The sequence below is a fragment of the Nocardia sp. CA-128927 genome (assembly GCF_050955855.1).
Lineage (GTDB): Bacteria > Actinomycetota > Actinomycetes > Mycobacteriales > Mycobacteriaceae > Nocardia.
Genome location: NZ_CP192087.1, coordinates 7270024 through 7327694, shown reverse-complemented (window position 1 = coordinate 7327694; position 57671 = coordinate 7270024). Strand labels below are relative to the sequence as shown.

Annotated in this window: 49 protein-coding genes and 2 pseudogenes (1 of these 51 running past the window's edge); 34 read left to right on the top strand and 17 right to left on the bottom strand. The window is 67.6% G+C overall.

Annotated elements, in window-relative coordinates; all coding sequences use genetic code 11:
* A protein-coding gene (locus tag ACQPW1_RS33665; protein ID WP_433656023.1) for a type VII secretion target crosses the window boundary here: on the top strand, positions 1-243 show its 3' portion. 234 nt of this gene lie to the left of the window's left edge; the window shows 243 of its 477 coding nt (coding positions 235-477); its start codon lies beyond the left edge, outside the window; its stop codon occupies positions 241-243.
* On the top strand, positions 240-1898 hold the full coding sequence (locus ACQPW1_RS33660; RefSeq protein WP_433656021.1) for a hypothetical protein: 1659 nt from the start codon (positions 240-242) through the stop codon (positions 1896-1898). Before ACQPW1_RS33665 ends, ACQPW1_RS33660 begins: the two co-directional genes overlap by 4 nt.
* Before the next feature lie 285 nt (positions 1899-2183).
* Here the strand turns inward: ACQPW1_RS33660 and ACQPW1_RS33655 are convergent, their stop codons facing one another.
* Both ACQPW1_RS33655 and ypfJ read right to left on the bottom strand, forming a co-directional pair.
* Positions 2184-2729 (bottom strand): hypothetical protein, encoded by a 546-nt coding sequence (locus tag ACQPW1_RS33655; protein WP_433656020.1) that lies wholly within the window; start codon positions 2727-2729, stop codon positions 2184-2186.
* A 144-nt stretch (positions 2730-2873) separates the two neighbouring features.
* Positions 2874-3791 carry a KPN_02809 family neutral zinc metallopeptidase gene (ypfJ, locus tag ACQPW1_RS33650; RefSeq protein ID WP_433656018.1) on the bottom strand — a complete coding sequence of 306 codons (918 nt, stop codon included), beginning with the start codon at positions 3789-3791 and terminating at the stop codon, positions 2874-2876.
* Positions 3792-3952: 161 nt separating this feature from the next.
* Here ypfJ and aspS point away from each other — a divergent pair, with 161 nt between their 5' ends.
* Positions 3953-5755 (top strand): aspartate--tRNA ligase, encoded by a 1803-nt coding sequence (gene aspS, locus ACQPW1_RS33645; protein WP_433656016.1) that lies wholly within the window; start codon positions 3953-3955, stop codon positions 5753-5755.
* 74 nt (positions 5756-5829) lie between these two features.
* Positions 5830-6816 (top strand): DUF389 domain-containing protein, encoded by a 987-nt coding sequence (locus ACQPW1_RS33640; protein WP_433656014.1) that lies wholly within the window; start codon positions 5830-5832, stop codon positions 6814-6816.
* Here the strand turns inward: ACQPW1_RS33640 and ACQPW1_RS33635 are convergent.
* Positions 6805-7965 (bottom strand): hypothetical protein, encoded by a 1161-nt coding sequence (locus tag ACQPW1_RS33635; protein WP_433656012.1) that lies wholly within the window; start codon positions 7963-7965, stop codon positions 6805-6807. The genes ACQPW1_RS33640 and ACQPW1_RS33635 overlap by 12 nt on opposite strands.
* A gap of 191 nt (positions 7966-8156) precedes the next feature.
* On the opposite strand from ACQPW1_RS33635, the gene ACQPW1_RS33630 reads away from it, so the two are divergent.
* Positions 8157-9326 carry a phosphotransferase family protein gene (locus ACQPW1_RS33630; RefSeq protein WP_433656010.1) on the top strand — a complete coding sequence of 390 codons (1170 nt, stop codon included), beginning with the start codon at positions 8157-8159 and terminating at the stop codon, positions 9324-9326.
* A gap of 337 nt (positions 9327-9663) precedes the next feature.
* Complete coding sequence (locus ACQPW1_RS33625) at positions 9664-10038, top strand: hypothetical protein (RefSeq protein WP_433656008.1); 375 nt, start codon at positions 9664-9666, stop codon at positions 10036-10038.
* Positions 10039-10162: 124 nt separating this feature from the next.
* Here ACQPW1_RS33625 and ACQPW1_RS33620 read toward each other — a convergent pair whose 3' ends face one another.
* Positions 10163-11827: an alkaline phosphatase D family protein gene (locus ACQPW1_RS33620; RefSeq protein ID WP_433656006.1), complete on the bottom strand. Its 1665-nt coding sequence runs from the start codon at positions 11825-11827 to the stop codon at positions 10163-10165.
* Positions 11828-11967: 140 nt separating this feature from the next.
* Here ACQPW1_RS33620 and ACQPW1_RS33615 point away from each other — a divergent pair, with 140 nt between their 5' ends.
* From ACQPW1_RS33615 to ACQPW1_RS33585, 7 genes are all read left to right on the top strand, one after another.
* Positions 11968-13314, top strand: coding sequence for a replication-associated recombination protein A (locus ACQPW1_RS33615; protein ID WP_433656004.1), 1347 nt, complete (start codon positions 11968-11970; stop codon positions 13312-13314).
* Between the two features lie 256 nt (positions 13315-13570).
* Positions 13571-16234 carry an alanine--tRNA ligase gene (gene alaS, locus ACQPW1_RS33610; protein WP_433656002.1) on the top strand — a complete coding sequence of 888 codons (2664 nt, stop codon included), beginning with the start codon at positions 13571-13573 and terminating at the stop codon, positions 16232-16234.
* Positions 16234-16800: a Holliday junction resolvase RuvX gene (gene ruvX, locus ACQPW1_RS33605; protein ID WP_433665405.1), complete on the top strand. Its 567-nt coding sequence runs from the start codon at positions 16234-16236 to the stop codon at positions 16798-16800. Before alaS ends, ruvX begins: the two co-directional genes overlap by 1 nt.
* On the top strand, positions 16797-18332 hold the full coding sequence (locus ACQPW1_RS33600) for an endolytic transglycosylase MltG (RefSeq protein ID WP_433656000.1): 1536 nt from the start codon (positions 16797-16799) through the stop codon (positions 18330-18332). The genes ruvX and ACQPW1_RS33600 overlap by 4 nt, the downstream gene beginning before the upstream one ends.
* Positions 18322-19137 carry a shikimate dehydrogenase gene (locus ACQPW1_RS33595; protein WP_433655998.1) on the top strand — a complete coding sequence of 272 codons (816 nt, stop codon included), beginning with the start codon at positions 18322-18324 and terminating at the stop codon, positions 19135-19137. Before ACQPW1_RS33600 ends, ACQPW1_RS33595 begins: the two co-directional genes overlap by 11 nt.
* Before the next feature lie 379 nt (positions 19138-19516).
* Positions 19517-19975: a B-4DMT family transporter gene (locus tag ACQPW1_RS33590; protein WP_433655996.1), complete on the top strand. Its 459-nt coding sequence runs from the start codon at positions 19517-19519 to the stop codon at positions 19973-19975.
* A 259-nt stretch (positions 19976-20234) separates the two neighbouring features.
* Positions 20235-20645, top strand: a complete 411-nt coding sequence (locus ACQPW1_RS33585; RefSeq protein WP_433655994.1) for a DUF6463 family protein — start codon at positions 20235-20237, stop codon at positions 20643-20645.
* A 19-nt stretch (positions 20646-20664) separates the two neighbouring features.
* On the opposite strand, the gene aroB is transcribed toward ACQPW1_RS33585, so the two are convergent.
* The 4 genes and pseudogenes from aroB to ACQPW1_RS33565 form a co-directional block, all read right to left on the bottom strand.
* Positions 20665-21783, bottom strand: coding sequence for a 3-dehydroquinate synthase (gene aroB, locus ACQPW1_RS33580; protein ID WP_433655992.1), 1119 nt, complete (start codon positions 21781-21783; stop codon positions 20665-20667).
* Positions 21784-22382: 599 nt separating this feature from the next.
* A pseudogene (locus ACQPW1_RS33575) lies at positions 22383-22901 on the bottom strand (shikimate kinase); the annotation flags it as partial.
* A complete protein-coding gene (aroC, locus tag ACQPW1_RS33570; RefSeq protein ID WP_433665404.1) occupies positions 22898-24109 on the bottom strand; it encodes a chorismate synthase in 1212 nt (403 codons plus the stop codon). The gene aroC and the pseudogene ACQPW1_RS33575, both read right to left, overlap by 4 nt.
* Before the next feature lie 377 nt (positions 24110-24486).
* Positions 24487-24954: a prepilin peptidase gene (locus ACQPW1_RS33565; RefSeq protein WP_433655990.1), complete on the bottom strand. Its 468-nt coding sequence runs from the start codon at positions 24952-24954 to the stop codon at positions 24487-24489.
* 233 nt (positions 24955-25187) lie between these two features.
* On the opposite strand from ACQPW1_RS33565, the gene ACQPW1_RS33560 reads away from it, so the two are divergent.
* From ACQPW1_RS33560 to ACQPW1_RS33530, 7 genes are all read left to right on the top strand, one after another.
* Positions 25188-26315: a M24 family metallopeptidase gene (locus ACQPW1_RS33560; RefSeq protein ID WP_433655989.1), complete on the top strand. Its 1128-nt coding sequence runs from the start codon at positions 25188-25190 to the stop codon at positions 26313-26315.
* 47 nt (positions 26316-26362) lie between these two features.
* Complete coding sequence (gene efp, locus ACQPW1_RS33555; protein ID WP_433655987.1) at positions 26363-26926, top strand: elongation factor P; 564 nt, start codon at positions 26363-26365, stop codon at positions 26924-26926.
* Positions 26927-27032: 106 nt separating this feature from the next.
* The gene (nusB, locus tag ACQPW1_RS33550) at positions 27033-27539 is read left to right on the top strand and encodes a transcription antitermination factor NusB (RefSeq protein ID WP_433655985.1); all 507 of its coding nucleotides are present in this window, start codon (positions 27033-27035) and stop codon (positions 27537-27539) included.
* Complete coding sequence (locus ACQPW1_RS33545) at positions 27536-27799, top strand: YciI family protein (protein WP_433655983.1); 264 nt, start codon at positions 27536-27538, stop codon at positions 27797-27799. The genes nusB and ACQPW1_RS33545 overlap by 4 nt, the downstream gene beginning before the upstream one ends.
* Positions 27800-28151: 352 nt before the next feature.
* Entirely contained in the window at positions 28152-29042 is an 891-nt protein-coding gene (locus tag ACQPW1_RS33540; RefSeq protein ID WP_433655981.1) for a hypothetical protein, read from the top strand.
* Complete coding sequence (locus ACQPW1_RS33535; RefSeq protein ID WP_433655979.1) at positions 29042-29728, top strand: hypothetical protein; 687 nt, start codon at positions 29042-29044, stop codon at positions 29726-29728. The genes ACQPW1_RS33540 and ACQPW1_RS33535 overlap by 1 nt, the downstream gene beginning before the upstream one ends.
* Complete coding sequence (locus ACQPW1_RS33530) at positions 29728-30585, top strand: inositol monophosphatase family protein (RefSeq protein ID WP_433655977.1); 858 nt, start codon at positions 29728-29730, stop codon at positions 30583-30585. The genes ACQPW1_RS33535 and ACQPW1_RS33530 overlap by 1 nt, the downstream gene beginning before the upstream one ends.
* Here ACQPW1_RS33530 and ACQPW1_RS33525 read toward each other — a convergent pair whose 3' ends face one another.
* Both ACQPW1_RS33525 and ACQPW1_RS33520 read right to left on the bottom strand, forming a co-directional pair.
* Positions 30586-31095 carry a Clp protease N-terminal domain-containing protein gene (locus ACQPW1_RS33525; RefSeq protein WP_433655975.1) on the bottom strand — a complete coding sequence of 170 codons (510 nt, stop codon included), beginning with the start codon at positions 31093-31095 and terminating at the stop codon, positions 30586-30588.
* A 25-nt stretch (positions 31096-31120) separates the two neighbouring features.
* Positions 31121-32389: an SLC13 family permease gene (locus tag ACQPW1_RS33520; protein ID WP_433655973.1), complete on the bottom strand. Its 1269-nt coding sequence runs from the start codon at positions 32387-32389 to the stop codon at positions 31121-31123.
* Positions 32390-32416: 27 nt separating this feature from the next.
* Here ACQPW1_RS33520 and ACQPW1_RS33515 point away from each other — a divergent pair, with 27 nt between their 5' ends.
* Positions 32417-38155 (top strand): TIR domain-containing protein, encoded by a 5739-nt coding sequence (locus ACQPW1_RS33515; protein WP_433655972.1) that lies wholly within the window; start codon positions 32417-32419, stop codon positions 38153-38155.
* Here the strand turns inward: ACQPW1_RS33515 and ACQPW1_RS33510 are convergent.
* Positions 38152-39219, bottom strand: a complete 1068-nt coding sequence (locus ACQPW1_RS33510; protein WP_433655970.1) for a hypothetical protein — start codon at positions 39217-39219, stop codon at positions 38152-38154. The genes ACQPW1_RS33515 and ACQPW1_RS33510 overlap by 4 nt on opposite strands.
* A 181-nt stretch (positions 39220-39400) precedes the next feature.
* On the opposite strand from ACQPW1_RS33510, the gene ACQPW1_RS33505 reads away from it, so the two are divergent.
* The 4 genes and pseudogenes from ACQPW1_RS33505 to ACQPW1_RS33490 all read left to right on the top strand — a co-directional run bounded on the left by ACQPW1_RS33505 (position 39401) and on the right by ACQPW1_RS33490 (position 41358).
* Entirely contained in the window at positions 39401-39961 is a 561-nt protein-coding gene (locus ACQPW1_RS33505; protein WP_433655968.1) for a DUF4334 domain-containing protein, read from the top strand.
* Positions 39962-40118: 157 nt separating this feature from the next.
* Positions 40119-40337 (top strand): annotated as a pseudogene (locus tag ACQPW1_RS33500) (FAD-dependent monooxygenase); the annotation flags it as partial.
* 46 nt (positions 40338-40383) lie between these two features.
* A complete protein-coding gene (locus ACQPW1_RS33495; protein ID WP_433655966.1) occupies positions 40384-40779 on the top strand; it encodes an FAD-dependent monooxygenase in 396 nt (131 codons plus the stop codon).
* Between the two features lie 75 nt (positions 40780-40854).
* Complete coding sequence (locus ACQPW1_RS33490) at positions 40855-41358, top strand: FAD-dependent monooxygenase (RefSeq protein ID WP_433655964.1); 504 nt, start codon at positions 40855-40857, stop codon at positions 41356-41358.
* A gap of 519 nt (positions 41359-41877) precedes the next feature.
* Here ACQPW1_RS33490 and ACQPW1_RS33485 read toward each other — a convergent pair.
* Positions 41878-42858, bottom strand: coding sequence for a quinone oxidoreductase family protein (locus ACQPW1_RS33485; RefSeq protein WP_433655962.1), 981 nt, complete (start codon positions 42856-42858; stop codon positions 41878-41880).
* Between the two features lie 85 nt (positions 42859-42943).
* Here ACQPW1_RS33485 and ACQPW1_RS33480 point away from each other — a divergent pair, with 85 nt between their 5' ends.
* Positions 42944-43519 (top strand): TetR/AcrR family transcriptional regulator, encoded by a 576-nt coding sequence (locus ACQPW1_RS33480; RefSeq protein WP_433655960.1) that lies wholly within the window; start codon positions 42944-42946, stop codon positions 43517-43519.
* A 14-nt stretch (positions 43520-43533) separates the two neighbouring features.
* Here the strand turns inward: ACQPW1_RS33480 and ACQPW1_RS33475 are convergent, their stop codons facing one another.
* The 5 genes from ACQPW1_RS33475 to ACQPW1_RS33455 all read right to left on the bottom strand — a co-directional run bounded on the left by ACQPW1_RS33475 (position 43534) and on the right by ACQPW1_RS33455 (position 47225).
* Positions 43534-44346: a lysostaphin resistance A-like protein gene (locus ACQPW1_RS33475; RefSeq protein WP_433655958.1), complete on the bottom strand. Its 813-nt coding sequence runs from the start codon at positions 44344-44346 to the stop codon at positions 43534-43536.
* A gap of 87 nt (positions 44347-44433) precedes the next feature.
* Positions 44434-45147, bottom strand: coding sequence for an HD domain-containing protein (locus ACQPW1_RS33470; RefSeq protein WP_433655956.1), 714 nt, complete (start codon positions 45145-45147; stop codon positions 44434-44436).
* 318 nt (positions 45148-45465) lie between these two features.
* Entirely contained in the window at positions 45466-45915 is a 450-nt protein-coding gene (locus tag ACQPW1_RS33465; RefSeq protein ID WP_433655954.1) for an SgcJ/EcaC family oxidoreductase, read from the bottom strand.
* 72 nt (positions 45916-45987) lie between these two features.
* A complete protein-coding gene (locus tag ACQPW1_RS33460) occupies positions 45988-46614 on the bottom strand; it encodes an alpha-ketoglutarate-dependent dioxygenase AlkB (RefSeq protein WP_433655952.1) in 627 nt (208 codons plus the stop codon).
* A gap of 56 nt (positions 46615-46670) precedes the next feature.
* Positions 46671-47225, bottom strand: a complete 555-nt coding sequence (locus ACQPW1_RS33455) for a TetR/AcrR family transcriptional regulator (protein WP_433655951.1) — start codon at positions 47223-47225, stop codon at positions 46671-46673.
* Between the two features lie 106 nt (positions 47226-47331).
* On the opposite strand from ACQPW1_RS33455, the gene ACQPW1_RS33450 reads away from it, so the two are divergent.
* The 8 genes from ACQPW1_RS33450 (at position 47332) to pyrF (ending at position 57259) form a co-directional block, all read left to right on the top strand.
* A complete protein-coding gene (locus ACQPW1_RS33450; protein WP_433655949.1) occupies positions 47332-48186 on the top strand; it encodes an SAM-dependent methyltransferase in 855 nt (284 codons plus the stop codon).
* Positions 48187-48355: 169 nt separating this feature from the next.
* On the top strand, positions 48356-48988 hold the full coding sequence (gene pyrR, locus ACQPW1_RS33445) for a bifunctional pyr operon transcriptional regulator/uracil phosphoribosyltransferase PyrR (RefSeq protein ID WP_379287518.1): 633 nt from the start codon (positions 48356-48358) through the stop codon (positions 48986-48988).
* 76 nt (positions 48989-49064) lie between these two features.
* Positions 49065-50021 (top strand): aspartate carbamoyltransferase catalytic subunit, encoded by a 957-nt coding sequence (locus ACQPW1_RS33440; RefSeq protein WP_433655946.1) that lies wholly within the window; start codon positions 49065-49067, stop codon positions 50019-50021.
* On the top strand, positions 50018-51310 hold the full coding sequence (locus ACQPW1_RS33435; protein WP_433655944.1) for a dihydroorotase: 1293 nt from the start codon (positions 50018-50020) through the stop codon (positions 51308-51310). Before ACQPW1_RS33440 ends, ACQPW1_RS33435 begins: the two co-directional genes overlap by 4 nt.
* A gap of 94 nt (positions 51311-51404) precedes the next feature.
* Positions 51405-51923, top strand: coding sequence for a transporter (locus ACQPW1_RS33430; protein WP_433655942.1), 519 nt, complete (start codon positions 51405-51407; stop codon positions 51921-51923).
* Positions 51924-51946: 23 nt separating this feature from the next.
* Complete coding sequence (gene carA, locus ACQPW1_RS33425) at positions 51947-53089, top strand: glutamine-hydrolyzing carbamoyl-phosphate synthase small subunit (protein WP_433655940.1); 1143 nt, start codon at positions 51947-51949, stop codon at positions 53087-53089.
* Complete coding sequence (gene carB, locus ACQPW1_RS33420) at positions 53089-56415, top strand: carbamoyl-phosphate synthase large subunit (RefSeq protein WP_433655938.1); 3327 nt, start codon at positions 53089-53091, stop codon at positions 56413-56415. Before carA ends, carB begins: the two co-directional genes overlap by 1 nt.
* A 19-nt stretch (positions 56416-56434) precedes the next feature.
* Complete coding sequence (gene pyrF / locus ACQPW1_RS33415; RefSeq protein ID WP_433665403.1) at positions 56435-57259, top strand: orotidine-5'-phosphate decarboxylase; 825 nt, start codon at positions 56435-56437, stop codon at positions 57257-57259.
* Positions 57260-57671 lie beyond the last annotated feature (412 nt).

Sequence of the window (57671 nt, the reverse complement as noted above, 5' to 3'; positions counted from 1 at the left end):
AATTTCGACGCGGTAAAGAACGTCTCGGCACTCGTGCCGGTGTTCGGTTTGATCGGCGTCGATTATCTGGCGATGTTCGCCGCGGCACAGGTGCTGCAGGCCAAGGACATCAACGATCTTTCGGCCAAGTACAACAAGCTTTCGGAGTCCGCGTTCAGTGCCGCCGCGGCGTACGACGCGACCGACTGGTCGGCTTCCGGCGCGCTCAATGCCATCGGCAACCAGATCGGCGGCGCCGTATGAAGCCGCTCGACACCGGGGTGATCGCCCCCGAAGAAATGGCGATGGCGCACTCCGCCGACCAGAACGTGGCCATCAGTCAGCAGGCCGTGCTGGAGGCGACGAACAACTCGGCGGCCCAGGCGGTGCTCGACGTGCCGCTCGGGCAGGTGCCCGACGATATGCCGCCGTTCGAGCCGCCGGAGTTCGTGCTGTCCAAGCGGCTCGCCGAGGACCAGCACAACGCGCTCGGCATGCCGTCGGGCATGCCGGGGTTGAACGGCAATCCCACGCCGGACGCTCAGGGCATTTCCGGTGTCCCGTCCGATGTTTCGGCCCTGCTCGGTGATACGCACAACGCGCTGCAGCACGTCGCCGCTCCGGTGAACCAGGCGCTCGATCAGGCGACCGGTGTGTTGAACGGTGCCGTCGGCTCGGCGCCGAGCTCGGTCGCCGCCGCGATCAGTCAGGCGACCGCCGCGATCCCGACCTCACTACCCGCGCTGCCCGCCGACCCGGTCTCGGCGCTCATGCAGGGCGTCTCCGTGCCCGCGCTGCCCGGCGTCGACATGCTGATCAAGCCGATCCTCGATCTGCTCAGCAGCTTCGGCACCGGCGTCATCGGCGCGCTCGACCCGACCGCGATCCTCAGCTCGTCCTCGAAGGTCATCGATATGGCCATGCAGGTCGGCAAGGGCAGCATGACCACGGTCGAGCAGCTGTGGCAGAGCCAGGCCGCGCGCAACGCACAGGCGACCAGCCAGCAGGCCAACGTCGAAGGCCAGGAGACCAGCAAGCGCGGCATCGACATCTCCGAGCTCACCCAGAAGGCCGCCGCGGTGGTGCAGCAGGGGAACGCGCAATTGCTCACCGTCGCTTCGTCGTTCGCCACCCAGGCGGCCGCGATGGCGCCGGTTATCCTCACCCCGCCCGCCCAGGCCACGCTGATGGCCTCGGCCACCGAGCATCTCGGGCAGGCCGTCGGCATCGTCAATGCCACCCGCGGTGATCTGGCGGGCAAGACCGGCGAGCTCGGCAGCATGGTGCAGCAGCTGGTCGCACCAGGCGGCGGACCCGCGCCGCAGGAGGTCGCACAGGCGCTGGCGCAGAACGTCGGCCAGCCGATCCTGGAGCAGGCGCAGTCGACCGCGAGCGACACCGCGACGAAGGCCGCCGGTCTGGACTCGTCCACCGCAGGCACGCCGACCTCGACCACACCCTCGTCGGTGCACAGCACGAACAGTCCGAGCACGACCAGCCACGGCACCCCCACGGGTGTGCCCGGCAGCCCCAGCCGAACCGGCAGCCCGAGCAGTCGGGTCGGCGGCACACCGAGCATCCCCTCGGTGCCCAAGGCCAGCGCGCTGCCCGGCACCAGCATGGCGCCGGTCCGTCCGATCAGCGGTGTCCCCGGCAGCACCGGCTTCGGGCCCGGCACGAGCGGCGCACCGAGCACCAGCGCTGCCGGAGCGGGCAACAGCTTCATGGGCGGCGGCGCAGGTGCCGCAGGCGCCCAGCGCGGTGGCGAAGACGAGCACTCCCGCACGGTGCAGCCTTACCAAAGCGCCACTGGCAACGACGATCTCACCGGCCCGCTGGGTGAGTCCACGCCGGACGTCATCGGCGCAACGCACTCCGACGAGATCGTCAGCTCGGACTACGAACAGGACCAGTTCTAGCGCAACAGTTTCGGTACAGATCGTCCGGCGCAGCCCGGCCCGAGCGGCGAAAGTTCGCTTGAGCCGGGCTCGTTGGTTTTCGGGGTAGTGCTCGGCCGAAACCTGTCGAGGCTGCGGTGCCGGACTGTCGTGGCGCGCATGGATTGTCACCGCGCGCACGAAATTGCCAGCAATTTCGTGCGCGCCGTGTGAACTGGTGCGCGCCGCGCACGAACTGTCGCGCCGCGCATGAGATTGCTAGCGATTTCGTGCGCGGCGCGTGGTCTGGTGCGCGGCGGGTCGACGTCAGGCGTCTTGGACGAAGGCGTCGAGGAGTTTGCGGTAGAGGTCGGTGAAGCGTTTGCGGGCGGCCTGGTGTTCGGGGGCCAGGCCTTCGGTGGATTCGGGGGCGTAGACGATCAGGTGGGCGTCTTCTTCGGGGGACTGGGGCATCAGGTCGATGATTTGGCTGCCCTGGTCAGTGATGGTCGGCATGCCGAAATCGACGGTCGCGAGGGCTCGGGTTTCAGTGAGGGCGGCGGCCAAGATCTCGGGCGGGATGTGGCCGTTGAGCTTCTGCGGCAGGCGTTCCGGGTTTCGTTCCGAGGCAACGGCATCGGGGATCTTCACGGCGCGGCCGTCGCCGGATACCTCCAGCTGCGGGCGCAGGTCGACGCGGGTTTGCCAGCCGTTCGGGATGGTGGTCAAGGTTAGTAGTGCCAGCGGCGAGGAGACCGGTCCGTGTGCGCTCGGCTGGGGTGCCGGGTCGGGGACCGGTTCCGCGGTCGCGGTGCCGACGCTGCCCGCGAGTGCGAGGGTGACTATCAGTAAGGCCGTTCTCGTTCCGCGCATAGATCCACTCTCTGCTGCTGCCCGTGCGCACCTGTGGCGCAGGCGATCTGCCGTGACTCATCGCAGCGCGCCGAACCGGGTCTCGGTTCGGCGCGCGTGCTTTCGATTATGTTGTCTTCGATTATCTCAGTGCGGCAGCGGGTTTCAGCGCAGGGCGGGCGGGTGCTTCAAGTCGGGGGCCGAATAGGTGTCGCAGGCCTTCACCTGTCCGGTCCGGTATCCGGTGAGGAACCAGTTCTGCCGCTGCTCGGAATCTCCGTGGGTGAACTTCTCCGGGTTCACTCGGCCGCGCGCGGCACGCTGGATCCGGTCGTCGCCGACCGACGCCGCTGCCGACAGCGCGTCTTTGATGTCGTTGTCGGACAGCTGATTCAGGAACGGCGCGCCGCCACCCGGCGCGGGCGTCTTGTCCGCGAAGTGGGCCCAGATGCCCGCGTAGCAGTCCGCCTGAAGTTCGGTGCGCACCGCGCCCGAGTTCGCGCCCTGTGGATCCTGCTGGGCGCGGCCGATATCACCGAGCTGGTTCTGGATGTGGTGGCCGATCTCGTGCGCGACCACGTACTCCTGTGCGAGCGGGCCACCGCTCGAACCGAAGCGATCCACCAGTTCCTGGAAGAAGGTGACGTCGAAGTAGGCGGTGCGGTCCGGCGGGCAGTAGAACGGGCCGACGTCGCTGGTCGCATTGCCGCAGCCGGTGGACGTCGCGCCGGAGAACAATGCGAGCTTCGGTTGCACGTACTTCTTGCCGGTTTGCTTGGACAGTTGATCACCCCACACCACGTCCAGGCTCTGCGCGGTGGCCACCACCCGGCAGTCGACGTACTTGTTCGCGTCCGCACCGGTCTTGCAGTGTTCCGGGGTGCCGGCGGTTTGTGATTGTTGCTGGTCTTCGTTCCCGGTGAACTGGCCGAGGACCGATCCTGGGTCTCCGCCGAGCAGGAGTGTGAGTACCAGCACGATCAAGCCACCCGCGCCGCCGCCGAGTGCGATCTTGCCGCCCATGCCAGGTCCGCCGGATGATGCCCGATCGGGATCGATCTGCATGCCCTCGTTGAAGGTCATCGTCGTCGCTTTCTGATTGTCGCTACGGCTCGGACATACCCCGCCGCTACAGCTTCGCACGGGTGTGGCGACATCGGTTTCCACTCGGCGGATGTGTCTCACTACGATGGGACCGCACCTGGTCATATCGCGCCGGTGCCGGAGTCGTCGAAAGGAACCTTGTGCTGCGCACCCACTTGGCTGGTTCGCTGCGAAGCGAGCATGCCGGTCAGACCGTGACCCTCACCGGATGGGTGGCCAGGCGGCGTGACCACGGTGGCGTGATCTTCATCGATCTGCGCGACGCGTCGGGAGTGTCACAGGCGGTGTTCCGCGAGGGCGAGCCGGCCGAGCAGGCGCATCGACTGCGCGCCGAGTACTGCGTGCGGGTCACCGGCGTGGTGGAGCTGCGACCGGACGGCAACGAGAACCCGGACCTGCCGACCGGCACCATCGAGGTGAACGTCACCGAACTCGAGGTGCTGAACGAGAGCGCGCCGCTGCCGTTCCAGTTGGACGAGCAGCCCGGCGAAGAGGCCCGGCTGAAGTACCGCTACCTGGACCTGCGCCGCGAAGGCCCGGCGCACGCGATCCGGCTGCGGTCCAAGGCCAACGCCGCCGCGCGCACTGTGCTGGCGAACCACGAGTTCGTCGAGGTGGAGACGCCGACGCTGACCCGGTCGACCCCGGAGGGTGCCCGCGACTTCCTGGTGCCCGCCCGCCTGCAGCCCGGCAGCTTCTACGCGCTGCCGCAGAGCCCGCAGCTGTTCAAGCAGCTGCTCATGGTCGGCGGCATCGAGCGCTACTACCAGATCGCGCGCTGCTACCGCGACGAGGACTTCCGCGCGGACCGTCAGCCCGAGTTCACCCAGCTCGACATCGAGATGAGCTTCGTCCGCCAGGAAGATGTGATCCTGCTCGCCGAGCAGATCCTGGCCGGGCTGTGGAAGCTGATCGGCTACGAGATCCCGACCCCGATTCCGCACATGACCTACGCGGAAGCCATGCGCCGCTTCGGTTCCGACAAGCCGGACCTGCGCTTCGGCATCGAGATCACCGAGTGCGCCGAGTACTTCAAGGACACCCCGTTCCGGGTGTTCCAGGCCGATTACGTCGGCGCGGTCGTCATGCAGGGCGGCGCGAGCCAGCCGCGGCGGCAGCTCGACGCCTGGCAGGAGTGGGCCAAGCAGCGCGGCGCCAAGGGCCTGGCCTATGTGCTGATCCAAGAGGACGGCACGCTGGGCGGCCCGGTTGCCAAGAACCTGAGCGACGCCGAGCGCGACGGACTGGCAAAGCATGTCGGCGCGGTGCCGGGTGACTGTGTGTTCTTCGCGGCAGGTCCGGCGAAGGCGCAGCGCGGGCTGCTCGGTGCCGCGCGCGCCGAGATCGCCCGCAAGGTCGGTCTGATCGACGAGAACGCGTGGGCGTTCGTCTGGATCGTGGACGCGCCGATGTTCGAGCCCGCCGCCGAGGCGACCGCGAGTGGCGATGTGGCGCTTGGCCATTCGGCCTGGACCGCGGTGCACCACGCGTTCACCTCGCCGAAGCCGGAGTCGGTCGACACCTTCGACACCGACCCGGGTTCCGCGCTCGCCTACGCCTACGACATCGTCTGCAACGGCAACGAGATCGGTGGCGGCAGCATCCGTATCCATCGCCGCGATGTGCAGGAACGCGTCTTCAAGGTGATGGGCATCAGCCAGGAGGAGGCGCAGGAGAAGTTCGGATTCCTGTTGGACGCCTTCGCTTTCGGCGCACCGCCGCACGGCGGCATCGCGTTCGGCTGGGACCGGATCGTCGCGCTGCTCGCCGGGCTGGACTCGATCCGCGAGGTGATCGCGTTCCCGAAGACCGGCGGCGGCGTCGACCCGCTGACCGACGCGCCCGCCCCGATCACCGAGCAGCAGCGCAAGGAAGCAGGCCTGTACCCGAAGCCCGCGTCGAAAGACAAGGCCGACGCGAAGGCGGACAAGCCCGCGGAATAGCGGGACGAACGGTACCTTTCGGACAGTTCCGATCCGTCGACCCAGCCGGGCGGCACTGACCACGAGGGGATCCGTTGCTGCATCTGCGCATGATCAGCCCGCCGGAGACGAGCGACAAGGTGCTGGCCGTGCTCGCCGCGAACCCAGGGGCCACGCATGTGACCCTGGCTCGCGGCGTCGCGCTGGAACCCGCCGGTGATCTGATCCAGGCCGACGTCGCGCGCGAGGCGGCCAACGAGGTGCTGGCGGATTTGACCGAGCTCGGCATCTGCAAGACGGGTGGCATCACGCTCGGGCCGGTGGAGACCGTGCTGTCCGAGGCAGGGGACCGGGCGGTCGAAGCCGCGCCCGGTGATCCGACCGATGCGGTGGTGTGGGACGAACTGCTCGCGCAGGTGCACGAGGAATCGACGCTCAACTCCACCTTTCTCGCGTTCCTCGCTATCGCGTGCCTGCTGGCCGCGATCGGTGTTGCCACCGATTCGCCGGTGACGATTGTCGGCGCGATGGTGGTCGGTCCGGAGTTCGGACCGCTGGCGGCGTTCGCGGTCGGGTTGGTGCGCCGGGACTTTCGGCTCGCGCGCCGGTCGGCGATCGCGCTGGCGGTCGGGTTTCCGGTGGCCATGCTGGTCACCCTGGCGGCAACGCTGGTGTGGGAGCAGTTCGGCTGGATCACGCTGAACGGGGTGGAGAGTGTCAAGAACGTCGACTTCATCTATGAGGTAGGTCCGTTCTCGCTGGTCGTCGCGCTGCTGGCGGGCGCGGCGGGCATGCTCTCGCTGGTGACCGCGAAGTCGGCGGCGCTGATCGGCGTGTTCATCTCGGTGACGACCGTGCCCGCGGCCGGATTCGCCGTAGTCGCGGCCACTTTGGGGCAGTGGCATATCGCGTTCATGTCCGCGGGTCAGCTCGCGGTGAACCTGGCCGGGATCATCGCGGCCGGGGTGATCGTGCTCGAGCTCCGGCCTCGCGCTGGTAGCGAGGCCGGGCCGGTGGCGCGTTTCCAACGGTGGATCGGAATGCGTTCGCAGACGGACAAATCCGACATTTCAGATCGGTGAGACGGCGCCTCCGGTCAGCGTGCGGTAGGCGTAGGTGACCGCCATGATCGCGACCGGTCCGGCGACCAGCAGTCCGAGTCCGCACAGCAGCGCGCCGACCAGCGTCACGAAAAGCACGGCGAGCGCGAGCAGTAGCACCGGCCACACATTGGTGACCACCAGCGTCGCGCTGGACTTGAGCGCCTCGAACGGGCCCTCGTTCTGATCGACCACGAAGTGCAGCGAGAACATGCACAGCACACCGACGACCAGTCCGGGCAGGATGCAGATCGCCGACCCGATGAAGGTCAGGATGAACGACAGCAGGGCGGTGATCAGCACATTGCCCGCGTTGATGAAACGGAAGTACGAGCCGAAATGGGGTTTGTTCCCATCGGTTTCATACAGCGCGCCACGGACCATCGCGGCCTGTAGCAACCACACAGCAGCCAGCACCGCGAGGAAGATCAGTAGCAGGGGGAGCATCGTCGTCGGATCGGTGAGTTGCACGACGAGCACGAATCCGAGATAGATGACCAGCCCGGCCGCGATCACGCCCATCCACGGGCCGGGGTTTCGGCGGAACTTCTCCCAGCCGTAGCTGAGCGCCTGGCCGACATCGAGGGTGCCGGGGGCGGTGTGGGCGGCCTGCTGGTAGCCGTAGGTCGGTTGTCCAGAGTCCTGTGGCGGGGGCATCATGCCTGGTTGCGTGCCCTGCGGTGGCGAACCGTACGGCATGTTCCCTTGGGGCGGCATCGATTCCGGTGGCATCGTGCCGGGAGGTGGCATGGCGCCAGGAGGCATATTGCCGGTGCCGGGGCCGGTGCCCGGCGGACCGTAACTGGGCGGTGTCGAATATCCGGGCTGGGCAGTAGAACCCGGCTGGCCTTGGTAACCGGGTTGCGCCGCATAACCTGGTTGCTGCGGGGGTGCTACCGGCGGTGGTGGCTCGACGGGTTCGTTGCCGTATTGCGCCGCGCCCGGTCCTTCGAACTGCGGATATCCGGCCGCGCCTGCCATCTCGTGGCGGCCCGGTCCGGTGCTTGTGTCCGGTGACTGTGGAGTGTGACTCTCGTGCTGGCCTGGCCGCGCCGCGTGGCCTTCGTCGTCTCCGTGGTCGGGAGCGTCGCCAGCTGGTTTGTGGGGCGGGGGAGGCGGTGTGCCGGTCATGCCATAGACCTTTCCACTCAACTGGTTTGCGGTGTGGCGCAGAGCAGTTGACGATGAGAAAACCTGACGGGTGCAATCGTGTCAAGCAACGGTCGCTCGTCCCGTAACCTCGAGGGAGACACGCCGAACGACGCGGAAAGGTTGTGTATCCGCTCGCTAGAAGTGACCTGATGCGAGTAACTTGAAGGGCGATGACCGCACTATTGGCCGAACGCGCCGCCGAAGTCGTGTCCGCAGCGCAACAGTTGCTCACAAAGCGAATGGGTGCTCCGGTAAAGCTGAGCGATCCGATCGAACTCAGCGGTAGTGGTAGAACGACGGTTCTCCGTGTGCGTGTTGCGGAAAACGCCTTCTCGTTGCCGCGGACCTTGATCGTGAAACAAGTTCGCGGACACTCGCATGACCGCACCACGGGCGGTCTCGCACCCGGAGTCGCCAGCATCGACTCCGCGTTCCTACGTGAAGCGGTGTCGTATCAGTTCACCACCGCGTTGAGCCGCGAACAGCGGCCCGGTGCGTACCTGATCGCGCACAGCCTGCCCGAGCGTTTGCTGATCCTCAGCGACCTCGGCGAGAACTCGCTGCTCACCCAGATGCTGCAGTCCGGCATCGAGCCGGCGACCAGGAACGGGATGATGGCGTTCGCGCAGGCGCTCGGCCGGATGCACGCGGCGACCGTCGGCCGCGAAGCCGATTTCGTCGCACTGCTGCGCCGTGTCGACGTGGTGCACCGCGTGGATGGCATTGCCCAGCAGGCCGAATCCGCGATCGCCGAGGTGCCCGGTCTGTTGCAGCGGGAGTTGGGTATCGAGGTGCCCGGCGAGATCGCCGAACGGATCGTGCGCGGTAACCGGTTGTTCTCTGCTGGTCGATTCCGCGCGTTCAGTCCGTCGGATCTGTGCCCTGACAACGTCATTCTCAACGAGGAAGGGGCGCGCTTCCTCGACTACGAGTGGGGCGGGTTCCGTGACGCCACCCTCGATATCGCGTACGCGCTGGTCTCGTTCCCCGGCTGCCTGTGCGACTTCGAACTGTCCAGGGAACGGGCCAGGCAGATGGTCGAGGCGTGGCGCTCCGAGGTGGTCGGGGTGTGGCCCGCGCTGGCCGACGACGAGGTCATGTCCGAGCGGATCCTCGAAGCTCGGTTGATCTGGGTTTGGTTGTCCACGTACTGGTTCCTGCCCGCGGACCATGCGCGGATCGCGGCGGCTCGGGAGCACGGGTTGTCGGTGCCGCGGTCGGAGGCGTTGATCAATCGGTGGGCGGCGCTGGCCGAGGATGCGCGGTGCACCGGTGACGATATTGTCGGCGACTTTGCCGAGGATGTGTCGGCGATGTTGGAAGAGCGCTGGTCCGAATAGAATTCGGAATTCGCTTACTTGATGTCTCGCTGAAAGTTTCTCTCTGCCGATGAGTCGTCGGTGAATGAACAATGCGATAAACCGACCGTAGGGTGAATTAAGTACGGCTACACGGGTTGTCGGTTGTTGCGGTGGTGTGGCGTCCAGATTGCTTGCCGCCGCACACCTTTTGATTTCCCGCACACCGACTCGCCGCACTGACACGCGTGCGGATGTCAGAAGGTGTGCGGCTGCGCCGGAAAATCATCGGAGACCCTGTAATCGGGGGCGGTGATTGTCTGTCGGTCGCAGTACGCTGGGGTGTTCTAGACCACGGGGTTGGAGAGGGGTGGTCACAGTGAACACTGTGTTCTTGATAGTCATCGCGGCCGTTGTCGTCGCTGTCATGCTGGCGGTGATCGTGCGTCGCCGGAGACGTCTCCGGCTGGCCGAAGACTTCGACCAGTTGACCCGCGCCCAGCAGTCCGGCACCGTGCTCAGCTCGCAGATCGCCAGTCCGCGAACCCGACGTCGTCGCAAGCGGGGGTCCGCAGGCCGTGGTGACGGTAGTGGCAGCTGGGCCCTGGGCGGTATCGGGTTGTTCGGCGGCGGCGGCGATGGCGGCCACAGCCACGGAGGTCACGGCCACGGATGTGGTGGTGGCCACGGCGGCGGCTGCGGAGGTGGCGGCGGTTGCGGCGGCGGTGGTGGTGGCTGCGGAGGCGGGTCGTAGCGAACGCCGCGTCAGCTCACGGGCGCCGAGCATGGCTTGAACTGCGCGCCCGTCCGGCCGAACGGGCGCGTCAGTGCTTGGTGCTCAGCGCGGCTCGACGTGCTGGCCTGACCGGAACGTTTCCTCAGCTCACCGGCGCCGAGCGGGGCTCGAGGCGGCCGCCGGATCGGACGGCGAGGGAAGTGCCGTGGCGGACACCGGAATTCGGGTCGGTGACGTCGAAGAGGTAGAACCAGTCCATTTGGGTCTGTTCCGGGGTGACCTCGAGTACGCCGTAGCCGTGTGAGTCCAGTTCGGTGTAGCGCAGGTGGCGGTTGATGGTCTTGATCGAATCTGCGATCGGTGCGGAGTTCAGCTTCAGCATGTCGCCGATGCTGGTCGAGGTGATCGAGGGCACGACGAATTCCGTGCCTACCGTGTTGCCCGCCGGGTAGTTGGCGGCGTCGACGGGGAGGTCTGCGGCCCAGGAGGAATGGATGTCGCCGGTCAGGAACACCACGTCGGAGACCTGTTGTTCGGTGATGGCGCGGAACAAGCGCTGCCGGTCGGCGGTGTAGCCGTCCCACTGATCGCCGTTCACGGTCAGGCCGGACTGGGGCACGCCGAGGGCGCTGGTGATCGCGGCGGTGGTGGCCGGTTCGAGCGGCGGGAAGACCAGCGGCGCGATCATCACCGAGTTGCCGACCAGCTTCCAGCGCACCGGTGCGGACGCCAATCCGGCGGTGAGCCAATCCATTTGGGCCTTGCCGGTGATGGTGCGCGCCGGGTTGTCCGCCTCGCGCCAGCCCGCGCCCGGCTTCGCCTCCTGGTCGCGGTAGCTGCGCAGGTCGAGCATGGACAGTTCGGCGAGCGTGCCGAAACGGAGCCTGCGGTAGATCTGCACGTCGGCACCGGAACCCTTGGCGCGCGCGGGCATCCACTCCAGGTAGGCCTGCGCGGACGCGGCCCGGCGGTCCTGCCAGTTGCCCTCGGTGACGGGGTCGTGGTTGTTCGCGCCGCCGGACCACGAGTTGTCGGCGGATTCGTGATCATCCCAGGTGCAGATGAACGGTTGGCGGGCATGCAGATTCAGCAAGTCGGGGTCGGTCTTGTACTGCGCGTGCCGAATTCGATAGTCGGCCAGGCTGACCGTCTCGTTCGCCGGATCATGCGGGCGCACAGTGCCATTGCGCCCGCCGTACTTACCGCGACCGTACTCGTAGATGTAATCGCCCAGGTGCACGATGGCGTCGAGATCGGTGCGCGCGGCCAGATGACGGTAGGCACCGAAGTATCCGGCCTCCCAATTCGCGCAGGACACGATCCCGAAGCGGAGACGCTCCGGTGAGTCGGAGATCGCAGGCGCGGTCCGCGTGCGCCCGATCGCGGACGTCTCGCCCAGCGCGGTGAACCGGTAGAAGTAAACGGTGCCCGGCGCAAGCCCGGACACATCGACCTTCACGGTGTGATCGGAAGACGCTGTGGCCGTGACGTTTCCGGACGCCGCGATCTTGCCGAACCCCTCGTCCTCGGCGATTTCCCAACGCACACTTGCCGATTCGCCCACACCCGAACCAGGAGTCGCATCATCGGAGACGCTCACACGCGTCCAGAGGATGACACCATTCGGCAGCGGATCACCAGACGCGACACCGTGCCGGAACGCCACACCCGCCGCCCGCGCGGGAGCGGCGGTAAGCACCACCGTCGCAGTGGCAACCGCACCGCCTTTCAGCAGCGTGCGCCGCGCAAACGGCCCGACCGGAGAATCTGAAACGAACACGTTTTCAGCCACAACTACTGATCCCATCCGATCCGCGGTAAACACGCAAATCGACCCGCCACCCAACCCGGGACCAGGCGCATCGACCGGCGGTTCGGGGGTTGGTTGGCCGGGGTTGGGTGCTGGGGGTTCGGGGTTGTCGGTGGGGCTGGGTAACGTTGCTCGGCGTGAGCGATGGCTTGTTCGACGTGCCCGGGGACGGGGTGCCCGCTGAGCACAGCATCGACAGTGTGGTGCGGCGGGATTCCGGCGCGCCGCTGGCGGTGCGGATGCGGCCTGCTTCGTTGGACGAGGTGGTTGGGCAGCAGCATTTGCTCGGTCCGGGGTCGCCGTTGCGGCGGCTGGTGGAGGGGTCGGGGGCGGCGTCGGTGCTGTTGTATGGGCCGCCGGGGACGGGGAAGACAACTCTTGCTTCGTTGATCTCGCATTCGACTGGGCGGCGGTTCGAGGCGCTGTCGGCCTTGTCGGCGGGGGTGAAGGAAGTGCGCGCGGTCATCGATGTGGCGCGGCGCAGGCTGTCGAATGGCGAGCAGACCGTGCTGTTCATCGATGAGGTGCATCGGTTCTCGAAGACGCAGCAGGATGCGTTGCTTGCCGCGGTGGAGAACCGGATCGTGCTGTTGGTCGGGGCGACCACCGAGAATCCGTCGTTCTCGGTGGTGTCGCCGCTGTTGTCCCGCTCACTGGTGCTGCAACTGCAATCGCTCACCGAGGACGACATCCGTCAGGTGCTCCAGCGGGCGATCCACGACCAACGCGGGCTGGACGACCAGTACACGGTGTCCGACGAGGCACTGGACCACATCGTCCGCATCGCGGGCGGTGACGCGCGTCGCGCACTCACCGCGTTGGAGGCCTCGGCCGAATCGTCGCTGGATGGCACCGTCGGTGTCGAACTCGTCGAGGCCAGCGTGGACAAGGCCGCCGTCCGCTACGACCGGGCAGGCGACCAGCACTACGACGTGATCAGCGCCTTCATCAAGTCCATTCGCGGCTCCGACGTCGACGCCTCGCTGCACTACCTGGCCAGGATGCTCACGGCGGGGGAGGACCCGCGCTTCATCGCGCGCAGGCTGATGATTCACGCCAGCGAGGACATCGGTATGGCCGATCCCACCGCCCTGCAAACCGCCACCGCGGCCGCGCAGGTGGTCCAGCTGGTCGGTCTGCCGGAGGCTCGTCTCGCGTTGGCGCAGGCCACCATTCATCTCGCGAGCGCCCCGAAGTCGGGTGCCGTGATCGCCGCGCTCGGCGCCGCCATGGCCGATGTCGCGGCGGGCAAGGCGGGCGCGGTGCCGCCGCACCTGCGCGACGGGCACTACGCGGGCGCGGCCAAGCTCGGCAACGCCCAGGGCTACAAGTACCCGCACGACAACAAGGACGGCGTCCTCGCTCAGCAGTACCCGCCGGACCAGTTGGTCGGTGTGAACTACTACCAACCGACCGACCACGGCAACGAACGCGAGGTCGGCCCTCGGGTGGACAAGTTGCGCCGGATCATCCGCGGAAAGTAGCGCGTACCTCGCGTCTGCTGACACCGCGAACGCAAGGTCGGCCCGCGTGGGAACAGCCGACGTCGGATCTACTGTGAAGGTGGGCTTATCTCGGCGTCCACTCCGCCCACGCGGCCCCTGAACCGCGCTACGCTGAGCCGGCGCCTGCTAGACAATCGACCGACTCGATGACCGGATCGGCGCAAGACAGCCCGGTGGTCCACACCACCCGAGTCGATGAAAAACCATGTGCACCGCACCGGTAGGCTGGATATCTGTGCAGACCCACGAGATTCGACGGCGCTTCCTGGACCATTTCGTCCGTGCCGGGCATACCGAGGTACCGAGTGCCTCGTTGATCCTGGCCGACCCGAACCTGCTGTTCGTCAACGCAGGAATGGTCCAGTTCGTGCCGTTCTTCCTCGGTCAGCAGACCCCGCCGTACCCGACCGCGACGAGCGTGCAGAAGTGCGTGCGCACCGGTGACATCGAGAACGTCGGCGTCACCACCCGGCACAACACCTTCTTCCAGATGGCTGGCAACTTCAGCTTCGGCGACTACTTCAAGCGCGAGGCGATCACCTTCGCCTGGTCGCTGCTGACCAACAGCGTCGAGGACGGCGGCTACGGCTTCGATCCGCAACGACTCTGGGCCACCGTCTACCTCGATGACGATGAGGCCGAGCGGATCTGGCTCGAGATGGGCGTGCCCGCCGAGCGCATCCAGCGCCGTGGCATGGCCGACAACTACTGGTCGATGGGCATCCCAGGCCCGTGTGGTCCGTGCTCGGAGATCTACTACGACCGCGGACCCGAATACGGCATCGAGGGCGGCCCGGAGGCCGACGAGGATCGCTACATCGAGATCTGGAACCTCGTGTTCATGCAGAACGAGCGTGGCGCGGGCACCAGCAAGGACGACTTCGAGATCCTCGGCCCGCTGCCGAAGAAGAACATCGACACCGGTATGGGCGTCGAGCGTGTCGCGTTCCTGCTGCAGGGCGTCGACAACGTCTACGAAACCGACCTGCTGCGTCCGATCATCGACAAGGCCGAGGAGCTGACCGGCCGATCCTACGGCGTCACGCACGAGGACGACGTGCGGTTCCGGGTGATCGCCGACCATGCGCGCACCGGCGCCATGCTGATCGCCGACGGCGTCAACCCCGGCAACGACGGTCGCGGTTACGTGCTGCGCCGCCTGCTGCGCCGGATCGTCCGCTCGGCCCGCCTGCTCGGCGCGGAGAAGCCGGTGATGGGCGAGTTCATGAAGGTCGTCAGCGACCTGATGTCGCCGTCCTACCCGGAGCTCGCCACCGATTTCCGGCGCATCGAGACGGTCGCGGTGGGCGAGGAGACGGCGTTCCTCAAGACGCTGAACACCGGCTCCACCCTGTTCGACAACACGGCCGCCGCGGTGAAGTCCAAGGGCAGCAACACGATTGCGGGCTCGGACGCCTTCACCCTGCACGACACCTACGGCTTCCCGATCGACCTCACCCTGGAAATGGCCGCCGAGGCGGGCCTTTCGGTGGACGAGGACGGCTTCCGGTCGCTGATGGCCGAGCAGCGCAAGCGGGCCAAGGACGACGCGCAGGCGCGCAAGCACGCGCACGCCGACCTGACGGTCTACAAGGAACTGGTCGACCGCGGCGCCACCGAATTCACCGGCTTCGACGAGCTGACCTCCGAGGCGCACGTGCTCGCGCTGATCGCCGACGGCGTGCGGGTGCCCGTCGCCACGGTCGGCCAGGACGTCGAGGTGATCCTGGATCGCAGCCCGCTTTACGCCGAGTCCGGCGGTCAGATCGCCGACCGCGGTTCGATCACCGCCGCCGGGGTGAAGCTGCGGGTCAACGATGTGCAGAAGATCGCCAAGAAGGTGTGGGTGCACAAGTCCACCGTCGAGCAGGGTCAGCTCACCGAGGGCGATGTCGTTCTCGCGCAAGCGGATCCGGCCTGGCGCCGCGGCGCCACCCAGGGCCACTCCGGCACGCACATGGTGCACGGCGCGCTGCGTCAGATCCTCGGCCCGAACGCGGTGCAGGCCGGTTCGCTGAACAAGCCGGGCTACCTGCGGTTCGACTTCAACTGGCAGGGCCAGCTCTCCGAGCAGCAGAAGTCCGAGATCGAGGCGGTGTCCAACGACGCGGTCGGCGCGGATTTCCCGGTAAACACCTTCGTCACCGATCTGACCAAGGCCAAGGAGATGGGCGCGATGGCGCTCTTCGGCGAGAACTACGGCGACGAAGTGCGCGTGGTGGAGATCGGCGGCCCGTTCTCGATGGAGCTGTGCGGTGGCACGCACGTGCAGCATTCCTCGCAGATCGGCCCGATCACCGTGCTCGGTGAGTCGTCGGTCGGTTCCGGCATCCGGCGCGTGGAGGCCTTCGTCGGCCTCGACGCGTACAAGTACCTGGCCAAGGAACGCGCGCTGCTGGCCGGTGTGGCGTCCTCGCTGAAGGTGCCCTCGGACGAGGTGCCCGCGCGGGTCGAGCAGCTGGTCGAGCGGCTCAAGGTGGCCGAGAAGGAACTCGAGCGCACCAAGATGGCCGCGGTGCTGTCCTCGGCGGGCAAGTTCGTCGAGGAGGCCGAGCGGATCGGTAGTGTGCTGCTGGTTGCTGTGGCCGCGCCCGAAGGCGTGCCCGCCGGTGACCTGCGCACGCTGGCCACCGACATTCGTGGCCGGTTCGGCACGCTGGCCGCCGTCGTGGTGTTGCTCGGCAACGCCGACGGCAAGGTGCCGTTCGTGGTGACCGTCAACAAGGGCGCCCAGGAGCTCGGCTTCAAGGCCGGGGATCTGGTCGCCGCGTTCGGCCCGAGCATCGCGGGACGTGGTGGCGGCAAGCCGGAGATGGCGCAGGGCGCCGGTTCTGATCCGTCGGGCATTCCCACTGGCCTTGCGGCGGTCCGCGCTCGGGTGGCTGAACTGGCCGGGTGATGGCGGACCCCGATAGTCCCGAGAGGTCGGCGCCGGACGGCGCCGACCGGCCCCATCCCGACACCGATCCGGGTCGCGGCAGGCGAATTGCCGTCGATGTCGGCAGTGTCCGTATCGGCGTCGCGTCGAGCGACCCCGACTGCGTCCTCGCCACGCCCGTGGAGACTGTGCCGCGCGCGAAGCCGAACAAGCGCTCGGTCGGGATAGCCCCCGATATCGCCAGAATTGCTGAAATTGTGCGGGAGTACGAAGCCGTCGAGGTGATCGTGGGTCTGCCGCGAACATTGCGCGGGGAGAAGGGCACTGCCGCTACCATTGCCACCGCATTCGCCGAGCAGTTGCGGGTCGCCGTGTCGCCGGTACCTATACGACTTTCCGACGAACGTTTGACTACGGTGTCAGCTGCACGTGCATTGCGAGACAGTGGAGTTCGCGCACGTGGCCAGCGGCAAGTGATCGATCAGGCGGCGGCCGTCTCGATCCTGCAAGGATGGTTGGACGAACGGAGTGCGGTGTTGAGGTCGGTTGAAGCGGTGCGTCATGCGTCGTCTGAGGACGACGCATGACGGATCGATGGGCGCGGGCCGAGGAACGGTACCGACAGCGCGAAGCTGATCGGCGTTACCGGCGTGACGACCGCGCCTGGGGTGGGCAGAACAGCAGAGACACGCGCGGCAAGACGAACCGCGTGGTCGGCCGGGAGCAGGACGACTGGGACGACTACGAGGACGACACCACGGTCATCCCGCGCTACACCGACGACATGGACGACCAGCCGCCGCCCGCCCCGGCCCCCCGCCCGCGGGAGCGGCGCGGCACCGCGCGCCCGCGCGTCGGCCGCCGGGAAGCGGTCGAGCACGACGACGAAGAGCCCGAGGGGCGGCGCCGGTCGAAGACCCCGCAGCGCAGCAGGCGCTCCAGCCGGGTCGCCTCGCGTAAGGCCAAGGAGCGCAAGCGCCGTCGTCGCACCATGTGGCTCGTCGCCGGTGTCTTCGTGCTGCTGTTCGCCGGTGCCGCGGTCTTCGCGGGCATGAAGCTGATCAGCTCGCTCGGCAGCCCCGAGGACTACGCCGCCGGATCGCCGGGACCGCTCGTCGTGGTGCAGGTACACGATGGAGACGCCTCGCAGCAGATCGCGTCGACCATGAAGGAGCGCGGCGTCGTCGCCAGCACGGGCGCGTTCTTCGAAGCGGCCGTGCGGAATTCGAACATGAACTCGGTGCAGCCCGGCTTCTACGCGATCCCCGGCCACATCCCCGCCTCGCAGGCGGTGACCGCGTTGCTCGGCAAGCAGGCGCGCGTCGGAAACCTGGTCATCGCCGAGGGACGGCTGCTGCACGATCAATACGAGGTGGGCAGCGGCCGTCGCACCGACGGCATCTACCGGATGATGGCCGAGGCCAGCTGCATCGGCACCGGCCCGAGCAAGAAGTGCGTCACCTACGAACAACTCGAAGCCGCGGGTGCGAGCGTCGATCTGGCGGCGCTCGGCGTGCCCGCCTGGGCCGCGCAGGGCGTCAAGGACTGCCCGGACCGGGCCAGGCAGCTGGAGGGCCTGATCGCCGCGGGCACTTTGGATTTCGACCCGAGCGGCACCCCGGAGCAGATGCTGCGACAGGTCGTCACGGCGAGCGCCAAGAGCTACGAGTCCACCGGGCTGTTGCAGTCCGGCGGCGAGACCAAGTTGACGCCGTACCAGACGCTGATCGCCGCGTCGCTGGTCGAACGCGAAGCCAAGCCGCAGGACATGGGCAAGGTCGCGCGGGTGATCGTGAACCGGCTGCGGGTCCCGCAGATGCTGCAGTTCGACTCGACGGTGAACTACGCGCTGGACCGCACCGAGGTGCAGACCACCGACGCCGACCGCGCCGCCGAGACGCCGTGGAACACCTACGCGAAGATCGGCCTGCCCGCCACGCCGATCTCCGCGCCGTCGCTGAACGCGTTGCGCGCCATGGAGAATCCGGAAGCGGGTTCGTGGTTGTACTTCGTGACCGTCGACAAGCAGGGCACCACCCTGTTCACCGACGACTACAAGCAGCACCAGCGCTACATCCAGCAGGCCCAGGCGAGCGGAATCCTGGACAGTGGCCGCTGAACGTAAAGCGGCGGTGCTGGGCAAGCCCATCGCGCACTCCCGCTCGCCGCAGTTGCATCTGGCCGCGTATCGCGCGCTCGGGCTCGATTGGAGCTACGAGCGCATCGAATGCACGGCCGAGCAGCTGCCCGGACTGGTCGACGGGCTCGGGCCGGAATGGGTCGGGCTGTCGGTGACCATGCCGGGCAAGGAGGCCGCGCTGGCTTATGCCGCTGAGCGCACCGAACGGGCGGTGTTGGTCGGCTCGGCCAACACCCTGGTGCGCACCGATGCGGGCTGGTGGGCCGACTGCACCGACGTGGACGGCGTGCTCGGCGCGCTGCGCGGCGGTGGGGTCACCGATGTGACCGAGGCCGTGGTGCTCGGTGCCGGGGGGACCGCGCGGCCCGCGTTGCTCGCGCTGTCCGAACTCGGCGCGAAGACCGTCACGGTGATCGCCCGCGATGCGGGACGGGCAAGCAGCGCACTGGATCTCGCGGAGCGGCTCGGCATGAACGCGGCGGTGACCAGCTTCGATCCGGCCGCGCTCGCCGGGCTCTGTGAGCGGGCCGGTGCCGTGGTCAGCACGATTCCGGCCGAGGCGGCGGCGGTGGTCGCGGACGCGGTCGCGACGGCGCCCGTGGTGCTCGACGCGATCTACAACCCGTGGCCGACGCCGCTGGCGGAGGCGGTGGCGCGGGCCGGGAACACGGTGGTGAGTGGATTGCAGATGCTGCTGAATCAGGCGTACGGGCAGGTCGAGCAGTTCACCGGCCGTCCGGCGCCGCGGCCCGAAATGGCGGCGGCACTGGAGAATTCGGCCTGAGCTCGCTTCTTCGGTCTCGTCCAAGTAAGCCTGCCGTCGTTCCGGAGTAAGCCACGGTCGTGCCGAGGTGCGCCCAGGGTCGCGTCGAGGTGAGCCCCGTCGTTCCGGAGTATGCCGAGGTGCGCTTGGGAGTCGTGTCGAAGCAATCCCCGTCGCTCCGAAATCCGCCGCGGTCGCTTCGAAGCGAGTCCGCGGTCGTGTCGAGGGGTGCGGCCGGGGTCGCGTCGAAGTAAGCCCGCGGTCGCTCCGAATCGAGCCGGGACATTCGACGAACGGGACAGTCGGTGATTCAATCGGCCGCGGTTGCGATGTGCGGCCGCTCGGAAACTGATACCGGTTCTAGTTTGGTTCGGCGATGTGCAGGGTTATGGTGGTGCGCATGAATGCTTGGGTGTTGCGGGCCATCGTGCTCGGTGCGCTGGTTGTCCTGCTGCGTGCCGTGCTCGGGTTCGCGATGGTGAACTGGCCGACCCACGGGGTCTGGATGCGGGTGTTCTGCCTGATCGTGCTCGTGGGCGCCGTGCTGTACTGGGGCCTGCTGGACGGCCGCAAGGATCGGACGGCCCAGCCTGACCCGGAGCGCGGCACCGACCTGACCTTGCTGTGGCTCAAGGCCGCGGCGGCGGCCGGCCTGGGTAGCGGCCTCGGTGCCTGGATCATCGACTGGCTGCCCAAGTTCGACCTCGGCGACAACGGCATTCTCTTCGAACTCACCGCGGGCGCCGCGTTCATCGTCCTGCTGATCTTCATCCCCGCGCTCATCGGCGTCGGGATCGGCCGGATGCTCTCGGATCGCACGCACAACAAGCAGTCGACACCCGCGCACACCGCCGCCTGAAGCACGCGAAACGGCGCACTCCGATCGTGGGGTGCGCCGTTTCTGCTGTCCGTGTATGCCCTTGTCAGTGCCTCCACCGCCGGTATCATGTTGCTCAGCAATGTATTTCAAGGGGGGCATTGTCATGAGCCGAACTGGCATCCGCAGGCAGAGTGCGTCGCGCGCACGGTAACGGAACGACCTCTGGGTTCCGGCCGACTGAGCCCTCCGTACTGATCCGATAGCCACCGGGTCGGTGGCCGTGACAAGGGGGATGCACATGATCAAGTGGGCTGGCTGGCTAATCGTGTTCTTCGGAGCCGCGCACACGATAAGCGCGCTGACGGTGGAGGAGGCGTGGCGGCACTTCGGGGCGTGGTTCAGCGGCGAACTGTGGGGGAACGATTTCGCCGATATGAGTCAGGCGAACAGCGCGTGGTGGTTGTCGATGGACAGCTTCGGCATACCACTGATACTGGTCGGCCTGATTGTGCTGTGGCTGGACCGCCGCGGCATCACGCCGCCGCAGTTCATCGGGTGGACGCTGGGGGCCTGGACCATCGTCGGCGCCGTCGTGCTGCTGCCGACGCCGTGGCCGATCCCGCTGGTCGCGAGCATTCTGCTGTTGGTCGGAGCTCGACGTGCGCCCCACTCCGGCGCAACACAGTCCGCATCAGGGACCGAGTTGTGACCGGAGCAGGGCGGGTCGACTACAGCAGGATGCCGGTGCTCGGCGTGCCTTCGCGGAGGATCGCGGAGTAGGCCGCGGCGAGGAGGGTGGGATCGGGGCCCTCCAGGCGGCCGGGCTTGGCGAGGCCGTCCAGCACGACGAAGCGCAGGACGCCCGAACGTGTCTTCTTGTCCGTTTGCATGGTGTCGAGGAGCTGGGGGAGGGCGTCGGCGTCGTAAGTCGTCGGCAGGCCGACGCTTTCCAGGACGGCGCGATGGCGGTCGGCGGTGGCGTCGTCGAGGCGGCCCGCGAGGCGGCCGAGTTCGGCGGCGAACACCAGGCCGACGGAGACCGCTGCGCCGTGGCGCCAGCGGTAGCGCTCGCGGCGCTCGATCGCGTGGCCGAGGGTGTGACCGTAGTTGAGGATCTCGCGGAGGCTGGCCTCCTTGAGGTCGGCGGCGACGACGTCGGCCTTCACCTGGATCGCGCGCCGGATCAGCTCGGGCAGCACGTCGCCGGTGGGGTCGAGGGCGGCCGCTGGGTCGCGCTCGATCAGGTCCAGGATCACCGGGTCGGCGATGAAACCGGCCTTGATGATCTCGGCCATGCCCGCCACGATCTCGTTGCGTGGCACCGTTTCCAGCGTGACCAGGTCGACGAGCACGGCGGCGGGCTCGTGGAAGCAACCGACCAGGTTCTTGCCCGCCTCGGTGTTGATGCCGGTCTTGCCGCCGACGGCCGCGTCGACCATGGCCAGCAGCGTCGTCGGCACGTGCACGATCTGGACGCCGCGCATCCAGGTGGCGGCCACGAAACCGGCCAGGTCGGTCGCGGCGCCGCCGCCGAGGCTCACCACGACATCGTTGCGGGTCAAGCCGATTCGGCCGAGCACCTCCCAGCAGAAGCCGGCGACGGCGAGTTCCTTACCCGCCTCGGCGTCCGGGATCTCGATGCGGTGCGCGTCGATGCCGGTGTCGGCCAACGCCTTCCGCACCGCCTCGGCGGTCTCGGCGAGCGGCGGCTGGTGGAAGATCGCGACCGTCCGCACGCCCTTCGTCGCGCCGTTGACCGCCTCGACGAGCTCACCGAGCAACCCGCGACCGATGATCACCGGATACGGATCGGCGGTACGAACTTCGAGACGATTCGGCTCTGTCACGTCTGCTCCGATTCTGTTTGTGCTTCTTGGGATTTGCGGGCGCGCACGCGGGCGCGGCGTGCACGGGCGCGCCTGGCTCGCCCGCTGGATCGCGCGTTCTTGCTGGGTTCTTCCGTGCCGTCCGACTGGGTTGGCGCGTCGGTCTGGTCTTGCGCGGCCGCGCGACGAGCGCGCCAGCCTCGGCCGGTCGAGTCAGAACCGTCGGCAGACTTGGCGGTTGCGGCTCCGTCGGGGGACTTGGCAGCTGCGATTCCATCGGCCGCAGGCTCTCCAGCTGTTGAGCCGTCCGCCCCCGAGGGCTCGCCGGGTTGGGCTGCGGTCCCGGCACGACGCGTGCGCCAGCTCCGGCCACCCGCATTCGCGGCGGCCTTTCCTGTCGGAGTAGACGTCGGCGGCTCTCCGGATGCCTCCGCTTCCCGCGCGGCCGCTGCGCGACGAGCGGCAGCACGTGCCCGCGCTCGGCGGCGGGCCCGAGATCGGCTGCTGCCCTGCGGGGTTCCGGTGTTCTCGTCCTCTGCGGTGGCGGGCGCAGTTGTGGTCTCGGGCAGATCCGTGCAGTCAGCATCCGTTCCGATATCCGGATCGGCGGGTTCGACGCCGAGTTTCGCTAGGACCATTTTGACGACTCGACCAGGGCTGCGACCGTCGGTGCGCACCCGGACCGAGGCGACCTCGCGATAGAGCGGGCGGCGCTTGCGCATCAGCTCGCGGTACTTGGCGGCGGGATCGGCACCGTTGAGCAGCGGCCGATTGGTACTGGCCCCCGTGCGGCGGAGTCCTTCGCCCACACTGATTTCCAGGTAGACGACGGTGCGGTTGCGCAGCAGCGCCCTGGTGTCCTCGGACAGCACGGCACCGCCGCCGAGTGAGACCACGCCGCGCTCTGCGAGGATCGCGCGCCGCACCACCCGCTCCTCGATCTTGCGGAATTCGGGCTCGCCGTCGGTGGCGAAGATCTCGGGAATGGTGCGACCGGTCTCGCGTTCGATGCCCGCGTCGGTGTCGTACAGCTCGACGCCGAGTTCCTTGGCGAGCTTGCGGCCGATCGTCGTTTTCCCCGCACCCGGCGGTCCGACCAGCACCACGCGCGGCGCGCGCGGATCGGTCTGCACGATCATGGCGTGCTGGCGTCAGCGGGCGCGTTATGCGGGCGGTCGCTGATCCGCTTGACGTAGCTGGTGATGTTCTCCAGGGTCTCGCCCAGCGAGTCGCCACCGAACTTCTCCAGCGCGGCCTGCGCGACAACGAGCGCGACCATGGATTCGGCGACCACGCCCGCGGCGGGCACGGCACACACGTCCGAGCGCTGGTGGATCGCGACGGCTTCCTCGCCGGTGGTCATGTCGACGGTCGCCAGGGCACGCGGCACCGTCGAGATCGGCTTCATCGCGGCGCGCACGCGCAGTGCCTCGCCATTGGTCATGCCACCCTCCAGGCCGCCGGCCCGGTTGGTGGAGCGCAGCACGCCGTCGGTGCCCGGCCGCATCTCGTCGTGCGCCTGGCTGCCGCGGCGGCGCGCGGTCTCGAAGCCGTCGCCGACCTCGACGCCCTTGATGGCTTGAATGCCCATGAGCGCGCCCGCGAGTCGGGAGTCGAGGCGGTTCTCGCCGCTGGTGAACGAGCCGAGCCCGACCGGAAGTCCGTCGATGACCACCTCGACGACGCCGCCGAGGGTGTCGCCGTCCTTCTTGGCTGCTTCGATCTCCGCGATCATCGCGGCCTCGGCGTCCTTGTCGAACGAGCGCACCGGGCTCTCATCGATGGCAGCAAGATCGCCGGCGGTCGGCACGACACCGGTGGTGTTCTGTGCGGTGCCGATCGAGACGACGTGCGAGATGACCTCGACGCCGAACGCCTGACGCAGGAAGTTCCGTGCCACGGTGCCCGCGGCGACGCGCGCCGCGGTCTCCCGGGCGCTGGCGCGCTCCAGCACGTTGCGGGCGTCGTCGAAGCCGTACTTGAGCATGCCGGAGTAGTCGGCGTGGCCGGGGCGCGGCCGGGTGAGCGGGGCGTTGCGGGCCAGTTCGGCGAGCTCGTCGGGGTCGACCGGGTCGGCGGACATGACGGTCGTCCACTTCGGCCATTCGGAGTTGGCGATCTCGATGGCGACCGGACCGCCCATGGTGCGGCCGTGCCGGACACCGCCGACGACGGTCACCTTGTCGGCCTCGAACTTCATCCTGGCGCCGCGCCCGTACCCGAGCCTGCGCCGCGCTAACTGCGCAGAGATCTCGTCGGACGTGACCTCGACACCAGCCACCATCCCCTCGAGGATGGTGACGAGAGCGGGACCGTGGGATTCTCCGGCAGTTATCCAGCGCAACACGCCCACCATCTTCCCATGTCGGCGCGGCCGCCCTGGCAAGCGGCCCGCAGTGATAGCGGGCGCGTTCGGCACACCCGCCCCCACCCGCACCCGTCCGCGTACCGCGCGCGGCCCGCCACGATGACGGAACGCGCGCCCCGTCGCGCACTGGGCGGGCGCGTCGGGCCCCGCAGCGATGGCACACGCGCGACTCATCCGGCAATCCCTACAACCAGCGCGCATACCGCGCGACAGGCGCATAGCGGCTTCGTGCGGCGCGATCATCCGGCAGCCCCTGCGGCCTAGCGCACATACCGTCGCCAGGCGCATGGCTGGCCCAGCGTTCCGTCGATGTCGGCGGAGCGGGCCGCCGGTCGCTCGGATTCGATGCGGCGCGATCATCCGGCGGTCCCGATGGCCAGCGCACACAGAGTTGCCAAACACATGGATGGCCCGTGCGGTACCGCGATTCGGCGGGGCGCGTCGTGCTGGTCGTTGGGGGCTCGGATTCGATGCTGGGCGATCACCGCGATTCCGGCGCACGCGGTGAGCAGAGGCGCGGCCAGTGCCGCCCAGACCCAGGCCTGCCCACCTCCGAGGGCCGCTGCTGCGCCCAACCCGACGGCAAGCTTCACATCTCCGGCACCGAACGCCGCGGGGAGAACCAGGTGCACCAGCAGGTATGGCACTGCGAGTAGTACGGCACCGACCAACGCGGCTGTGTATCGACTTGTGGACAGCGCGTACGCGAACACCGCGACGGCACCCCATCCGGTCAGCAGATTCGGTAGCCGCCGGTGTCGAAAATCGATGACGCTCAACACAACACACCACGCGAGGAGGGCGGCGAAGGCAACGATCGGCATGCCGTCCACTCTTGTCCGATCGCGGCGCGAGACAACCCCGCTTGCCCGGAATGTGGATAGCTTTCCGACATGTGAACAACTGCTCTCCGCATGCCGTCCGGTACGTAATTCGGCCAGCGCCAACGGCATTCCGCGTCGGACACCAAGATCGCCGCTGCCCGGTCAGCGGAGTGGCAGCGGCCAGTACACGTGTTGCATGCGGAGATACGGCGTGTCGGCGGTAGCTTTGAACCATGTGTGCTGATCACGTGGGCCATAAGCCCGACTACGCCGCGCGGCGTGGCGCGCTGCGGAGCCTGCTGGTGGAAAACGGGGTAGACGCCCTGCTGGTCACCGACCTGGTGAATCTCCGGTACCTGACCGGGTTCACCGGATCCAACGCGGCGCTGCTCGTGCACTCCTGGGACATGCGCGACGCGGAAGAGCGCACGGTCATCGGCACCGACGGCCGCTACCGCACCCAGGTCGCCGAGCAGGTCCCGGACCTGCGGGCCGAGATCGCCAGGGCCACCGCCCGCCGGATCATCGAGCTGGCCGGGGAATGGCAGCTCGGCCGGATCGGCTACGAGAGCCACATCGTCACCGTCGACCAGCACCGCGGCTTCGTCGAGCAATGCACCGGCCTCGAGTTCGTCGCCACCCCCGGCCTGGTCGAGCAGCTGCGCATGGTCAAGGACGCGTATGAGGTGGCACAGCTCCGCGCGGCCTGCACGGCGGGCGACGCCGGACTCGCCACCCTGCTCGAGCGCGGCCTGCTACGTCCCGGCCGCACCGAGAAGCAGGTCGCCCGGGACCTCGAATGGGCCATGTTCGAGCACGGCGCCGACGCGGTGTCGTTCGAGACCATCGTGGCGGCCGGCGTGAATTCGGCTGTCCCGCATCATCGGCCGACCGAGGCGGTCCTCGCCACCGGCGATTTCGTCAAGCTCGACTTCGGCGCGACGATCGGCGGCTACCACTCGGACATGACCCGCACCCTCGTCCTCGGCCAGCCTAGCGACTGGCAACGCGAGGTATACGCGCTGGTCGAAGCCTCGCAGCGGGCCGGACGGGAAGCGCTGCGACCCGGTGCCAAGGTCGACGAGGTGGACGCGGCCTCGCGCTCGGTGATCGAGGCGGCCGGGCACGGCAAACTGTTCGTGCACGGCCTCGGGCACGGGGTGGGACTGCAGATCCACGAAGCGCCGGGCATCGCGAAAAACGGAACCGGTACACTTCTTGCTGGCGTGGCGGTGACCGTCGAACCCGGTGTGTACTTTCCCGGCCGCGGCGGAGTCCGGATCGAGGACACGCTCGTGGTGCGCGAAGGGGGCCCGGAGTTGCTCACCAACACCAGCAAAGACCTGACCGTCGTCGAATGACGTCGGTTGACCATCATGTTGTTTACGAACTAGGAGATCCGAGGACAGTGGCGGACACCAGCGACTTCAAGAACGGCCTTGTGCTGAAAATCGACGGTCAGCTCCAGCAGATCATCGAATTCCAGCACGTCAAGCCGGGCAAGGGCCCCGCGTTCGTGCGGACCAAGCTGAAGAACGTGCTGTCCGGCAAGGTCGTCGACAAGACGTTCAACGCGGGCGTCAAAGTGGAGACCGCGACGGTCGACCGCCGCGACATGACCTACCTGTACCACGACGGCTCGGACTTCGTCTTCATGGACGGCGACACCTTCGACCAGATCTCTATCTCCGAGGGCACCATCGGCCCCGGCTCGCGCTTCCTGCTGGAGAACATGACCGTGCAGGTCGCCACGCACGAGGGCGCGCCGCTGTACGTCGAGCTCCCGGTCACGGTCGAGCTCCAGGTGCAGCACACCGACATCGGCCTGCAGGGCGACCGCTCCACCGGCGGCACCAAGCCGGCCACCCTGGAGACCGGCGCCGAGGTGCAGGTCCCGCTGTTCATCAACACCGGCGACAAGCTGCGCATCGATTCGCGTGACGGCAGCTACCTCGGCCGAGTCAACGCCTGATCGCTGCCCGCGATGGCAGTGTCAGGCCCGGAGGCGGTAGCGCGGCGTTACCACGTAGGGCCCGCTGCTACCGCCATTAGAAACGGCGACTGAGATAATGGTGACTGTGGCTGAACAGCCGGTAGACAAGAAGTCCTTCAAGAAGCTCGGCACGCGGCACAAAGCCCGCCGCCGAGCCGTCGACCTGCTCTTCGAGGCAGAGGCACGCGACGTGGACCCGGCCGACCTGCTCGACGAGCGGGTCGAACTGGCCACCCGCGACCAGGCCGTCGCGCCGGTGCACGCCTACACCCACACGCTGGTCGAGGGCGTCGCCGACGACCTCGATCGGGTGGACGGCACCATCGAGTCCTACCTCAAGGACTGGGAACTGTCCCGGCTGCCCGCCGTCGACCGCGCCATCCTGCGGATCGCGGTGTGGGAGTTGTTCCACGCCAACGACGTTCCGCCGGTCGTCGCGGTGGACGAGGCGGTGGAGCTGGCCAAGGAGCTGTCCACCGACGACTCCCCGTCGTTCGTGAACGGCGTGCTCGGCCAGGTCGTGCTGGTCGCGCCGCAGGTGCGCGCCGCCGCGGCCGCCACCCGCGCGCCGCGCCCGGAAGCCGACGCGTGAAGAAGTACCTCGTGCTGGCGATGCGCACGCCGCGCTTCGACCCGGCCGTGATCGAGCCGCACAAGGTCTTCCTGAAGCAGCTGAGCGAGCAGGGACAACTGGTCGAGAGCGCGCGCTTCACCGACGGCACGGGTGGGGCGTACTTCATCGCCGCCGAAAACCTCGATGCCGCAAGGGAACTCGCGTTCGCCGACCCGGTGCACACCACCGGTTCCTCGGAAGTCACCGTCTACGAGTGGGAACCCACCACCCCGAACTGACCCCTACGCAGCCGCGCACCTCTTGACGTGGCGCACACCGAATCGCATGCGATTGGGTCTGCGGGACATCAGAAAGTGTGCGGCTGTTTCGTCTGCGGGCCCTTGCGCTCCCGCCGGGGGTATACGGGACCGGCGGGAGCGGGATGCCGAGGCATCCGGGCCTGCTGCCGTCGAGGGGTTGCTCGACGACCGGTTCCCATCCTGGTTCCTCAACCGCACTCGAGGTCAAGCCGTCTGGATGTGCGCTGAACCACGTTCGCGAGCAGCGCCGTTGGCGCGCACGACTTCTGGTTTCCTTCGCGTCCGGCGCATGGCTGCCTCTATCCTGGGGAGAACATGAGGGGAGGGCTGCATGGCGCGGTGGCTGATCTGGTTGCGCAACAACGTCGACGGTGTCGTCGCGCTGGTGCTCGCCGTGACCGTCGGCTTGCTGGCGGTCATCGACGTAATTCCCGTCGACAACGTGAACGCGGCGATGCTGTTGGTCCTCGCGTTGCTCGCGACCACACTGCTGCGGGACCGGCACCTGTCGGCCAAGGCCATGCGCGACGCGAATTCGGTGCAGCTGCTGTCAGGTCCCGAGATCGGCCACGCACTCACCCTTTCCAGACGCGGTACCGAGCAGTGGATCTTCAAGGGCGGCACCGGAACTTACATCCGGGCGGTGACGCTGCGTGAGTGCGTGGAGAACGCGCGGCGCGAACAGCGGCCGCTGCGCATGCAGTTGGAGATCCTCGACCCGACCAACGAAGTGCTGTGCAAGACCTATGCCCAGTACCGTTCCTCGCTCTCGCCCGAGGCCGATCGCACCGGCGAACTGTGGACGACCGAGCGCACCCGCAAGGAAGCGTTTGCCACCGTGCTGGCCGCCTGCTGGTATCGACAGCGGTTCACCTTCCTGACCATCGATGTCGGCTTGTCGACGGTGATGACGACGTTCCGCTGGGACCTGTCGTCCAGTTGCGTCATTGTCACCCAGGACAATCCGAACACACCGGCGCTGATGTTCGAGCGGGACAAGCCGCATTACCGCGACTTCAACCGCGAACTGGTCGCCAGTTTCAAGCAGACCCGGCAGGTTCCGTTGAGCCGCAGCGAGGAACTCCAGCTGTCCGACGAGCCGACCGTCGACCAGGTCCGTAGCCTGTTCCAGATTCTCTCCCTGGAACTTCCGGCCGCGTTCACCGATCGCGACGTCGCCGACATCGTGCGTCGCGCGCTCCAGCCGAGGAATCCGTATTAGTGAACGAATATGCTCGCCTGCGCACGCTGATCGGCTCTGATCCCACCGGGGCCGCGGTGCGAAGGTGGGCCCGCGACGTGCTCGCGGGTGTCGTGGACGGCAGCTCCGACCTGATCGCGGTCCGACATCCGTTGGGCTTCTTGTGTTTTCCCGCTTGGCGCGGTGACGGTCTCGGCATCTGCGTGCACGTCTGGACCGAGGGGGTGCGCGCCGACTCCACCACGTCGAAGATGCACGCGCACAGCTGGGACCTGTTGAGCACGGTGCTGTACGGCACAGTCGGCAACGAGATCATCGAAATCATCAGCGCTCCAGCGCATCCCACTCATCGGCTGTTCGAGATCCAAAGCGCCGCGGACGGCGACCTGGTGCGCGCGACGCAACGACTGGTCACCTACCGGACTCGTTCCCGCGAAGACTTCCACACGGGCGAGGTATATACGTTGCCGCACGGCGCGTTCCACGTGTCCGACGTGCACGGCGAGGCGGCGACCGTCGTCCTCGGCGAGGACAACCGCGGCCGTCCCGACCTGTCGCTCGGCACCCTTGCCACCACCGATCACTGGGTGCATCGAACACTGTGCACCCCCAACGAAACCCGGCGCGCGGCGCACACCGTGCTCGCCCATCTGCAGGAGCAACCCCTGCCGAAGCAACTGGAGAACCGATGCGAGCGGGCGACGTAATGAACCAGGTACTCCCGGACACCCTCCTCGACCTGGCGGCCGGTGTCGCCGTCGCGGCCGCGGTCGAGGCGGGTCACGCGATCCGCTCGGGCCTGCTCGACGCGCTGACCGTCAGAGCCAAGGACCCGACCGGCGACGTGGTCACCGACCTGGATTTCCTGGCCGAAGACATCATCCTGCGCCACATTCGCCGCGCCTTCCCCGACCATGGCATCCTCGCCGAGGAATCCGGGGTCCTCGACAACACCGACGACGCGTGGTGCTGGGTCATCGACCCGCTCGACGGCACCAACAACATCGCCATCGGCCTGCCGGTGTGCACCGTCGGTATCGCGCTGTGCCACAACGGAACACCGGTGCTCGGCGTCGTGCACGAACCGATCGCCGACCGCACCTGGACCGCCATCCGTGGCCGCGGCGCACACGGCCCGAACGGCCCGCTGTGGCACCCGGCGCATCGTCCCGCGGCCTCCGCTCCGGTCCTCGCGTGGTTGCAGGGCTACCCGGTCACCCGCGCTGACCCCACCGCTCGCGCGCTGCGTCTCACTCTGGAGTCGGCCTCCCGCCGCCTGATTCAGCTCTGGTCGCCGCTGCTGTGTTGGGTGATGCTGAGTAACGGCGACATCGATGGCTTCGTCGGTTACCGAGCGGGGCTCATCGACCTCCCCGCGGGCGCCCTCCTCGCCCGCGAATCCGGCATGCACATAACGGATTTCGATGGCACCGCCCTCGACGAGCGCCTCGATTTGCCCGCTGGGGAAGTGGATTTCATCGCGGGCAGCTCCGAAATGATCTCCGACCTCACGCTTTTGGTGAAGTCTGCGGCGGAGGTCGTCGTCACCGGTCTACCTGGCTGATCACGGAGTCACTTCATCCGGCTCGTTTGAAGTGCTGTCGACTATCTCGCGCAACGATTCCTGCAACGTCTGAGCGATGTTCTCCGGGTCCAGGCCCAGCTTCCGCAGATGTTGGGTCGGTACCGCGTGTGGGTCGGCCAGAATGGCGAGCATCAGGTGCTCGACACCGACGTAGTCGTGTCCCTGTGCCTTGGCGATATCCGGTGCGGTGTCGAGGACGCGGACCAGCCGTGGGGTCCGGGTCAACCCGTCGTCCGGCCGTTGATCGGTGAGGTGCTGGTCGATCCGGACACGGTCGGCTTCGTCGGCGGGCACCACCAGCACGTGCTCGTCGGGTTCGCGGCCGCCGTGAAATTCCAACCCCGCCACCGTTACTCGCGCACCGGTGACCGAGTCGTACAGGATGTCGCCTGCCTCGATGTTGCCGGCGGCCAGTCTTCCGGCGACGAGCACGACGCCACGCCCGCTGATGTCGAACACATTCGTCACGGTGAAGTCGACATTGTCCATGGGAGTTCCCCCTCCGAAACTGCGTTTACCCGATGATAAGCAGTGCCGCGACAGCACCGGTAGTGCCGATCAGGGCGAGTCCGAGACCGGTCAGGACGAAGCGCAGCATCGGGACGCGAACGTTGTGCGTGCGGCAGAACTCGAGGCAGAGCAGGGTTGCCAGCGAGGCCCACGGGGTGACGATCGGACCGATATTGGTGCCGATGAGCAATGCCAGCAGCTGGTTGTGGTTTTCCGGCGGCACGACCGCCTCGCCCGCGGTGTAGGCGGGGAGATTGTTGGCGATGTTCGAGAGGGTGGCACCCGCCCCCGCCGCGCGGAAGGCTCCGGCAGCGCCGGAGTCGGACCCGATCAACGTGTGCATCAGATCGGACAGGCCGAGGCGGCCGAGGGTAGGCACCACCAAGAACAGTCCGACGACGAAGACCAGCAGCCGCCAAGGGATCAGCGAGAACCGCAGCGACGCGCGATCGAAGACGGCGAAGGCGAGCACCGCGATGGCGGCGGCGATGGTCGCGGCGATGCCGATGCGGGTGCCGACGAACGGGATCGCGAGGATGAACAGCAGGCAGGCACCCGCCGTCGTGTACAGCAGCACCCGCTCCTTCGCGTTCGCCGGACGAATCGGCTCCGGCGGGAGGTAGCGGTCCGCGTCGCGACGTCCGCGCCGCCAGTACCACAGCCAGAGACACAGCATCGTCGCCGCGAGCGAAACTAGCTGGGGCGCCCACATTTTCGCGGCGAACCCGGTCGCCGTCAGCGCGACCCGGTCGGCGGCAAGCAGATTGGTGAGGTTGGAGACCGGGAGCAGCAGGCTGGCGGTATTGGCGAGCCACACGGTGGTCATGGCCAGCGGCAGCGGCGGGATCCGCGCAGGCACGGCGAGCGCGAGCATGACGGGGGTGATCAGGACGGCCGTCGTGTCGAGGTTCAACAGGATCGTGGTGGCCGACGCGAACGCCACGCACAGCACGAACAGCGCCGGGTAGTAACCTCGCCCGAGGATGGCCAGCCGGTGCGCGATCACGTCGAACACCTTGGCCTGGCGGGTGAGCTCGGCGAGCACGATCACGCTGCCGAGGAACAGCAGCAGCGGGCCGATCCTGCGCATGTTGTCGGCGGCCTCGTCCCGCGGCAGCAGCCCGGTGAGCACGCACAACAGTCCGGCGAGCAACAGCCCGATCCGGACCCAGTCCAGCACGCTCAAGCCCCAACGGGGGCGTTTGTCCGCCGCCGTGGCGCTCGACGGAGAGTTCCGCTCGGGGGAGTCGACCTGTTCGGGCACGACTGCCATGCTATTGGCCTAGGCCATACTGGGTGCGTGACACAGCAGGGCGGGCGGGCGCGGGACTTCTTCATCAGTTACTCCCCAGCGGATGAGCGGTGGGCCACCTGGCTCGCCTGGCAGCTGGAAAGTTACGGTTATCGCACCCTGATCCAGGCCTGGGATTTCGTGCCGGGCACCAACTTCATCGACTTCATGGATCGCGGCGTGCGCGATTCGACCGTCGTGCTCGCGGTGCTCTCCGACAACTACCTCGAATCGCGTTACGGGACAATGGAATGGCAGGCCGCCTTCCGCACCGACCCCGGCAAGCTGCTGCCGATCCGCGTCGCCGACTGCGCGCTGGAGGGCCTGCTCGCCACCCTCACCTACATCGACCTGGTGAACGTGCCGACCGACGAGGAGGCGCGGCGGATCCTGATGGAGCGGGTGCGGCACCTGCTCGCGGGCCGGGGGAAACCGCAGTCCGAACCACGATTCCCGAACGAAATCGGGACCGGCGCGCTACCGGACCGCTACGCCGACGAGGACGCGGGTCCCGTCGAGTCCCCGCTGAACAGGCGCACTCCCGTTGCGGCCCCGGCCTTTCCGGGTGGCACGCACCGCGACGAGCACCGCTCCGGCGTCAGCGTGCTGCACGTGGCGGGCCCCCGCTTCGGCCGCGGACTGTTCGCGCAGGATGAGCCGAGCACCGCTCGCGAACTACAGTCGCGCATCTACGCGAATGTGACCCAGCTGGTCGACCAGGGCGTGCCGAAACCCGACATGATCGTGGTGACCGGCGATCTCACCGAATCCGGCCGCCCACGCGAGGTCGACGAGGCGCTCACCTTCCTGACCGGACTGCGGGTGCTGCTCGGACTCGAACCGGACCGGCTGATCGTGGTCCCCGGCAACCACGATGTCTCCAAGGTCGCGTGTCACGCCTACTTCCTGAATTGTGAAGCGCGCGAACGTAAACCGCAGCCGCCGTACTTCCCGAAGCTCGAGCAGTACGCGCGGCTGTTCGCCGAGCTGTATCAAGGCCTCGACCATCTGGTGTTCGACGTCGGTCAACCGTGGACGTTGTTCCCGATCCCCGAATTGCGGGTGGTGGTAGCGGGTTTGAACTCGACCATGGCCGCGACCCACCTGCCCGACGACGACTACGGCCGGATCGGCGAACCGCAGGCTGCCTGGTTCGCCGAGCGCCTGCGACCGTTCGAGGAGAACGGCTGGCTGCGGTTGGGCGTGGTCCGGCACGATCCGCTGCCCGGACCGGCCGCCTCGCCGCGCGATCCTGCCCTGCTGCGCGACGCGGACACACTGTCCCGGCTGCTCGGTGGCCGACTGAACCTGCTGCTGCACGGCCCGGGACCCGGTGGGCCGCACCTGGATCGGCTGGACGGCAGGCTGCCCGTCATCCCCGCCGGGGCGGCGGGCCGCGACGAGATCATCCACCTGACCACCGAGGGCCTCGCCCGATACTCGGCCACCGCAGCACATTCCGCGGATCCCACGGCGCGCCTGGAATCGCCGTGGGCCAATGCTGTTGCGGCACTTGCCTCGAACACGCTGCCGGAGCTCACCGGCCCCGACGAACCCGCCACCGAAGCCCCGGCCATCGTCGATCCGCACGGCAGGCTGCTGGAGCGGGTGGCCGAGGTGTGCGAAACGCGCTACCCGGAGGCCAGGATTCGCCGCGTCGAGACCGACCCGCCGCATCTGTTCATCACCCATCAGCGCGACGACGTCACCGCGCAGTGGCGGGTCGGCGTGCACGTCGGCGACATGACCAGGCAGGTGGTCGAGGAATTCCTCGGCAACGACCCGGAATACGGCTCCGAACTGGTGTATCGCGGTGCGCCGCCGCCGCGTTCGCTGCGCGACGAGGCCGCGAGTCACGGCCTGCGGGTGCGCAGCTTCACCGAATTCCAGGGCCTGCTGGATCTGGAGGACTATCTCGCCCAGCAGGTGGACCGACTGCGCACCGATCGCCGCTATCCGCCGGATCTCTATGTGCCGCAACGTTTCCGGGCGCTCGAACACGGCGATCAACTGGTGCACGACGATCTCGTCGCCGAACTGCTGCGCCTGGTCGCCGCCGATCACGGCCGATTCGTGCTGGTACTCGGCGATTTCGGGCGAGGCAAGACCTTCGCGCTGCACGAATTGGCCCGCCGCATCACCGAAACCATGCCCGTGCTGATCCCGATCCTCATCGACCTGCGCACCCTGGACAAGACACACTCGGTGGACGCCCTGGTCGCCGCGCACCTGGCCAATCACGGCGAGGACCGGATCGACCTGAAAGCGTTGCGCTACATGCTCCGCGAGGGCCGCGTGGTGCTGCTGTTCGACGGCTTCGACGAACTCGTCACCCGGATCAGCTACGAGTTCGCCGCCGACCATCTGGAGACCCTGCTGCAGGCCGCCGTCGGCAAGGCGAAGATCGTGGTGGCCAGCCGCACTCAGCATTTCGAGTCACGCGCCCAGGTGCTGACCGCGCTGGGGGAGCGGGTCGGGCTGCTCCAGGACCGGCAGATCCTCAATATCGAGGACTTCGCGCCCGCGCAGGTGCACGCCTTCCTCACCAACCGCTACGGCGGCGACGTGCAGCGCGCGGACGCCAGGATGCGGCTGATCACCGGCATCGAGGATCTGCTCGGCCTGGCCCAGAATCCGCGCATGCTCAGCTTCATCGCCGATCTGGACGAGCGGCGGCTGCGGGCCGCGGCGGGCGCGCAACAGGCCGTCGGCGCGGCCGGACTGTATCGGGAGATCCTCGAATCCTGGCTGTCCTACGAGACGGACCGCACTGCCGCGACCGCGGGCTCGCTGCCCGGCCTCGGGTTGCACGAATTGTGGCTCGCCGTCACCGAATTCGCGTTGCGCATCTGGGAGACCGGCGAGCCGTATCTGCGGTTGGCCGAATTGACCGAGGTGGCACAGAGTCTCGTGGAGATGACCGGCGCCAACCGGATGTCGGTGCAGCAGTCCGCGCACGCCATCGGTTCCGGCAGCCTGTTGGTGCGGACCGAGGACAACCTGTTCGGGTTCATCCACTCGTCGGTGCCGGAATGGCTTGTCGCGAACCACATTGCCGAGCAGTTCGCCGCCGGTGTGGCTGCACCGCCGCAACTCGGGCACACCCAGCTGTCCCAGCTCTCCATCGACTTCCTGTGCGATCTCGCCGATATCCGAATGGCGCGCACCTGGGCTGACGGCGTGCTGGACGACCCGGCCGCCGATGAGGTGTCCCGTACCAACGCGATTCGGCTGACCACCCGCCTGCGCACCGCGCCGACCGCCGACCTGCGCGGCGTGATCCTGGTGGGCGAGGACCTCTCGTATCGCGACATGCAGCAGGTCGACCTGACCGGCGCGGATCTGTCCGGAGCTCGACTGGTCGGCGTGAACCTGGATCGGGCAATACTGCGCGGAGCTCGGCTGGTCGGTGCCCGCCTGGACGAGGCGAGCCTGGTCGGCGCGGACCTGACCGACGCCGATTTCACCAGGGCACGGCTGGCCCGCACGGATCTGACCGGTTCGCGCGGTACCGGCAGCCGTTGGGACCGGGCGGCACTGCTCGACGTCATCGGCACTCCGACGGGCACCGATCTACATGGCGCGGCCTGGGTGCCCGGCTCCGTGGCCAGGACCGAATTCGCCCCTGCCTCAATCGGAGTCAGGCACGGGTTCCACGCCCGGCACGGCAGGCTCCCACAGCCGCTGGCCTACAGCCCGGACGGCGGCACCCTCGCCATCGGCAGCGACGACGGCGGTGTGCTGATCTGCGACACCGAGACCGGCCTGCCATTACGCACGCTGCAAGGGCATCGCAACCGCTCGTTCGCGGTCGCCTACACCGACACCGTGCTGATCAGCGGGTCCAGCGACGGCACCGTCGGCATCTGGGACGTGACCACCGGCGAGCTGCGCCGAATCCTGCACGGGCACAGCCAATGGCCGTGGCCCGTCATGCTGAACCGCACGGGTGAGCTGCTGGCCACCGGCGACGCCGAGGGGGTGCTGCGGCTGTGGTCGCTGCCGAGCGGCGACCTGCTGCACGAGTGTGTGCCCGCGGACGGTGGCCGAGAGTTGATCTTCAGCTTGGCCTTTCACGACGGCGTGATCGCGGCGGCGTACCGCAACGGGGTGGTTCGGCTGTGGGATGTCGAAACCGGGCGCGAGCGTGGCGAATTCGTCGGCGCGACGGGATCGGTGTTCCGGATCGCGTTCAATCCGGCGGGTGACCTGCTCGCGGTCGGCGATGTCCGCGGCATGGTGGCGCTGTGGGATCCGGTGCGGTGCGAGTTGATTCGGCAACTGCCCGGCCACACCGGGCGGGTGTACACGCTGGCCTTCCATCCCCGGTTGCCGCTGCTGGCCAGCGGGGATACCGATGGGGGACTGCGCATCTGGGATGTCGAGACCGGTCAGTCGAAGCACGCGCCGTCCGATCACAGCTCGGCCCTCTACTGGGTGGCCTTCGATCCGAGTGGCGATCTGCTCGCCTCCGGTGACAGCGCGGGCCTGCTCTGCCTGCGCGACAGCGCGACCGCCGAACTGCGGCACCGGATCACCGCGCACACCGGTTCGATCTGGCCGTTCGCCTTCCGGCCCGACGGCGGGCAACTCGCCGTCACCGACGACCAATTCACCACGCGGCTATGGGATCCCGCGACGGGGGCGTGCAGGCACGTGCTCACCGGGCACGGCCGACAGGTCAGGTCGGTGACCTTCAACGCTGACGGCACGCTGTTGGCGGCCGGTGGCAACGACGGGGTGGTGCGGCTCTGGGATCCGGTGACGGTCAAGCAGATCCGGCGTCTGGCCGGCAGCGAGGATCGCCTAGTAACCTTCGAATCCGCGCTGTTCAGCCGGAAGCAGCCGCAACAGCTCGCTGTTGTTGGCAACGACGGCAGGCTGAGCCTGCTCAACCTCGACACCGGACTGTTCCAGCGGCACATCAATGTCGAGGCCGCGCCCGTCTGGGCGATCGCCTTCGACCCCACCGATCAGTACGTGGCCACCGCGAACGACGATGACACGGTGATCATCTGGTCGCGGACCACCGGCGCGCTGCACATGGTGTGCGCGGAACATCACGGGCGGGTGCGGTCCATCGCGTTCAACGCCGACGGCACCCTGATGGCCACCGGCTGTGACGATTCCGTGGTGCGGCTGTGGGACGTCGAATCCGGCAGGCTGCTGCGTGAGCTGGCCGGCCACTCGGATCGGGTGTACGGGGTGGTCTTTCATGGCGAGCGGCTCGCCAGCGTCTCCTGGGACATGACGGTGCGCATCTGGGACGTCGAGTCCGGCGTCAGCCTGCACGAGCTGACCCGGCACACCGGACGGCTGTGGGCGGCTGCAGTCGACGCGCACAGCGGGATCTTGGCCACCGGAGGCGAGGATCTGGTGGTTCGCCTGTGGGACATGGCAACCGGTCGTCATCTGCACACCATGGAGGGGCACAAGCGGCAGGTGTGGTCGCTGGCCTTCCACCCGTCCGGGCGGCTGCTGGCCAGCGGTGGTGATGACGGCAACACGATCCTGTGGACCGTGCCCGGCGGCGATTACCCGGATGTGGAGACCGCGCCGACGATTCGCGCGGAGCTGCTCGGACTGCCGGAGGGGTGGGCGGCTCTCGCGCCCGACGGACGGTACAAGTTCGAAGGCAATACGGCGGGCCAGTTCTGGCATGTGATCGGCATGTCGCGGTTCGAATCCGGGGAGCTGGACCCGTATTTGGCGGAGGTCGGGCAGCTGCCGTTGGATGCGCCCTTCTAGAAGGCGCCCCGAGCGAGGTTGTCTCCGGCGCCGCGGAGGAACGGATTGCTGTCGCGCAGTGCCTTTTCGATGATCGTCTGGATATCGGACTCGTCGTAATCGCCGGGCAGTTCGAGGCCGAGGACCTCGAACAAGGTGCCCACTTCCGTGGGCGTCGGTTCCTGATCGAGGGGGACGCGGGGCGCTCGTTCGATCGGCACGCGCCGGGATTCGTTGAAGCTGGTCTGCAACTCGGTCCGCCACGAGTCGTAATACGGTTGGCCGCGCTGCACGATCAGCGCAGGGAAGCGCGGTCCGCGTTGGGTGACGATCAGATAGCGTGAGGACATGTCCCAGCGGAACATGGAAATGCTGGAGGTCAGCGCGATTTCGATATCGAGGAACTGGCGCAGTCGCTGTTTGTACCAGCAGACCGCGAGAATCGTTGCGTACAGCTCGATTTGGGTGCCCTTGCCGGTCCAGGTGAGCGCGTCGTCGTTCTCGCCCTCGGCCAGGGTTCGGTAGAGCGCCGCATATCGTTGGCAGACATCGAGATCCGTGGGATCGAGGATCTCGATGCGGGCGTGGAAGTCCCGGCCCTCGTGGTGGGCCTGTTTGAGGCAGTCGGGGAGGGTGACCACTCGAGTGTGCGCGCCGGTGCCGCCCTTGAAGGTCCAGCGTTCAGTGCCTGCCCGCGCCTTCGTCAGTGCCTCCGAGACCTCGGCGCCGACCGCGAAACGGACCGCCGCCAGATCATCGAGGGTCCGCTGGGTCCGTTCCAGTACGCCGTCGACCGGTGCCAGGCTGGCGACTCGCTCATGCAGCTCGCGCAAAGTGCCCGCGATGTCGGTGATGGTCTGCTGGATTTGGGCGTTCACCGACTCCTGCCGCCACCGGTCGCGCAGCACGGCGTACGCAACGACGCCGAGGGTGAGCGGAATGACTTTGCTGACCAGTTCGGTGGGAATCACGTCGATGAGACCCAGGACGCTCATGGTCACCGCGAGTGCCACGGCGACGACGCTCTCCGCGTTGGACTTGACCCACTCGAGGTTGGCTCGCAGCTGCGCTGAGAAACGCCCCATCTGCGCTCACTTTCCACCCCACGGGCCCAGCCGAACGGTCGCAGGGTAGCTGTCGCGAAGTGGCCGTGCCTGGCGATTCGTGCCGACACGGTCGGATCCTGTTCGCCGATCCAAGCCGTCAGAGATACTGAGAGAGAGATAGTGTCGTTGGTGCACCGTTGCCGTAGTGAGGAGATCGAGCATGGGCCAGACGAAGGGATCGGGAGCAGCCGAACTGGCGGCGCTCCGAGCCGGTCGCTGCACAACTGAGCAGGCGTTGGCGTTGTACGACAGCCTGCCCGCGGTGCCGTCCGCGGAGATCACCACCGGGCGCTGGCAGGGCGATGAGCTCGACACCGGGCACCAATTGGCCGGTGTGCTGGTCGCGTCAGGGTGGTACGGCAAGCAGTTCGATGACGCGGACACCGTGCATCCGTTGCTGTTCGCCGTCGATGGTGTCGTCTTTCCCGTTGATCCGCGTCGAGTGCCGCTCGGTCTGGCGGGGCGCATTCCGATGGCGGGTGTGCGGGCCAGTAAGAAGGCGCTCGGCTACCTGCGGTTCGCGTTCCGAACCCACAGGCCGACAGCGCGTTTGCGGAATGTGGAGTATCGCGGCGTGGTCAGTGCCGCGATGATCTATGACCATCTGCCGATCATCGATCACTTCCGGCGGGTCGATGAGCGGACGCTGCTCGGCGTGATGGACATGCGTGGGATGACCGAGCCGTACTTCTTCATTCTGACGCAGGACACTGCGTCCTGATCGGTGGCATTTCGCTCGTAGCGGGGACTTGAGCCATCCCGGGTTCCGGCCCGGGACAACCGATCTCGGCCCGGTGTGCGGTCGGCAGGCGTAGAATTCAACAGGTGAGGAATTCTTAGTACTGGCGATACCTGCGGTGACCGAGGAGGGAAAGTCGATGGAACAGACGACATGCCTGGTAGTTGGGGGAGGCCCCGCCGGAATGATCCTCGGACTACTGCTGGCCCGGGCCGGCGTCGACGTGACCGTCCTGGAGAAACACAAGGACTTCCTGCGCGACTTCCGCGGCGACACCGTGCATCCCACCACCCTCGACCTCCCTCGACGAGCTCGGCCTCGGTGCGGAATTCGCGAAACTGCCTGCGCGCAAGCTGGAACAGGTACAGCTGGCAACCGCCAACGGGCTGCAGACCTTCGCCTCGTTGAAGGACCTGCCAGGCAAGCACAAGTACATCGCCATGGTGCCGCAATGGGACCTGCTCGATCTGCTCGCGCGCGCCGCCGAGCAGGAGCCCGGCTTCCACCTGCGGATGAATACCGAAGCGACCGAACTGATTTGGTCCGGTGGCGAGGTGACCGGCGTCAGTTATCGAACGGCCGACGGCAGCACCGGCGACATCCGCGCCGACCTGACCGTGGCCTGCGATGGGCGTGGTTCGGTGCTGCGGGCCGCCGCGGGCCTGGCGTCACGGAGCTGGCCGACACCGATGGATGTGTGGTGGTTCCGCTTGCCGCGCAACGAGATCGACCCCGCGGGCGCTGTCCCGGTCGTCACTCCGCACCGGGCCGCGGTGCTCCTCGATCGTGGCGACTACTGACAATGCGCCACTCTGATCGCCAAGGGCACCGACGAGGCGACACGGCGCGGTCCGGTCGACGACATCATGCGCACCATGTCCGACTCGGTGCCCTGGCTGAAGGACCGCGTCGACGCCCTCACCAGTTGGGACGAGGTCAAGCTCCTTGACGTCCAACTCGACCGCCTGAACACCTGGTACACCGGCGGGCTGCTGTGCATCGGCGACGCCGCACACGCCATGTCCCCGGTCGGTGGGGTCGGCATCAACCTCGCTGTGCAAGACGCCGTCGCCGCGGCGAGAATCCTTGCCGCCCCGTTACTTTCGAAGACCGTAACTGTCCGCGACCTGGCTCGTGTTCAACGCCGCCGCGCCCTCCCGACCGCGGTAACCCAAGGCATGCAACGGTTTCTGCACGCCCGAGTGATCCGCCCGGCCCTCGACGGCGGCATCGACATCGCCGGTTCGCCGCAGGCGCCCCTCCCCGTCCGTATCGTTCGCCGAATCCCCATCGTCCGCAGCATCCCGCCGTTCCTGGTAGCCCGCGGCATCCTCCCCGAACACGCCCCCGCCTTCGCCCGCCGCAGTAACCCCAACTGACCTGCCGCGCACGGATTCTCCGCCTGCGCACGAAACAGTTGGCAATTTCGTGCGCACCCTGCGAATCAATGCGCGGCGCCACATTGGGCCAGCTGGTCGTTGCTGCGCAGCTGGATTCGATCGCCTGGGGTAGCACTCACCTGTGCTGGTTGCCGCGCACGTCTTGTCTTGCCGCGTACGAAACAGTCGGCAGATTCGTGCGCGGCGGGAGAATCGGTGCGCGGCACGACGCTGGGCCGGGCTAGTCGCTGACCTACGCGGTGTTGTGAGCGGCCCCGCTGCGGCAGCGGGCGGAGGATCTGCCGCGCACAGGCTGCTCTCGTGCGCACGAGCTTGGCGGCGATTTCGTGCGCGGCCCGACGATCGATGCGCGGCACCGTGCGGGCGTTCGGTGCGGCCCGACCCGGCGATGTTGGCGTGCCGCGTACGTGTTGTCGTGGCGCGCGCGAATCAGCTAGCGATGTCGTGCGCGCGACGAGAATCGGTGCGCGGCAGGGTGTCCGCAGTGGCGTGGTGCGGCTATGCGGAGTGGTCGGGGCGGAGGATGAACTTGCCCAGTGGTGCGCGCTCTTCGATGAGCCGGTGGGCGTGGGCGGCTTGGTCCAGCGGGAGGACTGCTTCGACCAGTGGGTTCAACCCTCCGGCGGCGGCGCGCTCGAGGGCTGCGGTGCGGGCGTCGGCGACTCGGGCCAGCCAGTCGGGGCCTGCGCAGCCGGTGAGGGTGAGGCCGCGGGTGATCAGGTCGGTGGCGGTCAGTTGGGCGGGGGCGCCGGAAAGCCAGCCGTAGCTGAGCATTCGGCCCTGTACGGGTGTCATGGTGTCGAGGAGGTCCAGGGCGGTGGTGCCGCCGATGGAGTCGAAGACTACGTCGAGGGTTGTGCCGCTGAGGGTTTCGCGTAGCCGGGTGGGCCATTCGGGGTCGTTGTGGTCGATCACCACGTCGGCGCCGAGCTTGCGGGCCTGTTCGGCCTTTGCGGGGCCGCCCACGGTGGCGATGACGCGGGCCGCGCCGTACTCCTTGGCGAGTTGGGTGAGGTAGCCGCCGATACCTGTTGCGGCGGCCTCGATCAGCACTGTTTCGGTGCCGGTGAGTCGTGCCGTTTCCAGCAGGGGGAGTGCCACCGAACCGCTCATCAGGACGGCGGCCGCGTCGGTCGCGGACAGGCCGTCCGGGATCGGGTTTACCGAATCGGCTGGTGCGCTGACGAATTCGGCGTAGGAGCCGAAACCCATGGTGGCCACGGTGACTCGGCGGCCGATCAGTGCGGGATCCGCGTCGGCACCCACCTCGGACACCACACCCGCGGCCTGGAAACCGAAGACCAGGGGCGGCTCGACGCCGAGCGGGAACTCGCCGGAGCGCAGCTTGGTCTCCGGGAACAGGACCGGGATCGCTTCGGCGCGGATCATGACGTCACCGGGGCCGATCTGCGGCGCCGGGACCTCCTGGAGGACCAGTACCTCGGGCCCGCCGGTCCCCGTCATTACGATTGCCTTCATCATGAACTCCATAAGTTGACTGCCGGTCCAGTTGCCTCCGCAACGATATGGACCGGCGGTCAAGTTGTCAACGAAAGCGGGTGTGATGACCGACGGGCGTCCGAAGGAACGAGCCGATGCCGTGCGCAACCGGCGCGCGATTCTCGACGCGACGACCGCGCTGCTCGCCGAACACGGAGCCGAGGCGATCACCATGGACCGGGTCGCCGCCGCAGCGGGGGTCGGGAAGGGCACCATCTTTCACCGCTTCGGCAATCGCGCCGGGCTGCTGCACGAGATGGTCGCCGAGAGCGCGCTCGCGCTGATGGACGCAGTCACCAGCGGGCCGCCACCGCTGGGCCCCGGTGCGCCGGCCGGTGCGCGGCTGCTGGCCTATTTCGATGCGATGACACGGTTGGTGATCGCGAACTCGGAGCTCATGGTCGCGTATCGCACGGAACCGCCGCATCCGCGCACCGGGGAGATCCACGCGTTCTGGGACAACCACATCACCGCGCTACTGCGGGAAGCGCGGCCCGATCTCGACGCCGAGGTGGTAGGCAGGCTGCTGCTTGCTCCGATCGGCACCGAACTGGTGCAAGGGATGGTGCGTTCCGGCGAGACCGATCGACTGCTCGACGCGGTTCGCGAACTGGTCGAATCGGTGCTGCGCACGCCCTGAAACCTCTTGTGTCATCACCACATTGCGGCGAGCATCGGGATCGGCAGGTTGATGATGCCGTGAACCAGGAAGAGCAGCCAGGGATTTCGGTATCGGGACCACAGGTAGCCGAGGAAGATTCCGTAACCGCCGATGTGCACGAAGGCGCTGGCGAGATCGACGCCGAAACCGTTGCCGCCGTGGATCACCGCGTGCCAGGACGCGAAAACCAGTGAGGTGACGAGGATTGCGGGCCAGCGTCCGACACTGGCCTCCAGCCGGGTCTGTAACCAGACGCGGTAGAAGATCTCCTCCAGCATCGCATTCAGGACGAACACGGCCAGTACGGTGACCACGTCCGGTCGCGAGCCGGTGTAGTCATGGCCGAACAGCGTGAACAAGGCGAGGAAGGTGAGTACTGCGGGCATGGGGCGAAGCCATCGGCCGTGCGTGTCGACGCGATACCACTCGCGCCAGGCGGCCAACCGGAACAGCAGCGGAATGGCAAGCAGCAGAGTCAGTTTCAGGCCGAGAAACCAGCCGTTGCCGCCGGGGGAGAGGGCGAAGGCGATCGTGAAGGTGACTGCGAGCGCGAAGAGCCACCAGCCCTGACGTGTTGTGCGCGGATCCGGTAGCAGTCCGTCGTCGCGTTGTTTCGGTGGCACCAGCCAGGCGACCGCGAGCCCGGCGAACACCGTCAGGCACTGCACCCACAGTGACAGCGTCTCGTCGTTATCGGCGGAAATGCGCAGTTCGGTGTGGCCGGTCCAAATCAGCGTCACCACCGCGGTGCCGAACACCAGAAGTCCTGCTGCCAGCAAGAAGCCGCCCACCCCACGAATTCGCATGCGTCTCACGATGCCATCGGTGATCAGCCGTTCGGCCGCGGTGGGCCCGATATCGGCTGAATGTCATACGAAAGGACGACGGGGAGATCAATCCTCGGCGAGGATGGCCTCGAATCGTTGGTCCGCACTGTCGAGTTGGTCGAGGATGTGCTGTTTGACGTCGTCGGCCAGCGGGGTGTCGGGGCGGGTGACGAGGTCGCGGTAGATGGCGGTGAGCGGGCGGTACTTGGTGGCGAGTTTGTGCATGGCCGGGCCGGTCGCGTACAGGATGCCGACGCCGTTGTCGGTGAAGTCGGACAGTTTGATGATCCTGGCCCACGGGGCGCGGTCGAGGTTGGCGGCGACGTGCTCGCGGTATTGCAGGTGCCGGTCGATCGACGGGTCCGGTTCGGGGTTGGTGACGGCCGCGACGAGTTCGGCGACGCGTTCGCCGAACCGATCTGCGAGTTCGGCCAAGGCGGCCGCGGTGGGCGGTCCCGGCCGGTCACCCGCCAGTTCCGCCGGATGATCCTCGACAGAATCGTGCAGCAGGCCCGCGACGACCAGATCGCCGTCTCGGATCTTGTAGTGGCTGATGATCCGGATCGCCACCCGCAGTAGATGATTGAGATACGGTTCGCGTCCGTAGCGGTCGTCGCGATGCAGTTCGGCGGCCAGGTCGAGCGCACCGGTGACCTGCTCGGTGTCCGGCAGCTCCGCGATTTCCAGCAGTAACCGTTCGCGCAGACCGGCTTCGCCGTAGACGTCACTGATCGTGTGCAGCGGCATCACGGCCAGGACTCCCGCCCCAGGATTGCTCATGCTGTCAATCTAACGGCGTCACGCGGTCCGCGTCGCATGGAAAATCCGTTGCCGCACCCTGCTCGGCCGTGGTGTCCTGAATACAACGGGTGCGGATCTCGTGTGTCGGTGCAGCTCTCGCCGGGCTGGGACCCGTGGGGTTGGTGATGCGGCGCGGAGGCGTCGATAAAGATCAGGGGGAACTGGTGCTGGTATCGGTCGACTTGGGCGCTGGCACCAGTTCCCCATGATCATTCGTCCAGATCCCAGTCGACGCAGCGCCGCACCCCTCGGTGCTGTTGCGGCGCTGCGTCGTTGGGCATGGCGGTGGTCGTGTGGTTATTCGGGCTGGGGGATCAGGGTGTTCTGCCGGGCTGCGGTCCACCAGCGGCCGTTTTCCTTGACCAGGACGTACAGCGCGATCATTGCGTGATCGATGTCGATGAGTTCGCCGTCGGGTGTCGTGGCACGCGCGACTTTGTGGGCGAAGGCGACGTCGGGGCGCAGGAAGGTGATGTCGGTGACTTCGTAGCGGACGTACTCGTTCTTCAGGAAGCCCGCGAGTCCGCGGCGATTCGCTTCCAGGAGCGCGTCTCGACCTGTCATCAGTGCGCCGACCGCGTTGACGACTGCGGCGTTCGCGGTGAAGTCGGCGGTCATCAGTTCGGCGTCGTTGGTGTTGTATGCGGTCTCGACGTTGCCGATGATCTGCTTGATGGCCGCGATATCGGCGGTGTGGTCGACGGTCGTGTCTCCGGCCACTGGCGGCTCAAAAGTCGTTGCGCTCATGGCGTTCAGCTTCCAACCTCAACAATGATTCAGGTCAAGCCCGGCTGATATCGCATAGCTCACAGGCCGGGTTCAGCGGACGCCGCGTGGGCGGAATTGGATGCTGATCCGCGGGCCGGTCGGCTTCCTGGACTTCGGCACGGCGTGCTCCCAGGTGCGCTGGCAGGAGCCGCCCATCACCAGTAGATCGCCGTGGCCCACCTGGTATCGAATGCTCTCGCCGCCGCCGCGTGGCCGCAGCAACAAGGCTCGCGGCGCACCGATGGACACGATCGCGACCATGGTGTCCTGTGTCGCGCCGCGTCCGAAGTTGTCTCCGTGCCAGGCGACGCTGTCTTGTCCGTCGCGGTAGTAGCAGAGTCCGGCCGTGCGGAAGGACTCGCCGAGTTCGTGCCGGTAGTGCTCGCTCAAGGCATCTCGGGCGTCGGCCAAAGCCGGATCGGGGAGGGGCTCGTGCTCCTCGTAGAACTTCAGCAGGCGCGGCACATCGACCACGCGGTCGTACATCGGCCGCCGCTCGGCCTTCCACGGCACATCGTCGACCAGTCGATCGAACAGCGCGTCGGCGCCGGTCAACCAGCCGGGCAGCACATCCACCCAGGCCCCGTGATCCAGCACCGTGCGTCGCGCGGCACGAAGCGACCCGAATTCGGTATCACCGAACCCGTCGAGCAGTGATCCCTGCAGCGGTGTCGACATGCCTGCGAATCTACCCGCAATCGAACGTATGTGCTAGCGACATTCGGACGTGACGGTCAATTCCTGGCGAGGATGTCCCGCGCGATATCCGCCGAGGCCGCGTAGCACTCGTCGTCACTGAGTGGCAGATCGCCCATCATCGCCGTGCTCCAGCTGATGGCCAGCAGTGCTTGTCGGGCATGGAACACGGCCCGCGGCGCGTGGTCGGGCTCGGTCATCAGATCGGCCAGCACCCGGAACTGATAGCGCAGGCTCACGCCGAAGCCGAGTTCCCGGAATGCGGGCTGGTTCTCGGCCATGAAGCGCACCATGTCCCGGCCGATGCCGTGCAGCAGCGCGCCGTATCGGTCGAGGATCTCTTGCGCGCGTTCGGGTCCCGTCGGTGCGGCCTCGGCCCATGCGACGATGTCGTCGATGCCGCGCCGCAGATCATCGGACAGGCTCGCGACGATGTCCTCTTTGGTGCGGAAGTGGTAGTACAGCGCGGCTTTGGTCACGTCGAGCCGCTCGGCGATCTCCCGCAGCGACGTCTTCTCGTACCCGCGCTCCGAGAACAACTCCATCGCCACCGCACGGATTCGTTCGCGCATGTCGCTGCGACGGCGATCCATGGTTCTCCTTTTGCTTGACGACCGGCTAGTTGGAGCCTAGCGTCACTGCCGTGCCCGAACTAGCTAGCCGGGCGGCAAGTAAATCTTCGAGAAGGGGAGTGGGGCGATGGTCGAAACGAGGCCGGAAGTGCCGATGGCGGGGGTCGCGATGACCGCGATCGGGGTCGCGGTGGTGCGGGTGCTGGAATCGGATCGGCCGGATCGGCTGTACGACGACCCACTGGCTCAGGTTTTCGTAGACGCCGCAAAGCGCGGTTTCGTCGAGACCGAGGACGGCGGCGAGCGGTGGGCGAAGCTGGAAGCGTTGGCCGACGTGTTCTACGAGGGCAGAACACTTTCCGTCAGGTTGGTCGACGACCAGGTGACCGAGGCGGTGGAACAGGGTTGCCGACAGGTCGTGGTGCTCGGCGCCGGATTGGACACGCGGGCATTCCGATTGGGCTTACCGCCCGACATTCGATTCTTCGAGCTCGATCTGCCGGAGCTCTTCGCGTTCAAGGAGCCGATCCTGACGAGTGTGCAGGCGGTGCCGACCTGCGATCGCCGTGTCGTCGGCATCGATCTGCGGGCGGACTGGGCAGAAGCACTGCGCGTGAACGGGTTTCGCCCCGATCTCCCGACGCACTGGGTCGACGAAGGTGTGCTCGGCTACTTGTCGCGCGCGGAGGCCTTACGCGTCGCCGAGACGCTGACCGAACTCTCCACTCCGGGAAGCCGTTTCGGCGTCGTCCGGTTCGCCGCCGACGAAAGACCGGCGCAATACAGCGATCTCCGGCGACTGGTCCGCGCCGACCCGGAGGGCGAACGTGAACTCCGCGGCCTAGGACCCGATGCGCAACAGTGGCTCGAAGCGCACGATTGGCACACCACCTTCCGAAGCTGGGCCGATCTCATCGCGCCGTTCGACCGGCCGAACGAGAACAGCACCGACGTCGGCTTCATCGTCGCCGTGCGCACCTGAGCCAGTAATCCACGTCACGTGCGGCTGAACCGCACTCCTCCCAGCCCGGCTCGTGGCCCGGCTCACACCGTGGAACACCTGGTGAAAGCCGGGTTGCGACCGCTGTTACGCTGCTAGCCGTAAGACATCCTTTAACGGACCGTCCGGTGAGGCGGGGAAGGAGGTCGGCATGGCCGTGCCCGAACGGGCCGCCAAGTCCGGCGCTGCCGAAACATCGCAGCGACACACCCCCGAGGGGGTGGAGGCGGGGCGGGAGCTGTTGTCGGCTTCCGATGTCAGTCGGACTATCGCGCGCATCGCGCATCAGATCATCGAGAAGACCGCGCTGGACGCGGGCGAGCCGGGCGCACCACGCGTCGTGCTCATCGGGATTCCCACCCGGGGCACCTCCCTGGCAGCGCGGCTCACGGACAAGATCGAGGAATTCTCCGGCGTCCGCCCGGCCCTCGGCTCGCTCGACATCACCCTCTACCGCGACGATCTGCGCACCCGGCCGCACCGGCCGCTCGAGCGCACCTCGGTCCCGGAAGGCGGCATCGAGGACGCGCTGGTCGTGCTGATCGACGACGTCCTCTTCTCCGGCCGCACCGTGCGCTCCGCACTGGACGGGCTGCGCGACCTCGGCCGCCCCCGCGCGGTCCAGCTGGCGGTGCTCATCGACCGCGGTCACCGCGAACTCCCGATTCGGGCCGACTACGTGGGCAAGAACGTGCCTACTTCGCGCTCCGAAGACATCTCGGTCCTGCTCACCGAACACGACGGCCGCGACGGCGTTTACCTGCGCCAGGAGGCTGAAGCATGAGCGAGCGTAGCGAGCGAATCAAAGACACAGCGGCTTTGTGCCGAACGACGGAGCCGAGCGTCAGCGAGGTGGAGTTGTGAGGCATCTGCTGACCGTCAGTGATTTGGATCGCGGCACCGCGACGGAGTTGCTGGACGAGGCCGAACGTTTCGAGCAGGCTCTGCTCGGCCGCGAAGTTCACAAGCTGCCGACCCTGCGCGGACGCACCGTGATGACGGTGTTCTACGAGAACTCCACCCGCACCAGGGTGTCCTTCGAGGTCGCGGGCAAGTGGATGAGCGCCGACGTGATCAACGTCAGCGCCAGCAGTTCCTCGGTCTCCAAGGGCGAATCGCTGCGCGACACCGCGCTCACCCTGCACGCCGCGGGCGCCGACGCGCTGATCGTCCGGCACCCGGCTTCCGGTGCGGCACACCAGATCGCGCGCTGGATGGACGCCTGGGCGCAGTCGGTCGGCCGCTCCGGCCCGGCCGTCATCAACGCGGGCGACGGCACCCACGAGCACCCCACCCAGGCGCTGCTCGACGCGCTGACCCTGCGCCAGCGGCTCGGCGATATCGAAGGCAAGCGGGTCGTCATCGTCGGCGACATCCTGCACAGTCGAGTGGCCCGGTCGAATGTGTTCCTGCTGAACACCCTCGGCGCCGAGGTGGTGCTGGTTGCCCCGCGCACCCTGCTGCCGGTCGGCGTCGACGCGTGGCCCGCCCGGATCGCACACGCGCTGGACGCCGAATTGCCCGGCGCCGACGCGGTTCTCATGCTGCGCGTGCAGGCCGAGCGGATGAACGGCGGCTTCTTCCCGTCGGCCCGCGAATACTCGATCAACTACGGACTGTCCGAACGCAGGCTCGCCCTGCTGGACGAACACGCGGCGGTGCTGCATCCCGGACCGATGCTGCGCGGCATGGAAATCGCCTCGCCGGTAGCCGATTCCGCGCAGTCCGCGATCTTGCAACAGGTGACGAACGGAGTACACATGCGCATGGCCGTCCTGTTCCGGCTGCTGGTCGGTACGCAGGAGGCGGTGGCATGACGGAACTGCTGATCAAGGGCGCCCGGATCTACGGCGAGGGCGAACCGGTCGACGTGCTGATCGCCGACGGCGTAATCCGGGAGATCGGCGCCGGTGTCAGCGCCGACGACGCGGAAGTCATTGCGGCGGAAGGCCAAATCCTGCTGCCCGGCTTCGTCGACCTGCACACGCACCTGCGTGAACCCGGCCGCGAAGACACCGAGACCATCGAATCCGGTTCCGCGGCAGCCGCATTGGGCGGCTACACGGCGGTGTTCGCGATGGCCAACACCAGCCCGGTCGCCGACTCGGTGGTCGTCACCGATCACGTGTGGCGCCGCGGCCAAGAGGTCGGCCTGGTCGACGTGTACCCGGTGGGTGCGGTCACCGTCGGCCTCGAAGGCAAGCAGCTCGCCGAAATGGGCACCATGGCCACCGGCGCTGCCGCGGTGCGGATGTTCTCCGACGACGGCCACTGCGTCTACGACCCGCTGATCATGCGCCGCGCACTGGAATACGCGAACACCCTCGGCGTGCTGATCGCTCAGCATGCGGAGGAGCCGCGGCTCACCAAGGGCGCGATCGCGCACGAGGGCCCGACGGCGGCCCGGCTCGGCCTGGCCGGGTGGCCGCGCGCCGCGGAGGAGTCCATCGTCGCCCGCGACGCACTGCTCGCCCGCGATGCCGGTGCGCGCGTGCACATCTGCCACGCGTCCACCGCGGGCACTGTGGAGCTGGTGAAATGGGCCAAGGCGCAAGGCATTTCGATCACCGCCGAGGTCACCCCGCACCACCTGCTGCTGGACGACTCGCGCCTGGAGACCTACGACGCGGTCAACAAGGTCAACCCGCCGCTGCGTGAGGCCTCCGACGCCGCCGCGCTGCGCCAGGCACTGGCCGACGGCATCATCGACTGCGTCGCCACCGACCACGCCCCGCACGCCGAACAGGACAAGTGCTGCGAGTTCGACGCGGCCCGCCCCGGCATGCTCGGCCTGGAGACCGCGCTGTCGATCATCGTGCAGACCATGGTCGAACCCGGCCTGCTCGACTGGCGCGGCGTCGCCAAGGTGATGAGCGAGCGGCCCGCCGAGATCGTCGGGCTCGACGAGCATGGCAGGCCGATCGAGGTCGGCGAGCCCGCGAACCTGACGCTGGTCGACCCCGACGCCAGTTGGACCGTGCGCGCGAAAGAGCTCGCCAGCATCTCGAACAACACACCGTTCGAGGACATGACGTTCCAGGCCCGAGTGACAACGACGTTGCTGAGGGGTCGGGTAACTGCCCGCGAGGGCAAGGCCGGTGGGTAACCCCGCGGTGCGAGCGACGGGCCCGGAGACGGTAGCGAAGCGTGACCACGCAGGGCCCCGGGAGCGCCGCCGATTGGACACAGGAGGTCCGTAAGTGGAAAGAACGCTGTGGGTAATCGGGCTTGCCGCGCTGTTCGCCCTGTGCATCTGGCTGATGTACCGGGGCTGGCAGAACCGGGCCGCGCGCCAAGAGGCCAGCATCGGTGAACTGCCCACCGTGCCCGCCGACCTCGGCGCACAGGTGCTCGAGCCGACCACCGGACTGTATCTCGGCAGCACCATGGCGCCCAGCTGGCAGGACCGGATCGCGGTGGGCGACTTGGGTTTCCGGGCCACGGCGGAACTCACGCGGTTCGAACGGGGAATTCTGCTCGAGCGCGACGGGGCGACGGTGATCTGGATCCCGCAGGAATCCATCACCGTGGTGCGCACCGAGCGGGGGCACGCGGGCAAGGTAATGACAGAAGATGGTGTGCTGGTAGTTCGCTGGAAGCTGCCCACCGGAACCGAGATAGATACCGGTTTCCGAGGTGACGACAAGTCGGTTTACCCGGCTTGGACGCGTGGCTTGCAAGCAGACACCAGTACGACGACGGGAGACGACGAGATATGACTGCAGTATCGCGCAGCGATTCCATGAGGGGCGGTGGTCGGGCGACGGGAGGGCCAGGACAAGACGCTGCTCTAGTGCTGGAGGACGGCCGGGTTTTCCGCGGCTCGGCCTACGGCGCCGTGGGCGAAACGCTCGGTGAGGCGGTGTTCTGCACCGCGATGACCGGCTACCAGGAGACCCTCACCGACCCCAGCTACCACCGCCAGATCGTGGTTGCCGCGGCACCGCAGATCGGCAACACCGGCTGGAACGACGAGGACGACGAGTCCGGCAAGATCTGGGTCGCCGGCTACGTGGTCCGCGACCCCGCCCGCCGCGCCTCCAACTGGCGCGCCACCGGCACGCTGCCCGAGGCGATGCAACGCCAGGACATCGTCGGCATCGCGGGCATCGACACCCGCGCCCTGGTGCGCCACCTGCGCACCCGCGGCTCGATGAAGGCGGGCATCTTCTCCGGCGCCGCCCTCGCCGACACCGACGAGCTGCTCGGCCGGGTCACCGGCCAGCCGTCCATGCTCGGCGCCGACCTGGCCGAAGAGGTGAGCACCGACTCGATCTACACCATCGAGCCGAACGGCGAGCCCCGCTTCACCGTGGTCGCCTTCGATCTCGGCATCAAAACCAACACCCCGCGCATGTTTGCCGAGCGTGGCATGCGGGTGCACGTGGTGCCGTCGAACACCTCGATCGACCAGATCCTCGAGCTGAACCCGAATGGTGTCTTCCTGTCCAACGGTCCCGGTGACCCGGCCACCCAGGACGGCGCGGTCGCGCTGACCAAGGGCGTGCTCGAGCGCGGCCTGCCGCTGTTCGGCATCTGCTTCGGCAACCAGATCCTCGGCCGCGCGCTCGGCCGTAAGACCTACAAGATGAAGTTCGGCCACCGCGGCATCAATGTCCCGGTGATCGAGCACGGCACCGGTCGCATCGCGATCACCGCGCAGAATCACGGCTTCGCGCTGGAAGGCGAGCAGGGCGAGCAGTTCGACACCCCGTTCGGCAAGGCCGAGGTCAGCCACGTCTGCGCCAACGACGGCACGGTCGAGGGCGTCCGCCTCATCGACGGCCGCGCGTTCTCCGTGCAGTACCACCCGGAGGCCGCCGCCGGACCCCACGACGCTGCTTATCTCTTCGACCGTTTCGCCGGTCTCATGGAAGGAGCCTGATGCCACGCCGCACCGATCTGAAGCACATCCTGGTGATCGGCTCTGGCCCGATCGTCATCGGGCAGGCCTGCGAGTTCGACTACTCCGGCACCCAGGCGTGCCGGGTGCTGCGGGCCGAGGGCCTGCGGGTTTCACTGGTGAACTCCAACCCGGCGACCATCATGACCGACCCCGAGTTCGCCGACGCGACCTACGTGGAGCCGATCACGGCGGAGTTCGTCGAGAAGGTCATCGCCAAGGAGCGCCCGGACGCTATCCTGGCCACCCTCGGCGGCCAGACCGCGCTGAACACCGCGGTCGCGCTGCACGAGAACGGGGTGCTGGAGAAGTACAACGTCGAGATGATCGGCGCCGACTTCGACGCCATCCAGCGCGGTGAGGACCGGCAGAAGTTCAAGGACATCGTCGCCAAGGTCGGCGGCGAAAGTGCCCGCTCCCGTGTCTGTTACACGATGGACGAGGTCCGCGACACCGTCACCGAGCTGGGTTTCCCTGTGGTGGTGCGGCCTTCGTTCACCATGGGCGGCCTCGGCTCCGGAATGGCCTACAACGACGAGGATCTCGACCGCATCGCCGGTGGCGGCCTGTCCGCCTCGCCGACCGCGAACGTGCTCATCGAGGAATCCATCCTGGGCTGGAAGGAATTCGAGCTCGAGCTGATGCGTGACCGCAGCGACAACGTGGTCATCGTCTGCTCGATCGAGAACGTCGACCCGATGGGCGTGCACACCGGCGACTCGATGACCGTCGCCCCGGCCATGACGCTCACCGACCGCGAGTACCAGAAGATGCGTGACCTGGGCATCGCGATCCTGCGCGAGGTCGGCGTCGACACCGGCGGCTGCAACATCCAGTTCGCGGTGGACCCCGCCGACGGTCGCCTGATCGTCATCGAGATGAACCCGCGCGTCTCGCGCTCGTCCGCATTGGCTTCCAAGGCAACGGGATTCCCGATCGCCAAGATCGCCGCCAAGCTGGCCATCGGCTACACCCTGGACGAGATCGTCAACGACATCACCAAGGAAACCCCGGCCTGCTTCGAGCCGACCCTGGACTACGTGGTCGTCAAGGCGCCGCGGTTCGCGTTCGAGAAGTTCCCGGGTGCCGACCCGACGCTGACCACCACGATGAAGTCGGTCGGCGAGGCAATGTCGTTGGGGCGCAACTTCGCCGAGGCACTCGGCAAGGTGCTGCGCTCGCTGGAGACGAAGGCCGCCGGTTTCTGGACCCTGGACGACGGCAAATGGACTGACGTCGAAGCGATCCTGGAAGACCTGCGCACCCCCATCGAGGGACGCATCTACCAGGTCGAGCGGGCACTGCGCCTGGGCGCGAGCATCGAAGACGTCGCTGCCGCTTCGGGAATCGACCCGTGGTTCGTCGCCGAGGTCGCCGGTCTGGTGGAGCTGCGCGCGGAGATCATGGACGCGCCCGTGCTCGACGAGACGCTGCTGCGCCGGTCCAAGCACTACGGCCTGTCCGACGGTCAGATCGCCGCACTGCGCCCGGAGTTGGCGGGGGAGACCGGTGTTCGCGCGCTGCGCCACCGGCTCAGCGTCCGCCCGGTCTTCAAGACGGTCGACACCTGCGCCGCCGAGTTCGAGGCCAAGACCCCGTACCACTACTCGACCTACGAGCTCGATCCCGCCGCGGAATCCGAAGTGGCGCCGCAGCGCGAGCGCGACAAGGTGATCATCCTCGGCTCCGGCCCGAACCGGATCGGCCAGGGCATCGAGTTCGACTACTCGTGTGTCCATGCGGCGCAGACCCTTTCGCAGGCCGGGTACGAGACGGTGATGGTCAACTGCAACCCGGAGACCGTCTCCACCGACTACGACACCGCCGACCGGCTCTACTTCGAGCCGCTCACCTTCGAGGACGTGCTCGAGGTGTTCCACGCGGAAAGCGAGTCGGGGCACGTGATCGGTGTCATCGTGCAGCTCGGCGGGCAGACCCCGCTCGGCCTGGCACAGCGACTCACCGATGCCGGTGTCCCGGTGGTCGGCACCAGCGCCGCCGCCATCGACTTGGCCGAGGACCGTGGCGAATTCGGTGACGTGCTCACCGCGGCCGGGCTGCCCGCGCCGAAGTACGGCACCGCGACCACCTTCGCGCAGGCCAAGAAGATCGCCGCGAGCATCGGCTACCCGGTGCTGGTCCGCCCGTCCTACGTGCTCGGCGGGCGCGGCATGGAGATCGTCTACGACGAGAGTTCCCTGGAGGGCTACATCTCTCGGGCCACCGAGCTCAGCCCGGAACACCCGGTGCTGGTCGACCGGTTCCTGGAAGACGCCATCGAGATCGACGTCGACGCGCTGTGCGACGGCGACGAGGTCTACCTCGGCGGTGTGATGGAACACATCGAAGAGGCGGGCATCCACTCCGGCGACTCCGCCTGCGCGCTGCCGCCGATCACGCTGGGCCGCAGCGATATCGAGGCGGTGCGTCGGTCGACCGTCGCGCTGGCCAAGGGCATCGGCGTCAAGGGCCTGCTCAACGTGCAGTACGCGCTCAAGGACGACGTGCTGTACGTGCTCGAGGCGAATCCGCGTGCCAGCCGGACGGTTCCGTTCGTCTCCAAGGCCACCGCGGTGCCGCTGGCCAAGGCGGCCGCGCGGATCATGCTCGGCGCCACCATCAACGACCTGCGCAAGGAAGGGATGCTGCCGGGTGAAGGCGACGGCGGGCACGTCCCGCTCGACGCACCGGTGGCCGTGAAGGAGGCCGTGCTGCCGTTCCACCGGTTCCGCAAGGCCGATGGCAGCGGCGTGGATTCGCTGCTCTCCCCGGAGATGAAGTCCACCGGCGAGGTGATGGGCATCGACGCCGACTTCGGCACCGCCTTCGCCAAGAGCCAGACCGCCGCCTACGGTTCGCTGCCCACCGAGGGCACCGTGTTCGTCTCGATCGCGAACCGGGACAAGCGCGCCATGGTCTTCCCGGTCAAGCGCCTGCACGACCTCGGGTTCCGCATCCTGGCCACCGAGGGCACCGCGGAGATGTTGCGCCGCAACGGCATTCCGTGCGAGCGGGTGCGCAAGCACTCGGACCCGGACACGGTGGACGCCAACGGGGACGCGCCGCAGCCGACGATCGTCGAGCAGATCAGGGACGGCGAGATCGACATGGTCTTCAACACCCCCTACGGCAACTCCGGTCCGCGCGTGGACGGTTACGAAATCCGCAGCGCCGCGGTCGGCGTGAACATCCCGTGCATCACCACCGTGCAGGGTGCGGCCGCCGCGGTGCAGGGCATCGAGGCGAGCATCAACGGCGGGATCGGGGTGCGTTCGCTGCAAGAGCTGCACTCGGTGCTGCGTGGGTGAGCCGGACGGAGTCGACGAGGTGAAGAGCTTCGGTGCTCGATTGCAGCACGCCATGGGGCATTTCGGCCCCGTGTGCGTGGGCATCGATCCGCATCCCGGCCTGCTGGAGTCGTGGGGTCTCACCGCCGACGCGGACGGGCTGGAGAAGTTCGCGGAGATCTGCGTCGAGGCCTTCGACGGCTGCGTCGCGCTGGTGAAGCCGCAGGTCGCGTTCTTCGAGACCTACGGCTCGGCCGGAATCGCGGTGCTGGAGCGCACGATCGAGGTGTTGCGGGCCTCGGGCACCCTGGTGCTCGCCGACGCCAAGCGCGGCGACATCGGCTCCACCATGGACGCCTACGCGCACGCCTGGCTCGGTGACGGGCCGCTCGGCTCGGACGCCGTGACGGTCTCGCCGTACCTCGGATTCGGCTCGCTGGCACCGGCTTTGGACCTGGCCGAGGCCAACCATCGTGGGGTGTTCGTGCTCGCGGCGACCTCGAATCCCGAAGGGGCGCAGGTGCAACGGGTCGTCGCGGGGGATGGGCGCACCATCGCCCAGACCATGGTCGACGAGGCTGCCGCGCGCAACGCGGGCGCGGAATTCGGGTCGGTCGGCGTGGTGATCGGCGCGACGTTGACCGAAGCGCCGGACCTCTCCCAGCTCAACGGGCCGATCCTGATGCCGGGTGTCGGAGCCCAGGGCGGGGGACCGGAAAACGTCCGTGACCTGGTGCCGGAGGCGATGCTGGCGGCCGCTGTGCCGACCGCCTCGCGGGAGGTCCTGCGTGACGGACCGACCGTGCCGGCGCTGCGCGCCAGACTGAGCGAGTTGCAAGAGACCTTCGCGTTTCTGCAGAAATAACCACCGAGACCGGCGCAATCGCGCCGGTCTCGGCTCGTTTCGGGCGCCGCGTGCGGTCATGTGCACGCGTGCATGTGGCCCGTAGCGGGCTCTGTGTGCCCTGCTACGCCTGTTTCCCGGCCTGACGGTGCTCCGTATGGGCTGCTGCGCTCGGATCGGCCCAGAAGCGCGATCTGATCAGTGCAGGTCGACAAACCCAGCGGTGCACCTCGACAATCGATCGGCGCCGGAGTCCGCCCGAAACGGTCGTTCGACCTGTCTGTGGCCCACGACACGCTGATAGACAACGCGACACGCGGGAATTTCCGAGAAACTTCCTGGTCGGGCAGTCATGGGTTTGCTGGCGACACATGTCACGTCATAGCAACCCTCCCGCTAACCTGTGTCAATCATGAAAACTCCCTGCTGAGGA

Coding starts and splice junctions, on each gene's coding strand:
- ACQPW1_RS33540 (WP_433655981.1), top strand. CDS start 28,152: ATGGCGCGGTGGCTGATCTGGTTGCGCAACAACGTCGACGGTGTCGTC.
- carB (WP_433655938.1), top strand. CDS start 53,089: ATGCCACGCCGCACCGATCTGAAGCACATCCTGGTGATCGGCTCTGGC.
- ACQPW1_RS33565 (WP_433655990.1), bottom strand. CDS start 24,954: ATGCCGATCGTTGCCTTCGCCGCCCTCCTCGCGTGGTGTGTTGTGTTG.
- pyrR (WP_379287518.1), top strand. CDS start 48,356: ATGGCCGTGCCCGAACGGGCCGCCAAGTCCGGCGCTGCCGAAACATCG.
- ACQPW1_RS33480 (WP_433655960.1), top strand. CDS start 42,944: ATGACCGACGGGCGTCCGAAGGAACGAGCCGATGCCGTGCGCAACCGG.
- ACQPW1_RS33475 (WP_433655958.1), bottom strand. CDS start 44,346: ATGCGAATTCGTGGGGTGGGCGGCTTCTTGCTGGCAGCAGGACTTCTG.
- ACQPW1_RS33450 (WP_433655949.1), top strand. CDS start 47,332: ATGGTCGAAACGAGGCCGGAAGTGCCGATGGCGGGGGTCGCGATGACC.
- ACQPW1_RS33560 (WP_433655989.1), top strand. CDS start 25,188: ATGTGTGCTGATCACGTGGGCCATAAGCCCGACTACGCCGCGCGGCGT.
- ACQPW1_RS33435 (WP_433655944.1), top strand. CDS start 50,018: ATGACGGAACTGCTGATCAAGGGCGCCCGGATCTACGGCGAGGGCGAA.
- ACQPW1_RS33585 (WP_433655994.1), top strand. CDS start 20,235: ATGATCAAGTGGGCTGGCTGGCTAATCGTGTTCTTCGGAGCCGCGCAC.
- ACQPW1_RS33510 (WP_433655970.1), bottom strand. CDS start 39,219: ATGGGGCGTTTCTCAGCGCAGCTGCGAGCCAACCTCGAGTGGGTCAAG.
- ACQPW1_RS33525 (WP_433655975.1), bottom strand. CDS start 31,095: ATGGACAATGTCGACTTCACCGTGACGAATGTGTTCGACATCAGCGGG.
- ACQPW1_RS33660 (WP_433656021.1), top strand. CDS start 240: ATGAAGCCGCTCGACACCGGGGTGATCGCCCCCGAAGAAATGGCGATG.
- ACQPW1_RS33460 (WP_433655952.1), bottom strand. CDS start 46,614: ATGTCGACACCGCTGCAGGGATCACTGCTCGACGGGTTCGGTGATACC.
- ACQPW1_RS33470 (WP_433655956.1), bottom strand. CDS start 45,147: ATGAGCAATCCTGGGGCGGGAGTCCTGGCCGTGATGCCGCTGCACACG.
- ACQPW1_RS33635 (WP_433656012.1), bottom strand. CDS start 7,965: ATGACCGGCACACCGCCTCCCCCGCCCCACAAACCAGCTGGCGACGCT.
- ACQPW1_RS33490 (WP_433655964.1), top strand. CDS start 40,855: ATGTCCGACTCGGTGCCCTGGCTGAAGGACCGCGTCGACGCCCTCACC.
- ACQPW1_RS33590 (WP_433655996.1), top strand. CDS start 19,517: ATGAATGCTTGGGTGTTGCGGGCCATCGTGCTCGGTGCGCTGGTTGTC.
- ACQPW1_RS33465 (WP_433655954.1), bottom strand. CDS start 45,915: ATGAGCGCAACGACTTTTGAGCCGCCAGTGGCCGGAGACACGACCGTC.
- ACQPW1_RS33505 (WP_433655968.1), top strand. CDS start 39,401: ATGGGCCAGACGAAGGGATCGGGAGCAGCCGAACTGGCGGCGCTCCGA.
- ypfJ (WP_433656018.1), bottom strand. CDS start 3,791: ATGACCTTCAACGAGGGCATGCAGATCGATCCCGATCGGGCATCATCC.
- ACQPW1_RS33485 (WP_433655962.1), bottom strand. CDS start 42,858: ATGAAGGCAATCGTAATGACGGGGACCGGCGGGCCCGAGGTACTGGTC.
- ACQPW1_RS33630 (WP_433656010.1), top strand. CDS start 8,157: ATGACCGCACTATTGGCCGAACGCGCCGCCGAAGTCGTGTCCGCAGCG.
- carA (WP_433655940.1), top strand. CDS start 51,947: ATGAGGGGCGGTGGTCGGGCGACGGGAGGGCCAGGACAAGACGCTGCT.
- ACQPW1_RS33620 (WP_433656006.1), bottom strand. CDS start 11,827: ATGGGATCAGTAGTTGTGGCTGAAAACGTGTTCGTTTCAGATTCTCCG.
- ACQPW1_RS33530 (WP_433655977.1), top strand. CDS start 29,728: ATGAACCAGGTACTCCCGGACACCCTCCTCGACCTGGCGGCCGGTGTC.
- ACQPW1_RS33520 (WP_433655973.1), bottom strand. CDS start 32,389: ATGGCAGTCGTGCCCGAACAGGTCGACTCCCCCGAGCGGAACTCTCCG.
- ACQPW1_RS33600 (WP_433656000.1), top strand. CDS start 16,797: ATGACGGATCGATGGGCGCGGGCCGAGGAACGGTACCGACAGCGCGAA.
- ACQPW1_RS33655 (WP_433656020.1), bottom strand. CDS start 2,729: ATGCGCGGAACGAGAACGGCCTTACTGATAGTCACCCTCGCACTCGCG.
- ruvX (WP_433665405.1), top strand. CDS start 16,234: ATGGCGGACCCCGATAGTCCCGAGAGGTCGGCGCCGGACGGCGCCGAC.
- ACQPW1_RS33455 (WP_433655951.1), bottom strand. CDS start 47,225: ATGGATCGCCGTCGCAGCGACATGCGCGAACGAATCCGTGCGGTGGCG.